The sequence below is a fragment of the Pelagerythrobacter sp. genome, assembly GCF_041912895.1.
Classification (GTDB): Bacteria; Pseudomonadota; Alphaproteobacteria; order Sphingomonadales; family Sphingomonadaceae; genus Pelagerythrobacter.
The window spans coordinates 1-55,873 of sequence record NZ_JAYSGI010000005.1 but is presented as its reverse complement, the minus strand read 5'-3'; the positions used below and the strand labels follow the sequence as shown (position 1 = coordinate 55,873).

The 55,873-nt window shown below is 67.1% G+C and carries 52 protein-coding genes, 2 tRNA genes, 1 other RNA gene and 1 pseudogene (1 of these 56 cut by a window edge); 32 read left to right on the top strand and 24 right to left on the bottom strand.

Features of this window, described 5'->3' with window-relative positions; genetic code table 11:
• Together ACE3QC_RS13325 and ACE3QC_RS13320 are read right to left on the bottom strand one after the other, a co-directional pair.
• Positions 1-252, bottom strand: the 5' portion of a protein-coding gene (locus ACE3QC_RS13325; RefSeq protein WP_374409029.1) for a hypothetical protein. The gene continues 879 nt to the left of window position 1, outside the view; only the first 252 of its 1,131 coding nucleotides appear in the window; it begins with the start codon at positions 250-252; its stop codon lies beyond the left edge, outside the window.
• A complete protein-coding gene (locus ACE3QC_RS13320) occupies positions 249-1,652 on the bottom strand; it encodes a glycosyl transferase family protein (RefSeq protein ID WP_374409027.1) in 1,404 nt (467 codons plus the stop codon). Before ACE3QC_RS13320 ends, ACE3QC_RS13325 begins: the two co-directional genes overlap by 4 nt.
• Positions 1,653-1,731: 79 nt before the next feature.
• On the opposite strand from ACE3QC_RS13320, the gene nhaA reads away from it, so the two are divergent.
• Positions 1,732-2,949 carry a Na+/H+ antiporter NhaA gene (nhaA, locus tag ACE3QC_RS13315; protein ID WP_374409025.1) on the top strand — a complete coding sequence of 406 codons (1,218 nt, stop codon included), beginning with the start codon at positions 1,732-1,734 and terminating at the stop codon, positions 2,947-2,949.
• A gap of 9 nt (positions 2,950-2,958) precedes the next feature.
• Here nhaA and ACE3QC_RS13310 read toward each other — a convergent pair whose 3' ends face one another.
• Positions 2,959-3,396, bottom strand: coding sequence for a VOC family protein (locus ACE3QC_RS13310; protein ID WP_374409024.1), 438 nt, complete (start codon positions 3,394-3,396; stop codon positions 2,959-2,961).
• Between the two features lie 95 nt (positions 3,397-3,491).
• On the opposite strand from ACE3QC_RS13310, the gene ACE3QC_RS13305 reads away from it, so the two are divergent.
• Positions 3,492-4,247, top strand: a complete 756-nt coding sequence (locus tag ACE3QC_RS13305; RefSeq protein WP_374409022.1) for an SIMPL domain-containing protein — start codon at positions 3,492-3,494, stop codon at positions 4,245-4,247.
• A 45-nt stretch (positions 4,248-4,292) separates the two neighbouring features.
• Here ACE3QC_RS13305 and ACE3QC_RS13300 read toward each other — a convergent pair whose 3' ends face one another.
• Positions 4,293-5,054, bottom strand: coding sequence for a TorF family putative porin (locus ACE3QC_RS13300; protein ID WP_374409020.1), 762 nt, complete (start codon positions 5,052-5,054; stop codon positions 4,293-4,295).
• 96 nt (positions 5,055-5,150) lie between these two features.
• Here ACE3QC_RS13300 and ACE3QC_RS13295 point away from each other — a divergent pair, with 96 nt between their 5' ends.
• The 3 genes from ACE3QC_RS13295 (at position 5,151) to ACE3QC_RS13285 (ending at position 10,976) form a co-directional block, all read left to right on the top strand.
• Entirely contained in the window at positions 5,151-6,122 is a 972-nt protein-coding gene (locus ACE3QC_RS13295; protein ID WP_374409018.1) for a metallophosphoesterase family protein, read from the top strand.
• The gene (locus tag ACE3QC_RS13290; RefSeq protein ID WP_374409017.1) at positions 6,119-7,429 is read left to right on the top strand and encodes a UDP-glucose/GDP-mannose dehydrogenase family protein; all 1,311 of its coding nucleotides are present in this window, start codon (positions 6,119-6,121) and stop codon (positions 7,427-7,429) included. The genes ACE3QC_RS13295 and ACE3QC_RS13290 overlap by 4 nt, the downstream gene beginning before the upstream one ends.
• Before the next feature lie 181 nt (positions 7,430-7,610).
• On the top strand, positions 7,611-10,976 hold the full coding sequence (locus tag ACE3QC_RS13285) for an autotransporter domain-containing protein (RefSeq protein ID WP_374409015.1): 3,366 nt from the start codon (positions 7,611-7,613) through the stop codon (positions 10,974-10,976).
• A 71-nt stretch (positions 10,977-11,047) separates the two neighbouring features.
• On the opposite strand, the gene rnpB is transcribed toward ACE3QC_RS13285, so the two are convergent.
• From rnpB to ACE3QC_RS13265, 4 genes are all read right to left on the bottom strand, one after another.
• Positions 11,048-11,488: RNase P RNA component class A (gene rnpB / locus ACE3QC_RS13280), an RNA gene on the bottom strand.
• 6 nt (positions 11,489-11,494) lie between these two features.
• A complete protein-coding gene (locus tag ACE3QC_RS13275; RefSeq protein ID WP_374409013.1) occupies positions 11,495-12,202 on the bottom strand; it encodes an N-acetylmuramoyl-L-alanine amidase in 708 nt (235 codons plus the stop codon).
• A 21-nt stretch (positions 12,203-12,223) separates the two neighbouring features.
• On the bottom strand, positions 12,224-12,868 hold the full coding sequence (locus ACE3QC_RS13270; protein ID WP_374409011.1) for a histidine phosphotransferase family protein: 645 nt from the start codon (positions 12,866-12,868) through the stop codon (positions 12,224-12,226).
• A 65-nt stretch (positions 12,869-12,933) separates the two neighbouring features.
• A complete protein-coding gene (locus ACE3QC_RS13265) occupies positions 12,934-13,329 on the bottom strand; it encodes a Mov34/MPN/PAD-1 family protein (RefSeq protein WP_374409009.1) in 396 nt (131 codons plus the stop codon).
• Positions 13,330-13,345: 16 nt separating this feature from the next.
• Between ACE3QC_RS13265 and ACE3QC_RS13260 the strand changes: the two genes are divergently transcribed.
• Complete coding sequence (locus tag ACE3QC_RS13260) at positions 13,346-14,290, top strand: RluA family pseudouridine synthase (RefSeq protein ID WP_374409007.1); 945 nt, start codon at positions 13,346-13,348, stop codon at positions 14,288-14,290.
• Between the two features lie 123 nt (positions 14,291-14,413).
• The gene (gene rpoH, locus ACE3QC_RS13255) at positions 14,414-15,319 is read left to right on the top strand and encodes an RNA polymerase sigma factor RpoH (RefSeq protein WP_374409005.1); all 906 of its coding nucleotides are present in this window, start codon (positions 14,414-14,416) and stop codon (positions 15,317-15,319) included.
• A gap of 82 nt (positions 15,320-15,401) precedes the next feature.
• On the opposite strand, the gene ACE3QC_RS13250 is transcribed toward rpoH, so the two are convergent.
• The gene (locus tag ACE3QC_RS13250; RefSeq protein WP_374409003.1) at positions 15,402-16,145 is read right to left on the bottom strand and encodes an SDR family oxidoreductase; all 744 of its coding nucleotides are present in this window, start codon (positions 16,143-16,145) and stop codon (positions 15,402-15,404) included.
• 100 nt (positions 16,146-16,245) lie between these two features.
• Here ACE3QC_RS13250 and ACE3QC_RS13245 point away from each other — a divergent pair, with 100 nt between their 5' ends.
• Genes ACE3QC_RS13245 through ACE3QC_RS13235 form a run of 3 tightly spaced genes read left to right on the top strand, consistent with a single transcriptional unit; the run spans position 16,246 to position 18,273 of the window.
• A complete protein-coding gene (locus ACE3QC_RS13245; protein ID WP_374409001.1) occupies positions 16,246-16,626 on the top strand; it encodes a winged helix-turn-helix transcriptional regulator in 381 nt (126 codons plus the stop codon).
• 40 nt (positions 16,627-16,666) lie between these two features.
• Positions 16,667-17,335: a monofunctional biosynthetic peptidoglycan transglycosylase gene (mtgA, locus tag ACE3QC_RS13240; protein WP_374408999.1), complete on the top strand. Its 669-nt coding sequence runs from the start codon at positions 16,667-16,669 to the stop codon at positions 17,333-17,335.
• Positions 17,336-17,340: 5 nt separating this feature from the next.
• Positions 17,341-18,273, top strand: a complete 933-nt coding sequence (locus ACE3QC_RS13235) for a cation diffusion facilitator family transporter (protein WP_374408997.1) — start codon at positions 17,341-17,343, stop codon at positions 18,271-18,273.
• 1 nt (position 18,274) lies between these two features.
• Here the strand turns inward: ACE3QC_RS13235 and ACE3QC_RS13230 are convergent, their stop codons facing one another.
• The 3 genes from ACE3QC_RS13230 to ACE3QC_RS13220 form a co-directional block, all read right to left on the bottom strand.
• Complete coding sequence (locus ACE3QC_RS13230; protein WP_374408995.1) at positions 18,275-18,472, bottom strand: hypothetical protein; 198 nt, start codon at positions 18,470-18,472, stop codon at positions 18,275-18,277.
• A 161-nt stretch (positions 18,473-18,633) separates the two neighbouring features.
• The gene (gene clpX, locus ACE3QC_RS13225; protein ID WP_374408993.1) at positions 18,634-19,896 is read right to left on the bottom strand and encodes an ATP-dependent Clp protease ATP-binding subunit ClpX; all 1,263 of its coding nucleotides are present in this window, start codon (positions 19,894-19,896) and stop codon (positions 18,634-18,636) included.
• Positions 19,897-20,075: 179 nt separating this feature from the next.
• Positions 20,076-20,774, bottom strand: a complete 699-nt coding sequence (locus tag ACE3QC_RS13220) for an ATP-dependent Clp protease proteolytic subunit (protein ID WP_374408991.1) — start codon at positions 20,772-20,774, stop codon at positions 20,076-20,078.
• A 144-nt stretch (positions 20,775-20,918) separates the two neighbouring features.
• Here ACE3QC_RS13220 and ACE3QC_RS13215 point away from each other — a divergent pair, with 144 nt between their 5' ends.
• Positions 20,919-22,475 carry an amidase gene (locus ACE3QC_RS13215; RefSeq protein ID WP_374408989.1) on the top strand — a complete coding sequence of 519 codons (1,557 nt, stop codon included), beginning with the start codon at positions 20,919-20,921 and terminating at the stop codon, positions 22,473-22,475.
• A gap of 76 nt (positions 22,476-22,551) precedes the next feature.
• Here the strand turns inward: ACE3QC_RS13215 and tig are convergent, their stop codons facing one another.
• Both tig and ACE3QC_RS13205 read right to left on the bottom strand, forming a co-directional pair.
• Positions 22,552-24,156, bottom strand: a complete 1,605-nt coding sequence (gene tig / locus ACE3QC_RS13210) for a trigger factor (protein ID WP_374408987.1) — start codon at positions 24,154-24,156, stop codon at positions 22,552-22,554.
• Positions 24,157-24,216: 60 nt separating this feature from the next.
• Positions 24,217-24,301, bottom strand: a tRNA-Leu gene (locus ACE3QC_RS13205).
• A gap of 172 nt (positions 24,302-24,473) precedes the next feature.
• Between ACE3QC_RS13205 and ACE3QC_RS13200 the strand changes: the two genes are divergently transcribed.
• Both ACE3QC_RS13200 and ACE3QC_RS13195 read left to right on the top strand, forming a co-directional pair.
• Positions 24,474-24,653, top strand: a complete 180-nt coding sequence (locus tag ACE3QC_RS13200) for a hypothetical protein (protein ID WP_374408985.1) — start codon at positions 24,474-24,476, stop codon at positions 24,651-24,653.
• 40 nt (positions 24,654-24,693) lie between these two features.
• Positions 24,694-24,975, top strand: a complete 282-nt coding sequence (locus ACE3QC_RS13195) for a DUF3297 family protein (protein ID WP_374408984.1) — start codon at positions 24,694-24,696, stop codon at positions 24,973-24,975.
• A 6-nt stretch (positions 24,976-24,981) separates the two neighbouring features.
• Here the strand turns inward: ACE3QC_RS13195 and ACE3QC_RS13190 are convergent, their stop codons facing one another.
• Positions 24,982-25,668, bottom strand: a complete 687-nt coding sequence (locus ACE3QC_RS13190; RefSeq protein ID WP_374408982.1) for a CHAP domain-containing protein — start codon at positions 25,666-25,668, stop codon at positions 24,982-24,984.
• A gap of 221 nt (positions 25,669-25,889) precedes the next feature.
• On the opposite strand from ACE3QC_RS13190, the gene der reads away from it, so the two are divergent.
• Together der and ACE3QC_RS13180 are read left to right on the top strand one after the other, a co-directional pair.
• Positions 25,890-27,275, top strand: coding sequence for a ribosome biogenesis GTPase Der (gene der / locus ACE3QC_RS13185; protein WP_374408980.1), 1,386 nt, complete (start codon positions 25,890-25,892; stop codon positions 27,273-27,275).
• On the top strand, positions 27,275-27,775 hold the full coding sequence (locus ACE3QC_RS13180; RefSeq protein WP_374408978.1) for a DUF2721 domain-containing protein: 501 nt from the start codon (positions 27,275-27,277) through the stop codon (positions 27,773-27,775). The genes der and ACE3QC_RS13180 overlap by 1 nt, the downstream gene beginning before the upstream one ends.
• Here ACE3QC_RS13180 and bfr read toward each other — a convergent pair.
• From bfr to ACE3QC_RS13160, 4 genes are all read right to left on the bottom strand, one after another.
• A complete protein-coding gene (bfr, locus tag ACE3QC_RS13175; RefSeq protein WP_374408976.1) occupies positions 27,772-28,260 on the bottom strand; it encodes a bacterioferritin in 489 nt (162 codons plus the stop codon). The genes ACE3QC_RS13180 and bfr overlap by 4 nt on opposite strands.
• 137 nt (positions 28,261-28,397) lie before the next feature.
• On the bottom strand, positions 28,398-28,589 hold the full coding sequence (locus ACE3QC_RS13170; protein WP_374408974.1) for a bacterioferritin-associated ferredoxin: 192 nt from the start codon (positions 28,587-28,589) through the stop codon (positions 28,398-28,400).
• 61 nt (positions 28,590-28,650) lie between these two features.
• Entirely contained in the window at positions 28,651-29,934 is a 1,284-nt protein-coding gene (locus ACE3QC_RS13165) for a DUF418 domain-containing protein (RefSeq protein ID WP_374408972.1), read from the bottom strand.
• A 70-nt stretch (positions 29,935-30,004) separates the two neighbouring features.
• On the bottom strand, positions 30,005-31,174 hold the full coding sequence (locus ACE3QC_RS13160; RefSeq protein WP_374408970.1) for an SPOR domain-containing protein: 1,170 nt from the start codon (positions 31,172-31,174) through the stop codon (positions 30,005-30,007).
• 189 nt (positions 31,175-31,363) lie between these two features.
• Here ACE3QC_RS13160 and ACE3QC_RS13155 point away from each other — a divergent pair, with 189 nt between their 5' ends.
• The 3 genes from ACE3QC_RS13155 to ACE3QC_RS13145 are packed head-to-tail and all read left to right on the top strand — an operon-like array spanning position 31,364 to position 34,050.
• A complete protein-coding gene (locus tag ACE3QC_RS13155) occupies positions 31,364-32,083 on the top strand; it encodes an AAA family ATPase (protein WP_374408968.1) in 720 nt (239 codons plus the stop codon).
• A 19-nt stretch (positions 32,084-32,102) separates the two neighbouring features.
• The gene (locus ACE3QC_RS13150) at positions 32,103-32,654 is read left to right on the top strand and encodes a hypothetical protein (protein ID WP_374408966.1); all 552 of its coding nucleotides are present in this window, start codon (positions 32,103-32,105) and stop codon (positions 32,652-32,654) included.
• A 19-nt stretch (positions 32,655-32,673) separates the two neighbouring features.
• Positions 32,674-34,050, top strand: coding sequence for an SPOR domain-containing protein (locus ACE3QC_RS13145; RefSeq protein ID WP_374408964.1), 1,377 nt, complete (start codon positions 32,674-32,676; stop codon positions 34,048-34,050).
• Between the two features lie 70 nt (positions 34,051-34,120).
• Here ACE3QC_RS13145 and ACE3QC_RS13140 read toward each other — a convergent pair whose 3' ends face one another.
• Complete coding sequence (locus tag ACE3QC_RS13140) at positions 34,121-35,347, bottom strand: dihydroorotase family protein (protein ID WP_374408962.1); 1,227 nt, start codon at positions 35,345-35,347, stop codon at positions 34,121-34,123.
• Positions 35,344-36,375, bottom strand: a complete 1,032-nt coding sequence (locus ACE3QC_RS13135) for an aspartate carbamoyltransferase catalytic subunit (protein ID WP_374408960.1) — start codon at positions 36,373-36,375, stop codon at positions 35,344-35,346. The genes ACE3QC_RS13140 and ACE3QC_RS13135 overlap by 4 nt, the downstream gene beginning before the upstream one ends.
• 133 nt (positions 36,376-36,508) lie before the next feature.
• Between ACE3QC_RS13135 and sppA the strand changes: the two genes are divergently transcribed.
• Both sppA and ACE3QC_RS13125 read left to right on the top strand, forming a co-directional pair.
• A complete protein-coding gene (sppA, locus tag ACE3QC_RS13130) occupies positions 36,509-38,389 on the top strand; it encodes a signal peptide peptidase SppA (RefSeq protein WP_374408958.1) in 1,881 nt (626 codons plus the stop codon).
• A 112-nt stretch (positions 38,390-38,501) separates the two neighbouring features.
• Positions 38,502-38,576: transfer RNA gene (locus ACE3QC_RS13125), tRNA-Val, on the top strand.
• A 5-nt stretch (positions 38,577-38,581) separates the two neighbouring features.
• Here the strand turns inward: ACE3QC_RS13125 and ACE3QC_RS13120 are convergent.
• Complete coding sequence (locus tag ACE3QC_RS13120) at positions 38,582-39,208, bottom strand: TetR/AcrR family transcriptional regulator (protein ID WP_374408956.1); 627 nt, start codon at positions 39,206-39,208, stop codon at positions 38,582-38,584.
• A 101-nt stretch (positions 39,209-39,309) separates the two neighbouring features.
• Here ACE3QC_RS13120 and ACE3QC_RS13115 point away from each other — a divergent pair, with 101 nt between their 5' ends.
• Entirely contained in the window at positions 39,310-41,703 is a 2,394-nt protein-coding gene (locus ACE3QC_RS13115) for a TonB-dependent receptor (protein WP_374408955.1), read from the top strand.
• On the opposite strand, the gene ACE3QC_RS13110 is transcribed toward ACE3QC_RS13115, so the two are convergent.
• Positions 41,681-43,012, bottom strand: a complete 1,332-nt coding sequence (locus ACE3QC_RS13110; RefSeq protein WP_374408953.1) for a sulfotransferase — start codon at positions 43,010-43,012, stop codon at positions 41,681-41,683. The two genes, ACE3QC_RS13115 and ACE3QC_RS13110, sit on opposite strands and share 23 nt — an antisense overlap.
• An 80-nt stretch (positions 43,013-43,092) precedes the next feature.
• Between ACE3QC_RS13110 and serS the strand changes: the two genes are divergently transcribed.
• The 4 genes from serS to ACE3QC_RS13090 are packed head-to-tail and all read left to right on the top strand — an operon-like array spanning position 43,093 to position 47,025.
• The gene (serS, locus tag ACE3QC_RS13105; protein ID WP_374408951.1) at positions 43,093-44,373 is read left to right on the top strand and encodes a serine--tRNA ligase; all 1,281 of its coding nucleotides are present in this window, start codon (positions 43,093-43,095) and stop codon (positions 44,371-44,373) included.
• Positions 44,373-45,134, top strand: coding sequence for a 5'/3'-nucleotidase SurE (gene surE, locus ACE3QC_RS13100; protein ID WP_374408949.1), 762 nt, complete (start codon positions 44,373-44,375; stop codon positions 45,132-45,134). The genes serS and surE overlap by 1 nt, the downstream gene beginning before the upstream one ends.
• Entirely contained in the window at positions 45,134-45,898 is a 765-nt protein-coding gene (locus tag ACE3QC_RS13095) for a peptidoglycan DD-metalloendopeptidase family protein (RefSeq protein ID WP_374408948.1), read from the top strand. The genes surE and ACE3QC_RS13095 overlap by 1 nt, the downstream gene beginning before the upstream one ends.
• A complete protein-coding gene (locus ACE3QC_RS13090; protein WP_374408947.1) occupies positions 45,895-47,025 on the top strand; it encodes a TrkA family potassium uptake protein in 1,131 nt (376 codons plus the stop codon). The genes ACE3QC_RS13095 and ACE3QC_RS13090 overlap by 4 nt, the downstream gene beginning before the upstream one ends.
• Here ACE3QC_RS13090 and ACE3QC_RS13085 read toward each other — a convergent pair.
• Positions 46,986-47,396 carry a DUF1761 domain-containing protein gene (locus ACE3QC_RS13085; protein ID WP_374408946.1) on the bottom strand — a complete coding sequence of 137 codons (411 nt, stop codon included), beginning with the start codon at positions 47,394-47,396 and terminating at the stop codon, positions 46,986-46,988. The two genes, ACE3QC_RS13090 and ACE3QC_RS13085, sit on opposite strands and share 40 nt — an antisense overlap.
• Positions 47,397-47,466: 70 nt before the next feature.
• On the opposite strand from ACE3QC_RS13085, the gene rimO reads away from it, so the two are divergent.
• The 7 genes and pseudogenes from rimO to ACE3QC_RS13050 all read left to right on the top strand — a co-directional run.
• Complete coding sequence (gene rimO / locus ACE3QC_RS13080) at positions 47,467-48,852, top strand: 30S ribosomal protein S12 methylthiotransferase RimO (protein WP_374408944.1); 1,386 nt, start codon at positions 47,467-47,469, stop codon at positions 48,850-48,852.
• 255 nt (positions 48,853-49,107) lie between these two features.
• Complete coding sequence (locus ACE3QC_RS13075) at positions 49,108-50,265, top strand: PepSY-associated TM helix domain-containing protein (RefSeq protein ID WP_374408942.1); 1,158 nt, start codon at positions 49,108-49,110, stop codon at positions 50,263-50,265.
• Positions 50,262-50,483, top strand: coding sequence for a hypothetical protein (locus ACE3QC_RS13070; RefSeq protein ID WP_374408940.1), 222 nt, complete (start codon positions 50,262-50,264; stop codon positions 50,481-50,483). The genes ACE3QC_RS13075 and ACE3QC_RS13070 overlap by 4 nt, the downstream gene beginning before the upstream one ends.
• Before the next feature lie 3 nt (positions 50,484-50,486).
• Complete coding sequence (locus tag ACE3QC_RS13065) at positions 50,487-52,640, top strand: TonB-dependent receptor (RefSeq protein WP_374408938.1); 2,154 nt, start codon at positions 50,487-50,489, stop codon at positions 52,638-52,640.
• Positions 52,641-52,718: 78 nt separating this feature from the next.
• The gene (locus ACE3QC_RS13060; RefSeq protein WP_374408936.1) at positions 52,719-53,516 is read left to right on the top strand and encodes a transglutaminase family protein; all 798 of its coding nucleotides are present in this window, start codon (positions 52,719-52,721) and stop codon (positions 53,514-53,516) included.
• 73 nt (positions 53,517-53,589) lie between these two features.
• The gene (glk, locus tag ACE3QC_RS13055) at positions 53,590-54,567 is read left to right on the top strand and encodes a glucokinase (RefSeq protein ID WP_374408934.1); all 978 of its coding nucleotides are present in this window, start codon (positions 53,590-53,592) and stop codon (positions 54,565-54,567) included.
• Positions 54,564-55,873: pseudogene (locus ACE3QC_RS13050) on the top strand (phosphoenolpyruvate carboxylase); the annotation flags it as partial. The gene glk and the pseudogene ACE3QC_RS13050, both read left to right, overlap by 4 nt.

Below are 55,873 nucleotides of genomic sequence, written 5' to 3'. Positions count from 1 at the left end.
GGATGCCGCGGCCTTCTGCGGCATCGCGCTTCCGGAGACAACCAAACCACGTTCGAGAACAACGGCGGGAGGCTGGGACGGCGCCGTGTCGGCCGCGCGCGCGTCGACCAGCGAGACGAGCGGCTCGAGCGCTTCTGCGACCGGCGGGAACGGCGACTGCCACATCATGACGCGCCCGGCGATCCAAACCACGAGCAGGCAGACCAGAACGGCCAGCGGCTGGCCGCGGCGCCGGGCCGTCGTATCGTTCATGCAATCGCTTCGCGCATGGCGAGCGCGGGATGCGCGGCATGTTCGGTCTTGTCCCAGCGCGGCGTGGTTCCACGCAGGCTGCGGACATAGCCGAACAGCGCGCGGCGTCCGGCCATGATCGCGATGACATTCGTCAGCGGTATCCGCGCGACCGCCCGCAGGCCCTCCGCCATGCCGTATTCGCGCGCCGTGAAGCCGAAGCGCATCACGCAGCGCCAGGCGAAGCTCGCGAAGTTCGCCAGCAGGATGGACGCGAGCAGGGGGCTCAGCGGCGCGGCATGCGTCACGCCGGCAAGCCCCGCGACCCAGCCGATCCCGGCGAGCAGAAGGACCGCGTAGGCGACCGCGAGGACCAGCGCGGTCAGCGGACCGCGACGATCGCGCAACCGCATCCAGATTTCGACCGGCGCGCGATGCCAGCCGAGCCGATCCCATCCCTGGAAGGCGATCTCGAACACCCACCGCGTCTTCTGCCGCACCGCGTGGTCGAGCCGGTCGGGAAAGTACGCCCGGGTCGCGATCAGGCGGGCGTCGGGCGCGCGACGGCGGACGAAACGCGTGTGCCCGCCCATCGTGGCGATGCCCAGGCCGAGCTCGTAATCCTCGGTCAGGCATTCGGCGGCGAAAGGCACATTCCCGTCGCGCAGCGCAGCGAGCCGGGCGAGTGCACCGCGCGCGATCCCGCAGCCGACGCCGGCGAGCGGAATGCCCGCGCCCAGCGCGTCGCGAACCACCAGACCCTTGCCATGGGCCTCGGCGAATTCCTCGCAGTAATGGCTGCCGACCCAGCGCGATTTTCGCTGCGGCAGCGGCAGGACGGGCAATTGCACGAGATCGGCCCCGCGCAGCGACGCGCGGATCAGCGATAGCGCGGCCGGGTCGACCATGTCTTCGGCGTCGTGCAGCACAACCGCGCCTGCACGCACGCCACCCCGCGCCTCGTCGGTCTCGAGCGCCAGATAGAGCCTGTTCAGGCAGTCCGCCTTGGTCGTCGGGCCTTCGGCCTCGTGAACCACCAGCCTGATCCGATCCTCGCTTCCGGCAACCGCCATCGCAGCCTCGAGCGTCTTCGGGTCGTTGGCGTAGCATCCGACATAGATCCGCAGCGCCGGATCCGGCCAGACGTGCAGCATGTGCCGCAACGTCGCACCGATCACGAGTTCCTCGCGCCATGCGGGCACGAACACCGCGAACGTCTCGCCCGATGAAGGGTCGTCGTTACGCGTCCTTGCGTCGAACACCGCGGTCCGCGCGCGCCCGGTCACACGGAGCCAGAGCCATGCAAGATCGACCGCAAACTCGTCCAGCGCGCCGATCAGGAAAAACACGCCAGCGAACAGTAGCAACTCGCGCTCGACGAGCACGAGCCACTCTATCGGCGAAAATCCCCCCGATATCATCCGCTTCCCCCCGCCGTCGTCCTATCGAACGTCCGCAGGCCTTGCAACGCGCAAAGAAATCCGAAATGGAGCAGCCGCAATGGCAAATGCTCCCAAACCGCTCCGCTCGCTCTTCGCTCCGGTTCGCGCGCTGTTCGTCGGCGACGCTTCGGCAGGCATTCTGCTTATCCTTGTCGCGCTCGGTGCGATGGTCATCGCCAACTCCGCGCTGGCGCACGAATATCACGCGCTGTTCCACGGAACGTTGCCGTTCACGCCGATCCTCAAGCTCGACACCCTGCACCTGTGGGTCAACGACGGGCTGATGGCGATCTTCTTCTTCGTCGTCGGCCTGGAAGTGAAGCGCGAATGGATCGAAGGCCAGCTCAGCTCGGCCGAACAACGCCGCCTGCCCATCCTCGCGGCGGTCGCGGGCATGCTCGTGCCGGCGGTGATCTACCTGTTCTTCGTGCAGGGCGAGGCCGAGCAACTGACGCGCGGCTGGGCCATCCCGGCGGCGACCGACATCGCCTTCGCGATGGGCGTGCTCGGCCTGCTGGGCAATCGCGTGCCGGGATCGCTGCGGCTGTTCCTGCTCACGGTCGCGATCGTCGACGACATCGGGGCTGTGCTGGTCATCGCGGTGACTTACACCGCCGGGATCAAGCTTGCCTGGCTGATCGGCGCGTTGATCGTGGTCGGGGTGATGCTCGCGCTCAACCGAATGCGGATAAAATCCGTCGTGCCGTTCCTGCTGCTCGCGCTGGTCCTGTGGTATTTCGTGCTCAACTCGGGCGTGCACGCGACCATCGCGGGCGTGGTCGCCGCGCTGACGATTCCGATGGTCGGCAAGAACGACGACACGATGCTGGAAAATCTGGAGCACAGGCTCGCTCCGTGGAGCGCTTACCTGATCGTTCCCATATTCGGCTTCGCCAATGCCGGCGTGGACTTGTCGGGGCTCGGCCTCGCCGGCGTCCTCGCGCCGCTGCCGATAGCGATCGCCGCGGGGCTGTTCATCGGCAAGCAGCTGGGTATCGTCACTGCGATTTTCGCCGCCGACCGGCTGGGCTTCGCCCCCCGGCCCCACGGCGCGAACTGGCCCGAGATCTGGGGCGTGTCGATCCTGTGCGGGATCGGCTTCACCATGTCGCTGTTCATCGGCGAACTGGCGTTCCCCGGCTATCGCCTGCTGATCGACGAGGCCAAGATCGGCACGCTACTGGGCTCGCTGATCTCAGCCATCGTCGGGTTCACCATCCTGCGCATGACGACGACGCATCCGGGCGACAACGACGGGCTTGCGAAACAGGCCTGAGCCGAGGGCTCACCAGCTCCCGGTATTTTCCATGCTCGCCCAGGGTTCCTGCGGCGGCAGGTGACCGTCTTGCAGCAGCTCGACCGAAATCCCGTCGGGCGAACGCACGAAGGCCATGTGCCCGTCACGCGGCGGGCGGTTGATCGCGACCCCGGCCTCCATCAGCCGCTGGCAGGTTTCGTAGATGTCCTCGACGCGGTAGGCGAGGTGGCCGAAGTTGCGCCCGCCATCGTAGGCTTCCGGCGCGCTGCCGTCCTCCGCCGGCCAATTGTAGGTCAGTTCGACCTCGGCCAAGCCTTCCTGCCCCGGCGCGGCGAGGAACACGAGCGTGAAGCGTCCCTTCTCGTTGTCGAAGCGGCGGACTTCTTCCAGCCCTATCATGCGGAAAAAATCCACCGTGGCATCGATATCGGCCACTCGGATCATGCTATGGAGATATTTCACCATGGTCGTCGAACTCCATTCGTCTATATTCAAGCACGGTTCATCGCGCGCCACTAAAGTCGCTTCGCGTATCCACCCCGCTTTCCGGAAGGATCGCAATGCCCGCATCTAGTCACGAATCGCCGCCTGCCAAACCCTCCATCTGGCGCGACCCCGTCACGCTGCGCTGGCTCGCCAGCGCCGGCGTCGTTTCGATCGGGCTGATCGTCGGCGGCTTCCTGCTGGGCGACGGGCTGGTTCGCGCCAAGCAGGCCGACCGCGCGGTGACGGTGCGCGGCCTCGCCGAACGCGAGGTGGTGGCCGATCTGGCGACCTGGACCATCTCCTACTCCTCCACGGCGACCGACCTCGCCTCGGCGCAGGAAGGGGTCGACCGCGATTCCGCATCGATCGAGGCGTTCTTCCGCGATCTCGGCTTCCCCGCCGACGCGCTCCAGCCGACGGGCGTGAACGTCAACTACTTTACCGACAACAACGGCGTGGGCCGCTATACCGTGCGCCAGCGCATGTCGCTGCGCACGACAGACATCGAGCGGGCGCAAAACGCGGTGAAGCGCCAGGTCGAGCTGGTCCGCCGCGGGGTGGTGCTGGAGGAAGGCTCAGCGATGGCCTACAACTTCACCGAACTCGACGCCATCAAGCCCGCGATGGTCGCCGCAGCGACGAAGGATGCGCGCGCGGCGGCCGAACAGTTCGCGAAGGACAGCGGCGCCGACGTCGGCGCGATCCGCCATGCGACGCAGGGCTATTTCTCGATCGAGGCGCGCGACGGAGAATCCGGCGGATGGGGCGTCTCCGACACGCCCTACAAGAAAGTCCGCGTGGTCACTACGGTCGATTTCTCGCTCGACTGACGATGCGGAGCCCGCCCGTGACGGCGCGGGCTCCGCACGCTGCGGTCAGAAGCTCATGCCGAGCGTGGCGACGACCGCGTCGTCGGTGAAGCTGTCGATCGAAGGGCCTTCGACCCCGACATAGCTGACGCCGACCTCGAGCCCACCCAGCACCGTGGCGCTGGCCCCGATCGACCAGTCGAGCCCGCTGTCGTCGCCCGTCCCGGCAAGCAGCGGCGGCGCGAGAACGCCGTCGGTGTAGCCGAGGTGCGCACTGAGCGAGATCGGCGTGTTCGGTATTCCGACGCCCAGATCGGTGTAGATGTACAGGTTGTCGTCGTCCCCCAGCGCGCTCTGGTCGAATGCATAGGCCGCGCCCACAGTCGCTTCTGCCGGGCCGAGCGTGAAGCCGATCGACGCGTAGGGCTCGAAATAGTCGGTATTCGCGCCCAGATCCTCGGTCGGGTAGATGTAGTAGAGCAGCCCGACGTCGACTGTGACCCCATCGGACACCTCGCCGCTCCAGCCGCCGTAGATATCGAACTCCATGTCGCCGAGCAGATCGGTGCCGCCGTCGTCGATCGAGCTGCCCCAGGTGCCGACGTAGAACCCGCTTTCGTGCGCGATGTCGATGCCGCCCTGGATGGCCGGGTCGCCGCCCGAAAGCGAAACCCCGCGGAAGCGATAGTCGCTCACGATGGCGACGTTGCCCGATACTTCGATCGCGCTCGGCGGATCGGTTTCGTCCTGCGCATGGGCCGGCGCCACGGCAACGAGGGCGGATGACAGAAAAGCTGCGGCGCAAAGGCCGCGGACGGACGTGAGCATGACAAACTTCCTTGCGTTTGCAGTTGTGCTTCGTCCCACCTGCCGGTCCGCCGGCGACTTCGTTCGCGAGCGCGCTCTTGCGGACACGAAACAATCGTGCAGCACTATGCTGCATTGCACAAGGAATATTTCACGAGTGTCATATCCGCTGCGGAAGTGTTGAGTTTGTGCATCAGCCGGCCGCCAGTTCACTCGACAGACATCGGTTGCCGTGCATCGGCCGCTCCCCTATCCGCCGCGTCCGACGCGTTGTTGAAAGATCAGATGTTCGAGCCTCTTCGCAAGATGTTCCGCGCCAGAGCCGAGGCGCAACGGCCGGCCGTTCCGCACGGACAGCGCGTCTACGTGGTGGGAGATATCCACGGCCGGCTGGATCTCTTCGCGGCCCTGATCGACGCGATCGAGCGCGACGACAGCGAAGCGGGCGCGGCCGAGACCGTGGTGGTCCTGCTCGGCGATCTCGTCGACCGGGGGCCGGACAGTGCGGGCGTCGTCGCGAAGGCGCGCGAATGGCAGGCCCGGCGCCGCGTGCGCATCCTCGCGGGCAACCACGAGGAGATGTTCCTTGAATCGTTCGAAGACACCAACCTGCTGCGCCATTTCCTCAAGCATGGCGGGCGCGAGACGCTGCTCAGCTACGGCATCTCGCTCGAACGCTACAACGACAGCACGCTCGAGGAGCTCCAGCGCCTGATGCAGCTGTCCGTCCCCGAAGGCGACCGCGCGTTCCTGCAGGGGCTCGAGGAATGCTTCGTCATCGGGGATTACCTGTTCGTTCACGCCGGCATCCTTCCCGAAGTCCCGGTGGAGGAGCAGTCGCGCCACGACATGCTGTGGATCCGGGATCGGTTCCTGCGCTATCCCGACCGCCATTCGCACATCGTGATCCACGGACACACGATTCACGACGACGTGGACGAGCGTGACAATCGCATCGGAATCGATACCGGGGCATACCGGTCGGGCCGGCTGACCGCGCTCGCGCTCGAGGGAACGGGCCGGCGATATATTCAGGCCGTCGACGCGGCGGGCAGCATCACAATTCACAAGCGAGAGACGGCGTCATGAAAATTGCAATGGTTGGGTCGGGCTACGTCGGCCTGGTGTCGGGCGCGTGCTTCGCCGATTTCGGCCACGAAGTGGTCTGCATCGACAAGGATACGTCGAAGATCGACCGCCTGCGCGACGGGGTGATGCCGATCTACGAACCGGGCCTGGAAGCGCTGGTCGCAAGCAACGTGAAGGCCGGGCGGCTGTCGTTCACCACCGATCTTGCCGAAGGCATCGCCGGGGCGCATGCGGTGTTCATCGCCGTCGGCACGCCGAGCCGCCGGGGCGACGGGCACGCCGATCTCTCGTTCGTCCATGCGGTCGCGCGCGAAGTGGGCGAGAGCCTCGCCAACGATGCAGTCGTCGTCACCAAGTCGACCGTTCCTGTCGGGACGGGAGACGACGTGGAGCGCTTCATCGCGGAGACGGGCTGCAAGCACCGCGTATCGGTGGTGTCGAACCCCGAATTCCTGCGCGAAGGCGCCGCGATCGGCGATTTCAAGCGGCCCGACCGCATCGTCATCGGCGCGGAGGACGATTTCGGACGCGAAGTGATGCGCGAGATCTATCGCCCGCTGTTCCTCAACGAATCGCCCATCCTGTTCGTCAGCCGCCGCAGCGCCGAGCTGATCAAGTACGCGGCCAACGCCTTCCTCGCGACCAAGATTACCTTCATCAACGAAATGGCCGACTTGTGCGAGAAGGTCGGCGCCAACGTGCAGGACGTCAGCCGCGGGATCGGGATGGACAACCGCATCGGCCCCAAGTTCCTCCACGCCGGCCCCGGCTATGGCGGAAGCTGTTTCCCGAAGGATACGCTCGCCCTGCTCAAGACCGCCGAGGACTACGACAGCCCGGTGCGGATCGTCGAGGCGGTGGTGAAGACCAACGACAGCCGCAAGCGCGCGATGGGCCGCAAGGTGATCGACGCGCTCGGCGGGCCCGAGGTTGCGCGCGGCAAGAAGGTCGCGCTGCTCGGCCTGACCTTCAAGCCCAACACCGACGACATGCGCGACAGCCCGGCGATCGCGATCGCGCAGGCGCTCGCCGATGCGGGCGTGGAGGTCGCCGGCTACGATCCCGAAGGGATGGAGCAGGCGGCCCCGCTGATGCCCGAGGTCGCCATGTGCGACAGCCCCTATGCCGCGATCGAAGGCGCCGATGCGGTCGCCATCGTGACCGAGTGGGACGCCTTCCGCGCGCTCGATCTCGCCCGCGTTCGCGAACTGGCGAACGCACCGGTCCTCGTCGACCTGCGCAATATCTACCAGGCCGGCGACCTGCGCGAAGCGGGCTTCACCTACCACAGCATCGGCCGCCCCTGACTCCAGCCGCAGTAGCGCCTACGTCCGCCGCCCCCCTGCTTTTTCTCGGCCGGGGTGTTGACGCGCGGCGCAACCCTGGCCGATACCCCCCGATATAACAATAACTTCCGGGTTGCGAGTCGCACTGTATTCGTCTGTCCTGCCTCGGCAGGGCGGACCTTCTGGGGCAGGGGGTTTAGCCATGAGAAAGCAATTCTTCGCAAGCGCGAGCGTCGTCGGATTCGTCGCAGCGCTTTCCGCCACACCGGCGTGGGCACAGGAAAGCGAACACGACCAGGAGATCGCAAGCGAGGCGCGAGGGACGTTCTCCGGCCTGGGAACCGTCACCGCACAGCGGGCGATCAATACGGCAAATCTGCGTATCGAATTTCCCGCCCTACCGACCCCGCGGCGCTACGAAGGCCGCGCGGTCCCCGCCCACCCCGAACTGATCGTGCGCGACGATATCGGCATCGATGGTGCTGTCGACGTGAACGACACCCTGCCGTCGGTCGTGCAGATCTTCCTGGCGGACAACGTCAGCGGCGGATTGTTCTTCAACTGCACCGGCACGCTGATAAACCCGCGCACTGTGCTGACCGCTGCGCACTGCGTGAACAGCACATCGTCCGAAGACTACGGCCTGCCGGGCGAAGCCGACCAGACGCTGGTCATCGGAACCGGGGTGGACACCTCCACTCGAGTATTTAACACACTCGATTTCGGCCTGGGTTACGGCGAGGGCGGCGCGGCGCTCAGCACCGACGTCATCACGCACGCCTCGTCCAATCCGGAAGACGGGGGGCTGCCGTTCCCCTGGGCCGATGTCGCGCTGATCGCGCTCGACGAGCCGGTGACCGACGTGCCGTGGATGCCGATCCTGCTGACGCCGCTCGACCAGCTCACGCACGTGGTGATGACCGGCTACGGCACCAACGGCACGGGCGATACCGGCGCGGGCGGCATCGACTTCCTGCGCCGGGTGGGCGAGAATATGCTGGGTGCGATCGGCTCGCCGGCCGACCTGCTCGATGCGGTCTATCCCGACCTGGCGCCCACGGCGGTCACCAACGGGGTCGAGACGCAGACGGTCTATTTCACCGACTTCGACGATCCGAACCGAACGCAGGCCGACCAGGACAACTGCACCTTCACCGGCAGCGGCATTTCGTGCGCCGACATCGACGCGGTCAAGGCGATCGACTGGTTTGACGGCGACGCGCTGCCGCAGGAGGCCGGAACCGCCGGGGGGGACAGCGGATCGCCGCTCATCGCCGACCAGCTCGCCGAATATCCGGTGGTCGTCGGGGTGTTGAGCGGTGGCTACGATTTCTTCGGCCTGGGCAACATCTACAGCGATATCAGCTTCTACAACCCTTTGTTCCCGTTCTTTGAATTCATTTCGGAAAACACGCCGTACAAATACGTCTCGGCCAGGGCCGGCGGCGGGGTGTGGTCCGATCCAAACTACTGGACACAGGATCTCGACCCCGGCTTCCTCGTGCAGGACGAGAACGGCAATCTCGTGAACGGCCTGCCGGGCGGTTCGGAACCCGGTGTCTACGAAACCGGCCCGAAAATCGGCACGATTCTGGGTGACGACGTGTCGGATAATTCTGCCGCTCCCTCGCCGTTCCTGCCGCCGCCCGGCACCCCGAATTTCGGCGCCAACACGCCGAATTCCTCCAATCTCCTCGGCCCCGGATCGACCGGGTTCGTGCCCAACAACACCGATGGCACGCCAGGCGATTCCTTCACCGATCCGGCGCAGTATTTCGATGTCCTGCTGACCGCCCCGGGCAGGACCGTGGCCAATATCGACGTGGAGATCGACCGGTTGACGATCGACGGCGACGCGACCAAGTTCCTGCTGCCCGCATCGCGCGAATTCGTCAGCAATATCGGCGTCGAGCAATATGGCGGCGAATCAATTATCTACGGCACGCTCGATGCCGGCTTTGTCCTGCTGTTCGGCGGCCGGATGGACGGCTACGGCACGGTCAGGACGGACGCCTTTTTCAATGTCTCGGGCAGCGTCAGCCCTCACGGCGGCGTTCAGGGTGAATTCGTGATCGACGGCGACTATATTCAGACGTCGGGCGGTGTGCTGCGGGTCAACGTCGGCTTCACCCGCGAGGGGACGAGCAGCGATCTCCTCACCGTCACCGGCGACGCAAGCCTGGCGGGCGGACTGATAATCACCCCGAGCACCCGCATCCCGCTGCGCTTCAATACCGACTACACCATCGTCTCGGCGAACAGCGTGATCGGCAATTTCGACGTCGTCGCGCTGTATAACAACTCGCCCGTCCTCAAGGGCACCACGCGGGTCGTCGGCGGGGACGTGATACTCGAGATCGGCGCCAACAGCATCGCGCAGCTCGTCGGGCGTGACAGCGGGCTGACTTCGGTCGGTGCCGCGCTGGACGAGATCCGGTTCGGCGGGCGCTACGGACAGTTCACGCACCTGTTCGATATCGTCGACAACGCCGGCTACCAGGCGTTCGGCGCGACGCTGGCCAGCCTGACGCCGACCAGCGCCTTCGGACAGTCGGCATCGGCCAATGCCTTCGCGCAACGCTTCACCGGGCAACTCGCGCAGCGGACGCTTTCGCTGCGTGGCGCGGGCAACGCGGCCGCCGGGTTCTCGGCGGCCGGTAGCGCCTCTTTCGCGCAAGCCGGTATCGCACCACGTGAAGCGGGCAAGCTCGGGTTTTTCGGATCGGTCAGCGGGTCATACCTGACGATGGCCGAGCGCGATCACAACACGGGCGCGACCGCCTTCCAGGAGGCGGCATTCAGCCAGGCGGGCGAACTGACTTTGGGTGCGGACTACCGCCTTTCCGACGCGCTGAGCGTAGGCGTCGCGGTGACCAATATCCGCAACAGCGCGGGAAGCGTCGCCGGCTTCCGGCCCGCTGAAGATGAAAGCGTCGCCACCGCGACCTATGCCGCGACCACCTTCGGCCGCGGGTTCGCCGACATGTATCTGGGCTATGCCAGCCAGCGGTATGGGTTGGAGCGCAATGCGCGAGGCGATTTCACCGCCGCGTTCCGCTCGGCCATCGGCAGTGCCGAGGGCGAGCAGACCTTCGGCGGTGCGCGAATCGGCTACGCCATGGAGCCGGCGCGTGGAGTGACCGTGGGGCCGGTCGCCAGCCTCGATTACGTCCGCTCGAACCTCGGTGCCTACAGCGAGTTCGCCGCCGGCCAGTTCGGCCTCGACGTGCGCGGACGCGATCTGACTTCGCTTGGCGCCAAGCTCGGCGCAATGGCATCGCTCGACACGGCCGTCGGACGCACCGGCAAGCTCAGCGCGTTCGGTTCGCTCGCCTACGCCCGCGAACTGGGCGACATGGAAGACGTGATCACGGCTTCGTTCTTCGGCGCACCGGATCAGACCTTCACGATCGCCAATCAGCTCGATCCCGAATGGGTCTCGGTCAACGCCGGCGCGGAACTGTCGCTGTCGAACCGGTTCAGCACGAAGCTGAGCGTGACGTCGGACATGGGCCGCGGCGTGCTGACGAACAACCGGGCCAATCTGGCGCTCAACTGGAAGTTCTGAGCGCGCAGCCCCGCAATAAAGGCGCTCTCGGTGCGGTCCGGGGGCGCCTTTGCGCATCTTGTGTGCCTTTGTGTGCCAGGGGGCCTGTAAGCCGGGTTCTGTCCCGCGGGCGGTATGCTTGCACACCAGCCCCGCGGGGGCAGCCATTCGTCTAGGCGACGGATTGCTCCGTGCGCTCCAGCAGCCAACCCGGGCGGTCGCGGCTCGCGCCAGGGGCGAAACACCCCTGCCCGCTTTCGCAGGCGCGCCGCCCCTATTCGGCTTTGCTCCGGGTGGGGTTTGCCGTGCCGCTTCCGTTGCCGGTCGCGCGGTGCGCCCTTGCCGCACCCTTTCACCCTTGCCTGTGCTCCCGCTTTCCTGGGAAAACGGATTAGCCATCGGCGGTCTACTCTCTGTGGCACTGTCCCTGAGCCCGCTTGCGCGAGCCCGGCGGGCGTTACCCGCCACCCTTGTTTCGTGGAGCCCGGACTTTCCTCGGATGCTTGCGCACCCGCGGCTGCCCGGCCCCCTGGCGCACGCTATCTAGCGTGTCCGCGATCGCGATCCAAGAGCAACTGAAACAGGATCGCACGCACTTGCCCGTCGATCTCGCCATCGATCCGTTCAGGCCGCCAGCGCCGCTGAAAAGCTTCCACCGCCTTGCGCCCGTCGGTGATGTCGTAACCGAAGCGTTCGAGCGCGAGGTAGAACGCGGCGTCGTTGTCGAACGGATCGCCGCGCTCCAGCTTGTCGGGGCGTGGCAAGCAGAGGCCGTATCCGGCGAGCCGGTCCCACGGAAACAGTTCGCCGGGATCGATCTTGCGCGCCGGGGCGACGTCGGAGTGGCCGACCACGTTGGCACGCGGAATGTCGTGCTCTTCCACGATTCGCGCGACCAGCGGCACCAGCGCGGCGAATTGCGCTTCGGAGAAGTCGCGATAGCCGAGCGCGTGCCCCGGATGATCGAGTTCGATCCCGATGCTGGCCGAGTTCACATCCTTGTGCCCGCGCCAGTAGGCCTGTCCGGCATGCCAGGCGCGCTGGTCCTCCGCCACCAGCCGGACAACCTCGCCCGCGTCGGAGATCAGGTAATGTGCGCTCACCTCGGCCGCCGGGTCGCACAGGCGAGCGAGCGCGGCCTCGGCATTCTCCATTTCGGTGTAGTGGATCACCACCATGCTGACGGGCAGCGTGCGCTCGTTGAAATTGGGCGACGGGTACTCGCGGTGGACCAGTTCATCCTTCATCGCGGCAGCCCCCGATCATCGTTATGCGCCCGGCAGGACCGCGCCGAGCACCAGCGCCTCGTCCGATTTCTGGTACTGCAAGCCGCCGCCGGCGTGATCGGCGAGCAGGCACAACATATGCGCCGCGGCGGTGCGACTGGACAGTTGCTGCTTCGACAGGTTGCCTTCCAGCGCGGCGCCGATCGTCTCGTCGAACGCGACCTTCGGCCCGGCGGCGCGGACGACGATCTCGGCCCCACCGTCGCGCATCTCCGCCCCGATATCGAGCGTGCCGCCCCGCACCAGCGCGTCGATCCCCATGTGCGCGAAGTTGAGCAGCACTTTGACCGCCGGCTTGGGCAGGCGCTCTTCGGCGAGCGCCCAATTGACCGCGATCCGCTTGGCATCGCTCGCCAGCGCGCCGACCACGGCCTTCGCCTCGCTCACGTCCACCGCATCGCCGAATCCGCCCGCCGCGCCATAGGCGAGGCGGAAGAACTTGAGCTTGTCGGCGCTGATCTGTGCGCTCTGTTCCAGCAGCTCGAAGCAGCGCTGCCGCATTTCGGGGTCTTTCTCCTCGGCGAGAAGCTCGAGCCCGTTCGACAGCGCGCCCACCGGGCTCAGCATGTCGTGGCACAGGCGCGAGCAGAGCATGCTGGCAAGGTCGATGGCGTCGGAATTTGTCATGGAAATGAGATGGGTGCCCCATAGTGATCGGCTGATTGCCGGTGGAATGCCGTTGACGCCGGTCCTTACCTGTCGATGGCGCGCAGGGAAAGCGGCACGAAGCCCGCTTCGTCGTCCCGCCAGAACGTGACCTCGCCTTGTGCGGCGATCGCCCAGACCCGCCCGTCGTGCGCAGCCCACGCCTGATCGGTGGAAGACGGCGCGGCGCGGCCGTTGGGGTGCGAGTGATAATAGCCCAGCACTTGGGCTTTGCCGGCCCGGGCCGCCCGGTGGGCATCGATCAGCGCCTGCGGATCGATTTCGAAATGCGTCTCAACCGAAGGATGGACGTTGGGCGCGGGCCTGGCAGCGGTAACGCGCGCGCCTTCGCCCAGCAGAATCCCGCAGCATTCGCGCGGATGCGCTCGCTCGGCTTCGGCCATGATTTGATCCACCGCCGCCCTTGTGACTTCGATATCCATCGCGCATGGACCTAGCATGTCGGGCGGCGAAGTCATCGAAGGTGTGCTTGGAGGCGCTGGCCGTCTCGACAAGGCGCTGGCCGAGGCTTCGGGCCTGTCGCGTGAACGGGTGAAGGCGCTGATGGGCGAAGGGCGGGTGTCGGTGGGCGGCGCGGTGGTGCGCGGCGCATCGGCCAAGGCCACCGAGGGTGCGGCTTTCGCGATCGACGTGCCGCCGTCCACGCCGCTCGCCGCCGAGGCGCAGGACATCCCGCTCGATATCGTGTTCGAGGACGATCACCTGATCGTGGTGAACAAGCCTGCCGGGCTGGTCGTCCATCCCGCCGTCGGCAACCGCGACGGCACGCTGGTCAACGCGCTGCTGCATCATTGCGCCGGGCGGCTGTCGGGCATCAACGGCGTCGCGCGGCCGGGGATCGTCCACCGGATCGACAAGGATACCTCGGGTCTGCTGGTCGTCGCCAAGACCGACGCCGCGCACGAAGGGCTGGCGCGGCAGTTCGCCGACCACACGATCTCGCGCGCCTATCTTGCCGTCTGCGCCGGGCATCCACGCCCTGCGGCGGGAACGGTTGCAGGGCGAATCGGCCGCTCGGACGCGAACCGCAAGAAGATGGCTGTGCTCGCGCCCGAATCGACGCGCGGCAAGCACGCGGTCACGCATTACAGGACCTTGAAATTCCTGCGCGATTGCGCGCTGATCGAATGCCGGTTGGAAACCGGGCGCACGCATCAGGTGCGCGTTCACTGTGCGTCAATCGGCCATCCGCTATTGGGTGATTCTGTCTATGGACGCACTCCCGCAGCGCTTCGCCCGCTTCTTCGCCAGATCGGTTTCGCCAGGCAGGCCCTCCACGCCGCCGCGCTCGGCTTCGATCATCCGATCACCGGCGAAAGGGTGGATTTCCGGGCCGAATTGCCTGCCGATATGCGGGAACTCATCGACGAAACCGCTCGTTGAAATCGATGAAAGTCGGTTCAATCCGCAACACTCGCGTCCTATATGTAGCTATGTGGCCGGCACGCACGGATGCCCATCAGGGGTCCAGACCCGCACGGTCGACACGAGAAAGGTCAGGGTAAAGTGAGCAACAGCAAGGCATTGAGCGTTCCGGCGCTCGGCGGTGAGCAGAGCCTCAACCGCTATCTCTCCGAGATCAAGAAGTTCCCCGTGCTGACGGCAGAGCAGGAATACATGCTCGCCAAGCGGTTCGAGGAGCATGAAGATTCAGACGCCGCCGCGCAACTGGTGACGAGCCACCTGCGCTTGGTGGCGAAGATCGCCATGGGCTATCGCGGCTACGGCCTGCCGGTCAGCGACCTCATTTCCGAGGGTAACGTGGGCCTGATGCAGGGCGTCAAGAAGTTCGAGGCCGATCGCGGCTTCCGCCTCGCGACTTATGCGATGTGGTGGATCAAGGCGAGCATCCAGGAGTTCATTCTCCGTTCGTGGAGCCTCGTGAAGATGGGCACCACCGCGGCGCAGAAGAAGCTGTTCTTCAACCTGCGGCGGATGAAGAAGAACCTCGACGCCTACGAGGATTCGGATCTCCACCCCGACGACGTGACCAAGATCGCCACCGATCTCGGCGTGCCGGAGCAGGAAGTCGTCAACATGAACCGGCGGATGATGATGGGCGGCGACGGTTCGCTCAATTCGCCGATGCGCGGAAGCGAGGAAGGCTCCGGCGAATGGCAGGATTGGCTGACCGACGACCGCCCGTTGCAGGACGAAACCGTCGCCGACGCCGAGGAGGCGGAGGTCCGCCACGACATGCTGGTGGAGGCGATGGACGGGCTCAACGATCGCGAGAAGCACATCCTTACCGAACGGCGCCTGACGGAAAACCCGCAGACGCTGGAGGAACTGAGCCAGGTCTACGACGTGAGCCGCGAGCGTATCCGGCAGATCGAGGTGCGCGCGTTCGAGAAGCTGCAGAAAGCGATGAAGGCCATCGCCGGCCAGCGGCTGACGCCCGGCATCGCGTAAACCACGCCGAGAACACAAAAGGGCGCGAGAGGTTATCTGCCTCTCGCGCCCTTTTCGTATCCGGTGCTGGCGGTCGCGAGGCCTACAGGCTGCCGAGCATCGCCAGCGTTTCACCAAATCGGCCCTCGGCCTCCGCGTTGCGCAGATACAGCGAGTTCGGAACGTTGACCTCGTCGCCCGGTTCGCCGCTTTCGAACTGCGCCATGACTTGATCGATATAGGTATCGAGCGGCAGGTAGCCTTCGCGCGTCGATTGGCCAGGCGTCAGTTCGGTTTGCACGGCGGGCGGGACGATCTCGATCACCTCGACCTTCCCTTCAAGCTGCGCGCGCAGCGAAATCGAATAGCTGTGGATCGCCGCCTTGGTCGCCGAATAAGTCGCCGTTCTGGGCAACGGCACGAAGGCGAGGCCCGAACTGACGTTGACGATCGCCGCACCCTCCTGCGCCGTCAGGTGGTCGATCAGCGCGTCGGTGAGCCGGATCGGACCGAGCAGATTGGTGACGATCGTGGCTTCGGCATCGGCCAGATCGCGCTTCGCCGTCACGTCCTCGAACCGCATGATCCCGGCGTTGTTCACCAGCACATTGAGCGCGGGGAAGCGCGCCGTGAGTTCCTTGGCGAAGCGCGCGATATCCTGCGGGTCGGACACGTCGAAGGTCATGGCGTGGATGTTCTCGTGACCATCGGCGGTTTCATCCAGCGTGTCGGCGCTGCGTCCGGCGACGATCACGGTGTTGCCCAGCGCGTGCCAGCGCCGGGCGAGTTCACGCCCGATGCCGCTGCCGCCGCCGGTGACGAGGATGGTGTTGCCGCTTGCTTTCATGATGTGTCTCCAATTGCGTCTGGCTTCTCCTCAATCTAGGCCGTCACGTACCAATGGAAAGAAGGCACCCGAAAGTGCCGTAGTTACCGCTGAGAAAGTAATGGCCGCCAATCCGCACACCAGCTATCACTCCGACCCGCGCATCGATGCCCTCGTGGACGAGACAATCGGCCGCGTGGCCGACAAGTGGACGCTGCTGGTGATCGAGGCGCTGGAGGAAGATGGCGAGCAACGCTTCAGCGCGCTCGGCCGCAACGTGCCGGGGATTAGCCAGAAGATGCTGACCCAGACCCTGCGCCAGATGGAGCGCGAGGGGCTGGTGACGCGCACCGTCCACCCCGAGGTTCCACCGCGCGTCGAATATCGTCTGACCACGCTCGGTCACGAACTGGCCGAAGCGTTCTGCGGCGTATGGCAATGGGCCGAGCGCAATATCGCGGCGATCGAGGCTGCGCGCGCCCGATACGACGCGCGCGGCTGAGCGATTGCGCGCGCGGGCCGAGCGCCCTATCGCTGCCACCATGCGCTGGTTCCTGACGCTGCTCGCCAAGATATTCCTGTGGTTCGTGGGCCTCAGCCTCGCGGTCGTCGTGCTGTTCAAGTTCGTGCCGCCCCCCGTCACCGCGACGATGCTGATGGACGGCAACGGCATCACGAAGAACTGGGAGCCGCTCAGCAATATCGACCGCAATCTGGTAAGCGCGGTGATCGCGGCGGAGGACGGCAAGTTCTGTTCGCACGACGGCTTCGACCGCGAGGCGATCGAGCAGGCGATGGAGCGCAACGCGCAAGGCGGACGTATCCGCGGCGGCTCCACGATCAGCCAGCAGACCGCCAAGAACGTGTTCCTGTGGCAAGGCGGCGGCTATGCGCGCAAGGGCGTGGAGGCGTGGTTCACCTTCCTGATCGAGCAGATCTGGGGCAAGCGGCGGATCATGGAGATCTACCTCAACGTCGCCGAGACCGGGATCGGCACCTACGGGGCCGAAGCGGGTGCACAACGGTACTTCAACCACTCCGCCGCGCGCATGACACGCAGCGAGGCGGCGCGCATGGCGGCCGCCCTGCCGCTGCCCAAGGAACGTTCGGTGATAAACCCGTCGGGCTTCACCCGCCGCTACGGCAACACCATCGCGGCCCGGATCGGCGTGGTGCGCCGCGACGGGCTCGACGCCTGCATCTACGGGTGACGGCGATGGGCGCAGGCCATTCCCACGATCACGCTGCGCATGGCCATGGGCATGGGCATTCGCATGCCCCGGCCGACTTCGGGCGCGCGTTCGCGATCGGCGTGGTGCTCAACACCGTGTTCGTGGTGGTGGAGGCGACTTACGGCTTCATCTCGGGTTCGATGGCGCTGGTTGCCGATGCCGGGCACAACCTGTCCGACGTGATGAGCCTGCTGCTCGCCTGGGGCGCAGCGGCGGCGGCGAAGCGCCCGGCGAGCGGGCGGTTCACCTACGGCTTCAAGAGCTCGACCATCCTCGCCGCGATCGCCAACGCCGGGTTGCTGCTGGTCGCGATCGGGGCGATCCTGTTCGAGACGATCAACCGCCTGTCTGAACCCGCCGAAGTGCAGGGGTGGACGATGGTGATCGTGGCCGGGATCGGAATCGTCATCAACGGCGCGACTGCAATGCTGTTCATGCGCGGCCGCCATGCCGACCTGAATATCCGCGGCGCCTATCTGCACATGCTCGCCGACGCGCTGGTATCGTTCGGCGTGGTCATAGCCGGCGTGGCGATCCTGCTGACCGGCGCGCACTGGATCGATCCGGTCACCAGCTTGGCGATCGTGGCGGTGATCGCCTGGGGCACCTGGAGCCTGCTGAAGGACAGCGTGAAGATGGGCCTGCACGCCGTGCCAGAAGGCATATCGGAGCCCGATGTGCGGTCCTATCTGCAAGGGCTGGCGGGCGTGGAGGCGGTTCACGATCTCCACATCTGGCCGATGAGCACGACCGAGACCGCGCTGACCGCGCACCTAGTGATGCCCGGCGGCCATCCGGGCGACGATTTCCTGCGCACCGTGGCGCACGCCCTGTCGCACGATCACGCGATCGGGCACGCCACGATCCAGATCGAGCTGGACCGCGACTGCGCCCTTTCGTCGTCGGAAAGCTGCTAGATCAGCTTTCCGGCTGTTGCTGCTGCTGTTCGGGCAGCTCGCCGGTGGGGTCGCTTTCGACCATCGCGGCGACCTGTTCGTAGACCTGCGCGTTGTCGTTCATCTGGTCCTGCAGCGGCGGGTTCTGTTCGCCGACGTTGCGGAAGAACCCGCTTGCGTCGCGCAGGAGCTTGGCTGCGAGCTGTGCGTTCGTGGCCATGGTGAAATTCCTCGTATTCGCATGATAATGGCGGGCCGGGCGCAGTCGGCCCGGTCCGTCGCGCGGCCGCGTGCCGCGTCTTCAACGCCTTGTTAAAGGCTATGTCGGCCGCCGTGCGGGCCGATCTGTCGGGCGACCCACAGGCCGCCGGGCAGCCTAAGTCAGGCCGCCTCTTCCTTCTCGTCGCCGCCGAGCACACGGATGGGCTCCTTGCGGCCCTCGACGACGTCCTTGTCGATCACGATCTCGGTCACACCGTCCATGTCGGGCAGGTCGAACATCGTGTCGAGCAGGATGCCTTCGACGATCGAGCGCAGGCCGCGCGCACCGGTCTTGCGCTTGATCGCCCGCTGCGCGATCGTTTCCAGCGCATCGTCGGTGAACGTCAGCTCGACGTCCTCAAGCTCGAACAGCCTGCGGTATTGCTTGACCAGCGCGTTCTTCGGCTCGCTCAGAATCTGTACCAGCGCTTCGATATCGAGGTCGCGCAGCGTGGCGATCACCGGCAGGCGGCCGACGAATTCGGGGATCAGACCGAACTTGAGCAGATCTTCCGGCTCGCACTTTTCCAGCAGCTCGCCCACGCGGCGCTTGTCCGGGTCGGCGACGTGCGCGCCGAAGCCGATCGAGCGCTTCTGCAGGCGGTCGGCGATCACCTTTTCCAGCCCGGCGAACGCGCCGCCGCAGATGAACAGGATGTTGGTCGTGTCGACCTGGAGGAATTCCTGCTGCGGATGCTTGCGCCCGCCCTGCGGCGGAACCGAGGCGGTGGTGCCTTCCATCAGCTTGAGCAGCGCCTGCTGCACGCCTTCGCCCGATACGTCGCGCGTGATCGAGGGGTTTTCCGCCTTGCGCGTAATCTTGTCGATCTCGTCGATGTAGACGATGCCGTGCTGTGCCTTGTCGACGTTGTAGTCGCTCGCCTGAAGCAGTTTTAGGATGATGTTCTCGACATCCTCGCCGACATAGCCGGCTTCGGTCAACGTGGTCGCGTCGGCCATGGTGAAGGGCACGTCGAACGTGCGGGCCAGGGTCTGGGCGAGCAGGGTCTTGCCCGAGCCGGTGGGGCCGACGAGCAGGATGTTCGACTTGGCGAGCTCGACCTCGCCCGCCTTGCCGCTGTGCTTCAAGCGCTTGTAATGATTGTGGACCGCGACCGAGAGCACGCGCTTGGCGCGGTCCTGCCCGATCACGTAGTCGTTGAGCGTGCCGAAGATGTCCGCCGGGGTCGGCACTTCGCCTTCCTTGCGGCCCGTCAGTCCCGCCTTGGTCTCCTCGCGGATGATGTCGTTGCACAGCTCGACGCACTCATCGCAGATGAACACCGTCGGCCCCGCGATGAGTTTCCTCACCTCGTGCTGGCTCTTGCCGCAGAAACTGCAGTAGAGGGTGGACTTGCTATCGGTTCCGCTCAACTTGGTCATTTCCCGTGGTTCCCGAACCCCCGCCAGATTCCACGGCGGGATTCGACCGACTCTAGAGCCGGATGGTCATTAATCAACACGTCGGGCCTAGCATGGGTGAATTGCCACAAGCTGAAGTGGCAAGGTTGCCCAAATGCTACAGTTAATGTCCCGCTCCCGGGCGAACCCCGGAACCGACGTTACTCCGGCGCGCCGCCGGAGCCCGAATCCGCGCCCGGTTCCTCGTTCTCGGGCCGGGTTTCGAACACCTTGTCGACGATGCCGAACTTCATCGCTTCGTCGGCTTCGAGGAAGGTGTCGCGGTCCATCGCCTTCTCGATGTCGGAGAGGCTCTGGCCGGTGTACTTGACGTAGAGATCGTTCATCCGCTGGCGGATGCGCAGGATCTCGCGCGCCTGAATCTCGATGTCGCTCGCCATGCCGCGCGCGCCGCCCGAAGGCTGGTGGACCATGATCCGCGCGTTCGGCAGCGCGATGCGCATGCCCGGCTCGCCCGCGGCGAGGAGGAAGCTGCCCATGCTGGCGGCCTGCCCGATGCACACGGTCGAGACGCGCGGCTTGATGTATTGCATGGTGTCGTGGATCGCCATGCCCGCCGTCACCACACCGCCAGGCGAATTGATGTACATCGAGATCGGCTTGGACGGGTTTTCGCTTTCCAGAAACAGCAACTGCGCGGTGATGAGCGAGGCCATGTTGTCCTCGACCTGCCCGGTCACGAACACGATGCGTTCGCGCAGCAGGCGGCTGAAGATATCGAAGCTGCGTTCGCCCCGGCTGGTCTGCTCGACCACCACCGGCACCAGCGCGCCCGTCACCGGATCGCGGGTAAACTGCCCTTGCGAGGAATGGGCATCGGTGCCGAACAGGTCGATCATGGGAAAAATGTCCTCCGTCAGAAACTCGACCGGCTATGTCGCGATGCCCGGCGCGATGTTCAAGGGCGTTAACCCTTGGCCATCGATTTGTCCGCATGTGTGCAACCGACTTGCTTTGCTCGAAAGCGGTGGCACGGTGCGGGGATGAGAGATATCCCTGCCGCCTTGGCATTGTTCGCCCTGTCCACCACGAGTTTAGCGGCTCAGACGCCGTCCAAAGATAACATCGAATCGCGGCAGACAGCCCTGCCCGAGGGCTTCCAGCCGAGTACTCAGGCGGAGGTCGACGCACTCGGCTTCCTGCTCGCGATGGAAAAGAACGAGGATGGCGGAGGCGGCGTGAACGCCGTGATAGCGCTCGCGCCCGACATCCAGCAGCAGATCATCGCCGCGCTGGAGGCCGAGGGTTGGCTTCGCGGTCGGACCGTTCTGGTGAAGGACAATATCGAAACCCGCGAATTGCCGACCACTGCGGGCAGCCTGGCGCTGGCAGGCAACAACACGGGCCGCGACGCGCCGCTGATTGCGCGGCTGCGCGCGGCGGGCGGCGTGGTAATGGGCAAGACCAACCTCTCGGAATGGGCCAACATCCGCAGCGGCAACTCCACCAGCGGGTGGAGCGCGGTCGGCGGGCTAACGCGCAACCCGCATGCGACCGACCGCAACGCCTGCGGCAGTTCGTCGGGGAGCGGCGCGGCGGTCGCGGCCGGGTTCGCCTGGGCGGCGATCGGGACGGAAACCGACGGATCGATCACCTGCCCGGCCAGCGTAAACGGTGTGGTCGGGTTCAAGCCAACGGTCGGCCTCGTCAGTCGCACCCATATCGTGCCGATCAGCGCCAGTCAGGACACTGCCGGGCCGATGACCAGAACCGTGGCCGATGCCGCCGCGTTGCTGACCGCCATCGCCGGAAACGACCCGGCCGATCCAGCAACAGCCGACGCGGACCGACACGCGGTCGACTTTCGCGAGGGCCTCGCCACCGCCTCTCTCGATGGCGTCCGCATCGGCGTGATGCGCAAACAAGCGGGAAGCAGACCGGAAGTGACCGCCCTGTTCGAGGCCGCGCTTGCCGACCTCGATCGCGCCGGGGCTGAACTCGTCGAGATCGATTTCGAACCCCATGCCGCCATGTACCGCGACGAGTTCGCGGTGCTTCTCTACGAATTGCGCGAGGGGATGGATGCCTATCTGTCGGATTCGCCCGCGAACATCCCCGTGCGCTCGCTGGCCGATGTCGTGGCATTCAACAAGGGGAATGCGGACGAGGAGCTTCGCTGGTTCGGGCAGGAAACCTTCGAACAGGCGCTGACCGAAGTGGATGAAGCGAAATTCCGTGCCGCGCGTGCGAACTCGCTTCGGCTGGCGGGAGAAGAAGGCATCGACCGATTGCTCGCCGACCACGATGTCGCTTTTCTCGTCGCCCCTACGGCAGGGCCTGCGTGGACCAGCGACCTCGTCAACGGCGACAATTTTCCCGGCGGAATCGGCGCTGGTAGTCTGGCAGCTATCGCGGGCTATCCACATCTGACCGTGCCTATGGGCGCGGTCGAGCGGTTGCCGGTCGGGCTCAGCTTCATCGGCGCGAAGTGGCAGGATCATGCGCTGTTGAAGGCGGGAGCCGCCTACGAACGCGCGCGGAGCGCCGACCTCGTCGAGCCGAAATTTGACCTCTGGAGCCCGGAAACGGCCGACAGGTAACCGCTGAGTTGCAACGAAAAGGGCGGCGAGGCCATCGCCCCGCCGCCCGTTCGTTACCCGGCTCGATGGCCGTGGATTACTTCTTCGCCGCCGCTTTCTTGGCAGGAGCCTTCTTCGCGGCGGGCTTCTCGTCGTCGGCCTTCTTGGCGGGAGCCTTTTTCGCCGAGGCCTTCTTGGCCGGAGCGGCCTTGCTCTCGCCCTTGGCATCGTCCGCCTTCTTCGCGGGCGTCTTCTTCGCGGCGGGCTTCTTGGCCGGCGCCTTGTCGTCGGAATCCGCCTTCTTCGCCGGGGCCTTCTTGGCGGCGGCTTTCTTGGCCGGGGCCTTCTTCGCAGGCTTCTTGGCCGGTTCGGTTTCCTCGGCCTCGATGGCGGCTTCCAGTTCCTCGCGCGTCACTTCGCGGTCGGTCACTTCGGCCTTGTCGAACAGGAAGTCGACGACCTTGTCCTCGTAGAGGGGCGCGCGAAGCTGGGCCGCGGCCATCGGTTCGGACTGGACATACTGCATGAACCGCTCGCGGTCCTCGGCGCGATACTGCTGGGCCGCCTGCTGGACGAGCATGCTCATTTCCTGCTGGCTGACCTCGACGCCGTTCTTTTGCCCGATCTCGCTGAGCAGCAGGCCGAGGCGCACGCGGCGTTCCGCGATCTTGCGGTAATCGTCGCGCTCGGCTTCGATTTCCTTCATCGCCTTGGCCGGATCTTCGTCACGCGAGGCTTCCTGCTCGAGCTGCGCCCAGATCTGCTCGAATTCGGCGTCGACCATGCCCTGCGGCACGGCGAAGTCGTGGCCCGCGGCGAGCTGGTCGAGCAACTGGCGCTTCATCTGCGTGCGGGTGAGCCCGGCGGTTTCCTGCTCGAGCTGGCCGCGCAGCAGTTCCTTCAGCTTGTCGAGGCTGTCGAGGCCCAGGCTCTTGGCGAAATCGTCGTCGATCTTGGTCTCGCCCTCGACCTTCACCTGCTTCACGGTGACGGCGAACTGCGCTTCCTTGCCCGCGAGGTGCGTGGCCTGATAATCTTGGGGGAACGTGACCGTGATGGTCTTCTCGTCGCCGGTCTTCGCGCCGGTGAGCTGGTCCTCGAAGCCGGGAATGAACTGGCCCGAACCGATCACCAGCGGCGCGCCTTCGGCCTTGCCGCCGTCGAATTCCACGCCGTCGATCGAGCCGACGAAATCGATGATGAGCTGGTCGCCCTCGCCCGCCTTCTTCGTCTTGGGCGCGTCCTTGTAGCTCTTCTGCTGGCCGGCGATGCGCTCGATCGCCTCGTCCACCGCCTTGTCGCTCACCGGCACCGTCAGCCGCTCGAGCGCGAGACCATCGATGTCGGGCGTGGCGACATCGGGCAGGACTTCCAGCTCGACCGCGAGCACGGCATCCTTGCCCTGCTCGTAGCCTTCGCCGAGCTCCACCTTCGGCTGCATCGCCGGGCGCAGCTTCTCGTCACGGATCAGCCCGTCGACCGAGCTGCGAATCGTGTCGTTGACCACCTGCGCGTGCACGTTCTCGCCGTGCATCTTCTTGACCAGATTCGCGGGCACCTTGCCGGGCCGGAAGCCGGGCATGCGCACCTGCGGGGCGATCTTCTTCACCTCGGCATCGACCTGCGCCTCGATGTCCTTGGCCGGGATGGTCACCTGGTAACCGCGCTTGAGGCCCTCGTTGGTGGTCTCTTTGATCTGCATGGTGCGAACTTAAGCCTTTTCGAAATCACGTGTTTGTCGAAGGGTGGCCGAGCCGGCGGCTGGTGCGGGCGAAGGGACTCGAACCCCCACATCTTTCGATACTGGTACCTAAAACCAGCGCGTCTACCAATTCCGCCACGCCCGCAACCCGAACGAAGCCGCACGCGGGAAACCCACGCGAACAGGGGAGCGCCCTTAGTCGGGCGGGCCGAAAAGGGCAAGCGCCGCGATTGGCCGAACGCGACGTGCGGAACGCGCGGGCGCGGCGCGGCGTTGAATCGGGCAAGACCGCCAATACAGCCCGAGGAGACTTCGCAATGGCCACCCAGCCCGACCCTTCGCCCGACACGATCGAACCCGTCTCGCCCCCCGAAACCCCGCCAGACAGTCCGCCGCTGGAAGATCCGGTGCACGAACCCGACGAGATCGAGCCGCCCGTGCCCGATTACGACAATCCCGATCGCGGCCCCAGCGAAACGCCGCCGCCGCCCGATTGACGTATTGCCGAGGGGCGCAAGGCCGATTACGGCGCGCGTCATGACCGACCAGACCACGCCCGACACGCCGCCCGACCGCCTCTCGGTAAATCCGCGCAGCGACCATTTCGACGCCGACAAGCTGCAGCGCGGTGTCGGCATCAAGTTCAAGGGCCGTCAGCGCACCGATATCGAGGAATATTCGATCTCCGAAGGCTGGGTTCGGGTTCAGGCGGGTAAGACGATGGACCGCAAGGGTCAGCCGCTCACCCTCAAGCTCACCGGCCCGGTGGAAGCGTGGTACGAAGATCTGGGCGACGATCCGCCGGTCGCCAAGGCCTGACGCCCGTCAGTTTCCGTATCGCGCGATCGCGGCCGTTATCGGATCGCGTTGCGCGGGTGCGGCGGCCTTGCGCTGCGGCATCGCCTTGCGCTGAGGGAGCAGAGGCGCGGCGACACGCGGGCCGCTCGCGGGTGCCGTAGCGACCTTCGCGGCTGGCAGCCCGGAGAACGCGTTCATGAACGCGCGAGACGGCGTCGCCGAAACCGGTGTCGGCGCAGTAACCGCCCGGGGAGGCTGCGAAACCGCCGCCAGACGCGCCTCCGGCTGTTGGCGGAGCGAGTTTGGCCGCGAACCATAGATGAAGCCGTGCACCGGCCACGCGGTCGTGCCCAACCCCTGGATTGGATCGTACCACACGCGCACCTGGCTCCAGTCGTTGGCTGGAGAGACGTCGATCGCCTTGACGTCGCGCTCGATCTGGCCGCGCCGACCATTGATCGGCGACCAGTTGGCATGGTCGAGCAACACCGTGCGGCTGTCGATCACGCGGCTTACCGTAGCGACGTGGCCCAACGTCATGCCGCCGCTCGGGATGAACGCCATGACCGCGCCGACGCGCGGTTCGTCGCCGCGTTCGTAACGGCCGGCCGCCTGGTCCCACCACGTAAGGGCATCCCCGTAGATCTGGACGCCAGAAAGCTGGCGCGCATAGGGAACGCACTGGAGATATGGCGGCAATTCGCTGCCGCTCACGGCTGGCCGCGCCGGTGCGAACGAAGGGCTCGCATCGGCGGATGCAGGCGCATGAAACGCGCAAATTCCGGCGATTGCGGCGATGAGGGGGATGGCCTTCATGCGGCAAGGAATTGCCGGGGCATACTTAAGGCGAACCTACCGGTTATGGTTAATCGATCTTAACCATTTCTCCGAGCGTGCTTGCCAAGCGCCGCGATAGGCTCCACCTGCGCACCCGCATGAAGCCCCAAGTCATCATCATCGGCCGACCCAACGTCGGCAAGTCCACACTGTTCAACCGGCTGGTGGGCAAGAAGCTCGCGCTGGTCGACGATCAACCGGGCGTGACGCGCGATCGTCGCATGGGTGATGCCGCGATCGCCGGGCTGGAATTCACCATTGTCGATACCGCAGGCTGGGAGGACGACGATCCCGAGAGCCTGCCCGGGCGTATGCGCCGCCAGACCGAGGTCAGCCTCGAAGGCGCGGACGCAGCGCTGTTCGTGGTCGACGCGCGAGCCGGCCTGACTCCGCTGGACGAGGAGATCGCCCGCTGGCTGCGCAGCCAGACGGTGCCGGTCGTGCCCGTCGCCAACAAAGCCGAGGGCAAGGCGGGCGAAGCCGGCGTGATCGAAGCGTGGTCACTCGGCTTGGGCGAGCCGGTCCCGCTCTCGGCGGAGCATGGCGAAGGCGTGGCCGACCTTTTTGGCGCGCTGTGGCCGATCATCGGCGAGAAGGCTGAAGGCTCGGCCACCCCCGCTCAAGTCAGCGAGGAGGATGAGGAGGACGCGCCGCCCGGCCCGCTCAAGCTCGCGATCGTCGGGCGGCCCAACGCGGGCAAGTCCACCCTCATCAACCGCCTGCTGGGCGAAGATCGCCTGCTCACCGGCCCGGAAGCCGGGATCACCCGCGATTCGATCGCGGTCGACTGGCAGTGGACCGATCCGGCCAGCGGCGAGGTGCGCGACATCCGGCTGATCGATACCGCCGGAATGCGCAAGCGCGCCAAGGTGGTCGAGAAACTGGAGAAGCTCTCGGTCGCCGATGCGCGGCGCGCGGTCGATTTCGCGGAGGTCGTGGTGCTACTCCTCGATGCAACCAAGGGCCTCGAGCACCAAGACCTCAAAATCGCCGATATGGCCTTGCAGGAAGGCCGCGCGCTGATGGTCGCGATCAATAAGTGGGACGTGGCGGAGAACGCCAGTTCGCTGTTCAACGGCATCCGCGAGGCGCTGGGCGAAGGGCTGAGCCAGGTTCGCGGGCTGCCGCTGTTCGCGGTCAGCGCGAAGACCGGCAAGGGGCTCGACACGATGCTCGGCGCGGCTTTCGTGCTACGCGATGCCTGGTCGAAGCGCGTGCCCACCGCCGCGCTCAATCGCTGGTTTGACGACGCGCTGGAGGCGAACCCGCCGCCCGCGCCCAAGGGCAAGCGGATCAAGCTGCGCTACATCACCCAGTCGAGCACGCGCCCGCCGCGCTTCGTGGTCTTCGGCACCCGGCTCGACATGCTGCCCAAAAGCTACGAGCGCTATCTCGTCAACGGCATCCGCCGCGAACTCGGGTTCGAGGGCGTGCCGGTGCGGGTGGTGCTCAAGAGCCCGAAAAATCCCTACAAGAGCGATTGATGGTCGACCTGTTATCCGCCAGCACGAGCCTTGCGGTCGAGATGCTCCAGCGCACGGCGAGTACCCCGCACGTTCAGCAAATCGTGCAGCTCTCGCTCGCGCCTGCGTTCTTGCTCAGCGGCATCGGCGCAATCATGAACGTGATGATGAGCCGGATGATCTGGGTCGCCGAGCGAATCGAGCGAATCGAACGCCGAATCGAGGACGGCAAGGCCGGCGATCACGAGTTGCGCGAACTGCCCTGGCTGGTCCAGCGAAGGCGCCATGCGCAGAAGGCGATGGCGTTCAGCACCGCCTCGGCCGCGGTCATCAGCGTGGTAATCGCGCTGCTGTTCATCAGCGCCTATATCGAACCACAAATCGGGACGATCACCGCGATCGCCTGGGTTCTGACGATGGCACTGTTGATCACCGGGCTCGGCTTCTTCCTGCTCGAAACCCGGATGGCCGCCCGCGGCGTGAACTACCGCGGGTGGCGCAACCGCAAGACGCGGCGTTAATCGCCGCCGTCCTGCGCTGGCTTGCTCTGAAGCTGGACGTAGTTCTGCAGGCCCATCCGCTCGATCATGTCGAACTGGGTTTCGAGGAAGTCGACGTGCTCCTCCTCGCTCTCGAGGATACGCTCGAAGATCTCGCGGCTGACGTAGTCGCGCACCGTCTCGCAATGCGCGATCGCGTCGCGCAGCAGCGGTATCGCCTCGTTCTCCATCGCCAAGTCGGCCTTGAGGATTTCCTCGACCGTCTCGCCCACCTTGAGCTTGTGGATCGCCTGGAAGTTCGGCAGCCCCTTCAGGAACAGAATCCGTTCGGCCAGCACGTCGGCGTGCTTCATCTCGTCGATCGATTCGTGCCGCTCGTATTCGGCGAGTTTCGTCACGCCCCAATCCTGCAGCACGCGGTAGTGCAACCAGTACTGGTTGATCGCGGTAAGTTCGTTGGTGAGCGCCTTGTTGAGGAACTCGATGACTTTCGTGTCGCCCTTCATCTGGCGCCTCCATCGGTGAGAAATGCTGGCGCCGCATATGCGCTGCATTGCCGCTCGTGACAAGGCTGGAGGGCTAAAAAATGGCGGAATTCCGCCGTTTGCGAGCGATTTGCGTTAGCCTGGATCGGAGGCGAAAATCAGGCCGCGCGAGCTGGAATGAGAGACATTTGCCGTTCTTCGAACAGCACGTCCTCGGCTTCGTCCAGGCACTGGCGGCAATCGGGCCGTTTGCCCAGCGCGGCATAGACCGCCTCCGCATCGCCCGAGCAGCGCCGCGCCGCGCGGCGCAGTTCGCAATCCCGAATGGCGTTGCAGATGCAGATGTACATCACGGCTCCTGCGAGTGATTCGCAGGCATCAATTTATGCGAGGCCTTCGCAATAGCAACCCCTAACGTCTCCTCAGGGGAAATAGCCGCCAATACGTCAGGCAGCGCCACAGCCATTCGAGCGGGCCATAGCGGAATCGCGCCAGCCACGGCTGCGACCAAGCGAGCATCGCGATCCACATCAGCACCGTGACCAGATAGAGCGCGGGCCGATCGAGTGCCCCGAACAGGCCCAGCGCCCAGCCGGAGAACACGAACAGCATCACGAACGAGGTGCCGATGTAGTTGGTGAACGCCATGCGTCCGGCGGCTGCGACGCGCCGACCCAGCCATCCGGTCGCCTTCGGCCCCCACAGAGCGAGCAGCGCGGCCAGCCCGAGGATCATCGGCAGCCGGGTGAGCATCGAGGGGCCGATGAACACGAACATCGTGCTGAAATAGCCGAAATCGCGCCCTTGCGCCCACAAGGCGAGCGGGATCGTCGTGGCAATGCCCGCGATCACACCGATCCAGCCCCACAGCCGCTGCTTCGTCGGGTCGCACCGCCCGTCGAACAAGCCCCAACTGTAGAGCGCCATGCCCATCAGCATCAGCGGCACTGTCTCCCAAGCGACTTGCCACAGGATGGTGAGCCAGTCGAACGGGTGCTCCGTCAGCCTGTGCCCGACGTTGGCGAACCACGAGCCGCCCTGCATCAGCGCGGTTTCGACCTGCCCGTCCGCCACCGGCAGCGCCTTGGATTTCATGATGCCGGGCAGCGCCTCGGCCATCTGCGGGCTCTGGCCGAACGGCGTTTCGGCCGCGAGGTAGAAGGTGAAGAACAGCGCGGTCCAGATCAGCGCGCCGGATACGTAGAACACCGCCGCGGCGACGAATTTCGTCTGCGCCTGCCACGTCAGGCAGCCCAGCGCCAAGACGCCGCACAGCGCGTAGAGTGTCAGGATATCGCCCTGCCACAGCAGGAAGAAATGCAGCAGACCGAACACGAACAGCCAGCCGAGCCGCCGCGCCTGGAGCGTGCGGGTCGCGCCCCGCGCCCACGCCTTTTCCATGAACAGCATCATCCCCGCGCCGAAGAGCAGGGTGAACAGCCCGCGCATCTTGCCGTCGATCAGCACGAACTGCGCGATCCACAGCGAGCCGCCCGGATCGCCGTCGCCGCCGATGAAGCCGCCCGGCCACATCGCGGCGGTGGCCGGCTGGCCGAACAGCGCGATATTGGCAAGCAGGATGCCCATCACCGCGATACCGCGGATGAAATCGAGGCTGGCGATGCGCTCTGGCGTGAGGACCGGCTGCGGCTGGTCCGGCGCGGCATCTGTCGGCATGGAAACGGCTTCGGTCATCGCTGCCCCTCGTCGCGAAACACGCCTGCTATAGCAGCGACGGAGTCTCGCGGAAGAGTGCGCGCCGGGATCAGCGCGTCACGAGGCAATCCACCCCATCGGCCTTGAGCGCGCTGCACGCCAATTGCGCCGCAGCCCGCGTGGCAAAGCCCCCGGCTAGCAACTTGGTCAACCGACCCGCCGGCACGAGCAGCTTCTGCGAACCCGCGAGCGCCTCGCCACCGCCTACGCGCGCCCACAGGCGATCGGCGTTGGCCGCGACCGAGAACGCACCGAGCTGGACCTTCCATGGGCCGCTTGCGGCGGCCGGAGCCGGAGCCGCCGGTGTGGCCGCCGGTGGGGAGGTCGGTGCTTCGGGCCGAGGGGCTGGCGCGGGAGTCTCGGCCGGCTGTTCCGGCACCGCAGGCGCCTCCTGCGGTCGCGCGTAGTCGGCGCCGGCGGAGGCCGGGCTGTCCGTACCGGTCACGCGGCTCGCTTCCATGATCGCCGCCTGTGCCGCTGCGATCGAGGGCGAGGTTTCCGTGCGAGCGATGGGGCTGGGCACTCGGGCGGAAGCCGAGGGCACGGCGGGCGCGGGTTGCCCGGTCGCTGGCGGCTGGGCGGCAGGTGCCGCCGTCGGCAGGTCCGCGGCGGCGAGATCGGCGGCGGCGAACTGCTGCGCGCGCTCGGCGTCGCCCTGCTGCTTGAGCTGCTGCGCCAGTGCCTGCGCTTCCTGCCGTTCCTCGAGCGGGATATGTTCGTCCATCTGGCGGATCGCCGGCGCGGCCTGCGGCAGGCCCGACGCGTTGGCGACGGTCAGCAGGGCATAGGCGCGCACCCAGTCCTTCTCGACGATATCGCCGTTGAAGTGCGCGATGCCGAGCAGATACTGCGCGCGCGGATCGCCGCGATCGGCGGCGGCGGTGATGTAGGGCATCGCCTGCTCGCGCCGCCCGGCCTGAAACAGCATCAACCCGTAGTTGTCGGCCGCCTTGAGGTGGCCCTGCGCCGCCGCCTTGGCATAGAGTATCTCGGCCTGCGCCGCGTCGCGCTCGACCCCGCGGCCAAGGCGATAGGCCTGCGCCATGTTGAACTGCGCGTCGGGATCGCCGCTTTCGGCCGGACCCCGCCATTCGGCGACCGCCGCGCGATAATCGCCCCGGCTCCAGGCATCGACGCCGTCCTTGACGTCGGCCGATGCGGGTGCAGCGGCGAGCGCGCTCCCGGCGATCAGCAACTGCAATACGTGCGCGAACCTCATATGCGGCCCCTTCGATCCTCCGCGGTTCAGACTGACATAGTGAACAGTGCGTTAGCAAAGGGTTTCTAACCCGGCGACTTTCGCGCCCTCGCATGGCGGCAGCGCCGTTAATCCAAAATTAGGGGTATCCTGCGATCTCGGTTGCCGAACCGCTTCGGCGGGTGGCGACACGATTAGGGGGATCGGCCTGTGCGCGTATTGGCATTGGCATCGCAAAAGGGCGGATCGGGCAAGACGACGCTGTCGGGCCACCTGGCCGTGCAGGCGCAGCGCGCCGGCGCAGGCCCGGTGGTGCTGATCGACATCGATCCACAGGGTTCGCTCGCGGACTGGTGGAACGAGCGTGAGGCGGAATATCCTGCCTTCGCGCAGACGACAGTCGCACGGCTCGCCAGCGATCTGCAAATCCTGCGCCAGCAGGGCTTCAAACTCGCCGTCATCGACACGCCGCCGGCGATCACGATGGCGATCCAGTCGGTCATCGGCGTCGCCGAACTGATCGTCGTGCCGACCCGGCCCAGCCCGCACGACCTGCGCGCCGTCGGCGCCACGGTGGACTTGTGCGAGCGCGCGGGCAAGCCGCTGGTGTTCGTCGTCAACGCGGCGACGCCCAAGGCCAAGATCACTTCGGAAGCCGCGGTCGCGCTGAGCCAGCACGGCACCGTCGCCCCGATCACCCTCCACCACCGGACCGACTATGCGGCTTCGATGATCGACGGCCGCACGGTGATGGAAGTCGATCCCGGCAGCCGCAGCGCCGCCGAGGTCACCGCGCTGTGGACCTATGTCGCGGACCGACTCGAAAAGAACTTCCGCCGCACGGTTTTCGCCGTACCGCATGCGATCTCTTCGGTCGCCGGAGGCGCGCATCGCCCCGCCGGCGGCTTCGGCCGCCGGGTCGCGCAGTAAGGCTGACGGACCACCGATCATGAGCGACGCCAACTTCGCCTCCCTCAGTTCCACGCTTCTCGCCCGCAAGGGCGGCGCGAAACCGGCCATGCGGCCGCAGTCCGCCCTCATTACCGGCCAGAGCGCGCTCTCCGCCGGCATCGAGGATCTCGGCTGGAACGACATGGGCTCCGACGACGAGCCTGCGCGCGACGCCGACGTGCTTCAGCTCACCCCCTCGCCGGCCAATCCGGAAACCGCCGCCGAGGCGCGCGAGATCGATCACGAGGCCAAGGACCAGCTGGAGGCCGCCGCACCCGCGACGCCGGCCGAGCCGCAGGTCCGCAAGCAGCAGGCCGTGCTCGCCGAGCGGATCTCGCCCGCCACCGGCGCCGTGAGCCGGCCCGCCGCCAAGCGCGCCCGGCGCGCCGCCTTCACCTTGCGGCTCGATCCCAACCGCCACCTCAAGCTGCGCCTTGCCTGCACTATCCGCAATCGCAGCGCGCAGCAGATCGTGACCGAGGCGCTCGATGCGTTGCTCGACGCGATGCCCGACATCGACAAGCTCGCCGCCCAGGTCGAGCGGCACTGAGCACACGGGGGAAACGACCATGACCCGCACCGCCACCTTACATCGGCTCGCCGCGCTGGCGCTGACGACCGCGCTCGCGACCACCGCGTTGACCGGATGCACGACCGACGTGGCGCCGCCCGCTGCGGTTTCCGCGAGCAAGGCGCAGACCGCGCTCGAACGCGGCCAAAGCAGCCAAGCGCTGACCCACGCCGAAGCCGCCGTGCTGGCTCAGCCGCGCAGCCCGCAATTCCGCGCGGTACTGGGCGCGGCCTATATGGAAGCCGGACGCTTCCAGTCCGCCGCAACCAGTTTTCAGGACGCCATGTCGCTCGGCGACAATTCGCCGCGCACCGCGCTCAGCCTCGCGCTCGCCGAAACCGCCGCCGGGAATTACCCGCGCGCCTCGGCGCTGCTCGACGATTGGAGCGACGAACTCGATCCCGCCGATCTCGGCCTGGCGCTGGCGCTGGCCGGCCAGCCGGAGCGCGGCGCGCAGATCCTCGCGAACGCCTTGCGCTCGGGCCAGAACACGCCGAAGGTTCGCCAGAACCTCGCCTATGCCTACGCGCTGGGCGGCGACTGGCGCGCGGCGCGGCTGATGGCCGCCGAGGACGTTCCCCCCGACCAGATCGATCAGCGGATCAGCCAGTGGGCGCGCTCCGTCCAGCCCGAGATGTATCAGGCGCGCGTCGCCAGCCTGCTCGGCGCGCCGGTCGTACGCGATCCCGGCCAGCCGGTGGCGCTCGCGCTGGTAAACAACCCGGGCTCGCAGCAATTGGCCGCCGAAGCTGCGGCGCTCGCCCAGCCCGCGCCCGAAACGCAGTTCGCGCAAGCCGCGCCGGTAGGAGAGCTCCCACCCGTAGCCCTCGCTCCGCAACTCGCCATCGTACAGCCGCCGGCGAGCGAGCCGGAAACCGTCAGGGCCGCTTTCGCTGCGCCCGCGCCGACCGGCGCGAGCCCGGCGCAGATCACCGAAAGCCTCGTGCAATTTATTTCCCAACCGGTCGTGCAGAAGATGCCCGCGCGTTATGGCGCGGAGGCCGCGCCGCGCGCGCCTTCGCCGGGCGTATCGCGGGTCGCCGCGAGCCGCGAGGAACCGGCGGCCGCACCGGCACGCACCGATGGCAGCCATCTGATCCAGCTCGGATCGTTCGCCAGCCGCGAAGGCGCACGCCGCGCCTGGGGCATCTACGCGAAGGCCTATCCCGACCTCGACCGCTATCGCATGGTCATCACCGAAGCGCGGGTGCGCGGGAAGACTTATTTCCGCGTCTCCGCCGGCGGTTTCGCAGTCGCCGACGCGCGCTCGATGTGCTCGACGGTGAAGGCGCGCGGCGAAGGCTGCATCGCTTGGGCCGAGGGTCGCCCCCTGCCCGGCGCGATCGATACCGGGGTGCGCATGGCGCGCCGCTGACGAACCTCTCTCCCCAACGGAGATGGACTGGCCCCTCCCCTTCGCGGGAGGGGCTTTCTTTTTGGCGGCGCTAGACCGCGACGCCGCCCTTGAGCAGCGCGAGCACGCGGCCTTGCGCGGGCTGACCATCGAACGGCGTGTTGCCGGCGGTCGCCTCCATCTTGCGGCTGTCGACTACCCACGGCTGTTCGGGGTCGACCAGCGCGATGTCGGCTTCCCACCCTTCGCGCAGTTCGCCCGCCTCGACGCCGAGCAGGCGGGCGGGCGCTCCGGCGAGCAGGTCGAACGCGCGCGGCAGATCGATCACCTCGTCGCGCACCAGCGTCAGCGTCATCGCCAGCAGCGTCTCGGCCCCCGCCATGCCGGGTTCGGCATCGGCGAAGGGCAGGCGCTTGTCTTCCGGCCCGCGCGGATCGTGGCCCGATGCGACCACGTCGATCGTCCCGTCGGCGATCGCTGCGATCACGGCCTGGCGGTCGGCCTCGCAGCGGAGCGGCGGCGAAAGCCGGGCGAAAGTGCGGAAGTCTGCGGTCGCGAGGTCGGACAGCATGAAGTGCGCCGGGGTCACGCCTGCGGTCACTTTGACGCCGCGCGCCTTGGCGGCGCGCACGATATCGAGCGCGGCGCGCGTCGTCACCTGCCGGAAGTGAAGCCGCGCGCCGCTCATCTCGGCCAGCGCCACGTCGCGCGCGACCGCCAGCGCCTCGGCTTCGGCGGGCGCGCTCGGCAGGCCGAGCCGGGTCGCGATCTCGCCCGCTGTTGCGGCCGCATCGCCCGCCAGCGCCGCATCCTCGGCATGAGCGACGACGACCAGATCGAGCATCGCGGCATATTGCAGCAGCCGCAGCATTGCGCCCGAATCGGCGATCCAGCGCCGACCGGTGGCGACGCCGCGCGCGCCGGCCTCCTTCATCAGCGCGATCTCGGCCAGTTCGCGCCCCTCCAGCCCGCGCGTCGCGGCGGCGAGCGGGTGCACCCAGAAATCCGGCTTGCCGCTCTTTGCGATATACGAAACCCGGCTCGGCAGATCGAGCGGCGGGTTCTGATCGGGCATCAGCGCCGCGCGTGCGATGCCACCGTAGTGAAACGCGGGCTTGTCGACCGCGAAGACCCCGAAATCGACCAGCGCCGGGGCGACCAGTGCGCCGTTGACGTCGATCGTGTCGTCGCCCTCTTGCGGGCTGGCATCTCCCAGCGCGGCGATCCGCCCTTCGACGAGCCGCAACGCCCCGGCGCGAACACCGTCGGGCGTGACCAGCCTGCCGCCGGTGATCGTCAGAGGGCGCACCTGCTTCATGCCCACTGCCCGTCGTTCCAGCCCGGCGCGCTGCGCGTCTTGCGCGTCAGCACGTCGAGGCAGGCCATGCGCACCGCGACGCCCATCTCGACCTGCCGGGTGATGATCGAACGGTCGAGCATGTCGGCCACGTCGCTGTCGATCTCCACCCCGCGGTTCATCGGGCCGGGGTGCATCACCAGCGCATCGGGCGCGCGGGCCTCCAGCCGTTCGCGGGTGAGGCCGTACAGGTGGTGGTATTCGCGCGCCGAGGGGATGAACTGGCCGCTCATCCGCTCGGTCTGAAGGCGCAGCATCATCGCCACGTCCGCCCCGTAGAGCGCGGCGTCGAAATCGTGGAACGGCTGCGCGCCCATCGCCTCGACCCCGGCGGGCATCAACGCAGGCGGTGCACAAAGGCGCACAGAGGCACCGAGCGCCTGCAGACAGAGCATGTTCGAGCGCGCGACGCGGCTGTGCAGGATGTCACCGCAGATCGTCACCGTCAGCCCGGTGAAATCCTCCGCCCCCTCGCCCCGGTCCTCCAGCGCATGGCGCAGCGCCAGCGCATCGAGCAGCGCCTGCGTCGGGTGCTCGTGCTGGCCGTCGCCCGCGTTGAGCACCGGGCAATCGACCTTGCTCGCGATCAGATCCACCGCGCCGCTCGATCCGTGGCGGATCACGATCGCATCGGCGCGCATGGCGTTGAGCGTGATCGCGGTGTCGATCAGCGTCTCGCCCTTCTTCACGCTCGACGTCGCGGCGTGCATGTTGACGACGTCCGCCCCCAGCCGCTTGCCCGCGATCTCGAAGCTCAGCAGCGTGCGGGTGGAGTTCTCGAAGAAGGCGTTGATGATGGTGAGGCCGGCCAGTTCGTCGCAGTGCTTGTCCGCCCCGCGATTGAACTCGACCCAGCGCTCCGCCTCGGCGAGCAAAAACAGGATCTCGTGCCGCTCCATCTGCGCGATGCCGGTCAGGTCGCGATGCGGAAAGGCGCGCGCGCCCGCCGGAAAGCGGCCCGGAGTGTCGTGAGTGCCCGTCGATGCCATCGAAGCGATGCCATTAGGGGGGCAAGTCCCTTTCGTCGAGCCTTATCGGCTGCTCGCGTGCTTTCGGGTGGAACCTTGAGCCCGCGCACTCTAGGTGAGCGTTCGACACGAATTTGCGGGGACTGATCGAGCGATGGCGTTTGCAGGCAAGGTCTGGCGGCTGCTGGTGGGCATCAAGGACGGGCTGAGCCTCGTCTTCCTGCTGCTGTTCTTCATGGCGCTCTACGCGGTCCTCACCGCGCGGCCCAGCCCCGCGCAAGTGCGCGAGGGCGCGCTGCTGCTCGAGCTCGACGGCGTGGTGGTGGAAGAAAAATCGCCGCTCGATCCGCTGTCCGTGCTGCTCAGCGGGCAGGAGCCGATCACCGAATTCCAGTCGCGCGACCTCGTTCGCGCGATCGACGAGGCCGCAGACGACGACCGGATCAAGGCGATCGTGCTCGACATGACCTCGTTCCTCGGCGGCGGGCAGGTTCACTTGCAGGATATCGGCGAAGCGCTCGATCGCGCCCGGGCCGCGAAGAAGCCGGTGCTGACCTATGCCGTGGCCTACGGCGACGACGCGATGATGCTCGCCGCGCACGCGAGCGAGGTGTGGGTCGATCCATTGGGCGGCGCGGTGATCGCAGGCCCCGGCGGATCGAACCTCTATTTCGGCCAACTGCTCGAAAACCTCAGGGTCAATGCGCGGATCTACAAGGTCGGCGAATACAAGTCGGCGGTGGAACCCTATTCGCGCGCCGGGATGTCGCCCGCGGCGCGCGAAAACTACGAAGCGCTCTACGGCTCGCTGTGGGAAGAATGGCAGGCGAACGTGAAGAAGGCGCGCCCGCAGCTCGATCTCGCCAGGGTCACCGGCCAGCCGGCCGAATGGATCGCCGCGAGCGACGGCGACATGGCGACCGCCGCGCTGGAAGCGGGGCTGGTCGACAAGCTGGGCGGCAAGATCGAATTCGGCGAGCGGGTGGCCGAGATCGCCGGCGCCGACACTTGGGACGACACCCCGGGCAGCTTTGCCCATACCGATCTCGACCCGTGGCTGGCCGACAGCGAGCCCGAAGCTCCGGGCAAGACGATCGGCGTGGTCACCATCGCCGGCACGATCGTCGATGGCGACGCGGGCCCCGGCACCGCGGGCGGCGACCGCATCCGCGACCTGCTGATCGACGCGCTCGACGACGATCTCGCCGCGCTGGTGGTGCGGGTCGATTCGCCGGGCGGATCGGTGCTCGCGTCCGAGGAGATCCGCCGCGGCATCCTGCGCCACAAGGCGAAGGAGATCCCGATCGTCGTGTCGATGGCCAACATGGCGGCGAGCGGCGGCTACTGGGTCTCGACCCCGGCGGACCGCATCTTCGCCGAACCCGAGACGATCACCGGCTCGATCGGCATCTTCGCGGTGATTCCCACGTTCGAGGAGACAGCGGCGGAATGGGGCGTGACCGCGGACGGCGTGCGCACCACGCCGCTTTCGGGCCAGCCGGACATCATCGGCGGGTTCACGCCCGAGATCGACGCGATCCTGCAGAGTTCGATCGAAAACGGCTATCGCAGTTTCCTCACCCGCGTCGCCGAATCGCGCAACCTGACACCCGAGCGGGTGGACGCGATCGGCCAGGGCCGGGTGTGGGACGGCGGGACGGCGCGCCAGATCGGGCTGGTGGACCAGTACGGCGGGCTCGACGACGCCGTCGCCTGGGCCGCGCAGCAGGCCAAGCTCGAAGAGGGCGACTGGCACGTCGAATTCCTCGGCCAAGAGGTCCAGCCCTACGATTCGCTGATCCGCCAGCTGATCGCCGGCCAGGCATCGGCGAACGCGCGCGGCGGCGATGTGTTCGCGCTGGTCGCCCGGCGCGAGCAGGCGCTGCTGGGGCAGGTCGCGGGCGATATCGAGCGCCTGCTCTTGGTGCGCGGCATGCAGGCCTACTGCCTCGAATGCCCGCGCCCCGCCGCGGCACGCGCGGCCGATCCGGGGCCGCAAGGCTGGCTGGCGAAGCTGATCGCGTTCATCGGCTAAGCCGGCGCGCGGCGCGCCAACACATCGCTTGCCAAGCCCCGCGGCGCGTGGCAAAGGCGCGCCCCTGCCGTGGAGGCGGCCCCGATCCAGACGACCGGGCAAGCACTCCGGCGGGCGCGTAGCTCAGTGGTAGAGCACACCCTTCACACGGGTGGGGTCGCAAGTTCAATCCTTGCCGCGCCCACCATCTTTTCAACGATCGGCAGCGATGCCCCTTGCGAGCAGGTCGTGCGCGATCGCGGCGACCTCGTCCGCCGAGCGCTCTCCGCCGTTCCAGACGGCGTAGCGCAGGCCGAGGAAGACGTTCATGCCCATGATCGCCCAAGCGTGGGCTTCCTCCAGATCGCCGCGTAGCTCGCCCGCGCGGCCACCTTCGCGCAGACGATCGAGGATACGGGCTCCGGTCGTTTCGTAGTGGCGGCGATAGCTCTCGGGATCGACGAATTCGGCCTCGTCGATGATCCGGTAGACTTCCTTGTGTTCGGCGGCGAAGCGGAGGAACGCGGTAAGCGCCATGCGCTCGCGCTCGAGCGCGGATGCCGGCTCGTCCAGCGCGTCGCGCGCGGCGACTTTCACCGCTTCGCTCATGTCGCGCACCAGTGCCTGGAAGATCGCGTCCTTCGAATCGAAGTAGGTGTAGAAGCTGCCGAGCGCGGTTCCGGCGCGCGCGGTGATCGCGCTGATCGAAGCTTCGTGGAAGCCCTTTTCGCCGAATTCGATCGCCGCCGCATCGAGCAGTTTGCGCAGCGTCCGCCGCCCGCGATCGGTGCGCGGCTGCTTGGCGGTCTCCGCCTCGTGTGCCGGTTTCCCCATTCCCATGACGCCATGGCTAGGCCGCATGACCATATCCGGCAAGAGAAAACTTGAAAGTCGGTTCATGTTTCAATATCGAGGGGTCAAAGGATTTTGGGAGAGGATCGATGAAAGTGTCTCGTTTACGCGTGGCGGCTGCTCTTTTGACCGGCGCCGCGACCGCCGCCCTTGTCGGCAGCCCCGCCGCCGCGCAGGAGGCCAAGGTCGGCACACAGCCGCCGGAGCAGGCGTCCGTCGCCGACACTTCCGACGTGATCGTCGTCACCGCGCGCCGCCGCGAGGAAAGCCTCAACGACGTGCCGATCGCGGTCACGGCGTTTTCCGGCGAGGCGCTGGAAGCGCGCGGCGCGCTCGACATCACCGATATCGCCAACGTCACCCCCAACACCACGCTGGAGACCTCGCGCGGGACCAATTCCACGCTCAGCGCCTTCATTCGCGGCGTGGGCCAGCAGGATCCGGTGCCGGGGTTCGAGGCGGGCGTGGGCATCTATCTCGACGACGTCTATCTCAACCGCCCGCAGGCCGCCGTGCTCGATATCTACGACGTCGAGCGGATCGAAGTGCTGCGCGGCCCGCAAGGCACGCTCTACGGCCGCAACACGATCGGCGGCGCGGTGAAATACGTGACGCGCGAACTGCCGCAGGACTTCAGCCTCAAGGTGCGCGGCACTTACGGCACGTACGACCAGGCCGAGGGCGTCGTCACCGCGAGCGCGCCGATCGGCGATCTGGTGCGCGTCGGCGGCTCGGTGGCGCGGCTGTCTCGCGGCGGCTTCGGCGACAACCTCAATCTCGACGGGGTCGAGAACTACAACAAGGACGTGTGGGCCGCGCGCGGCACGTTCGAACTGGGCGGGCACGGCGAGCCGGTGCTGATCCGCATTTCGGGCGACTACACCCGCGACAAGTCCGATCCGCGCAACGGCCACCGCCTGATCCCCGGCCTCGTGTCCGGAGCGCCGGTGCTGGACGACGAGTTCGACACCCGCGCCGGCCTCAACGCACCCGATCAGGACGTGGAAGCCTACGGCCTTGCAATGAACGTTACCGCCGAACTGAGCGACAATTTCACGTTTCGATCGATCAGCGCATGGCGCGAGGATACCAGCTTCACCCCGATCGACTTCGACGCGCTGCCTGCCGTCGATGTCGACGTGCCCGCGGTCTATCGCAACGAACAGATCAGCCAGGAACTGCAACTGCTCTATGAAAGTGACCGACTGAGCGGCCTCGTCGGGTTCTACTATCTCGACGCGCGCGCCTACACCAAGTTCGACGTGCTGCTGTTCCCCACGGGCGAAACGCTGGGCCTTACCGGTTTCGGCCAGCAGACGATCGGCGACGTGCGCACCGATACCTGGTCGGTGTTCGGCGATTTCACCTTCGACGTGACCGACCGGCTGCACCTGTCGGCGGGCGGGCGCTATACCGTCGACGATCGCGACAGCGTGGTGTTCAAGCAGAACCGCATCCTGGGTGCAGATCCCGAATTCGGCGGCACCGGCATCGGGCTCGGCGTGCCGATTACCGATTTCCGGGGCGAAGCGCGGTTCAAGAAGTTCACGCCGCGCGCCTCTATCTCCTACGACGTCAGCGACGAGGTGATGGTCTACGCGTCCTATTCGAAAGGCTTCAAGGGCGGCGGGTTCGATCCGCGCGGTAGCGCCAATGCCCCGGCGATCGACGTGAACGGCGATGGCGCGTTCAGCTACGACGAAATCTACGATTTCCTGCTGTTCGAACCGGAAGAGGTCGACAGCTACGAAGCGGGTGTGAAGGGCTCGGCGCTCGGCGGCGATCTCAACTTCGCGCTTACCGGGTTCTATGCCGACTACACCAACGTGCAGGTTCCCGGATCGATCGGCATCGATGCCGATGGCGACGGTGTGTTCGAGGGGTTCTCCGGCGTCACCACCAATGCCGCGTCGGCGACGTTCAAGGGGCTGGAGTTCGAAACCTCCGCCAGCTTCGCGCGCGGCTTCGCGGGCGCGGGCTCGCGCATGACGTTCGCCGGCACGCTCGGCTATATCGACGCGGAGTACGACGAGTTCGTCGGCAATCTCGGCACCGACGTGTCCGACATCACCGATATCCAGAACACGCCGACCTGGACCGCGTCGGGCACGCTGGGCGGCGTAATCCCGATGGGCGCGGATGCCGATCTCAACGCCTCGACCACGGTGTCCTATCGCAGCAAGACCCAGCAGTTCGAATATCCCAGCCCCTACCTCGATCAGGACGCTTATGCGTTGTGGGATGCGAGCCTCGTTTACTCGTTCGGCGGCGATCGCTATTCGATCGGCGTCCACGCGAAGAACATCCTCGACAAGCGGTACAAGACCTCCGGATATCAGTTCCTCGTGGTCGACCCGGCCACGGGCCTGCCCGTGACCGGCGCGAACGGCCAACCGGTGCCTTCGCTCGGGCTGGAGGGCACGGCGACGGCGTTCTACGGCAATCCGCGGCAGGTCTTCGTCACCGCGACGCTGAAATACTGAAGCGGGCGCGCGGCCGAGGCTCGGCCGCGCCGCCCTCGCCTTCGATGGGGATGCCGAAGTCGCGCGTGTAGTCGCTCAGGCGGTCGCGCACATCGGCGTCGGTCAGCCCGAATTCGGCGAGGCTGTAGGCGTGCGGCCTGCGCTTGAGCGCGCAGGCGCGGTGCATGTAGCCTTCCATCGCCGGGACCGCCGGGTCCATGTCGAGTTCGAGGAAGCGATAGACGCGCGCCATCGTGCCGCGCCAGTCGCGCTCCATGTCCTCGTACTGCACGTCGATCTTGCGTTCGTCGGGGATCGCGGAGCGCGCATCGCGCATGCGTTCGACCTGCAGCGCGGTCTTGTGCAGCCACTCGCGCCCGATCCGGTGCGGATCGGCGTGGTCGGAATAGATCACCGTCTGGTTCCACGCGAGCGAGGCCGCGCTGCCGACGACTTTCATCGGATCGCGGTGGGTGAAGATCACCCGCGCGTCGGGGAACACCTCCAGCAGCGCGGGCAGATCCAGCATGTGCTGCGGGGTCTTGAGGATCCAGGGCCGGAGCGAAGAAACCTGCTGCGACCAGCCGACCAGGCGCAACAGATCGGCCATGTGGCGATAGGCGGGCACCGCGCTCTCGCCCTCGCACCAGCGGCCGTAGCTGGGCACGTGCCACTGCGCTTCGTGCTTCATGCCCCACATGCTGGCGACGAGCAGGCCCAGTTCCTCCTCCGGCTCGAACGGCCCGGTCGGGTGGATCGAGAGCGTGCGCGGATTGGCGAGCCGCGCGACCTTCATGATCCGCGCGGCGAGCACCGGGCGGGAGTCCGCGCGGCGACCATCGAGAACTTCCTCGAAATCGGGGTGCGGCACCGGGCTGATCGTCTCGAAGCTGCGCATGTGGCTGAACCGACGGTCGCCCGCGAGCAGGCGGTGCATCCGCGTGGTGCCCGAACGCATCGGGCCGACGATCACCACCGGGCGCGGCATCGGCCGGGCGAGGATCTCGGGGCGCCGCCTGAACCACATCTGCGCCAGCAGCCGGTCGCGCAGGATGTGCTGGAATTGCTGCATCGCCGCCCAGTCGCCCGCCGCGTTCAGCCGTGACTCGCGCCGCACGGCCTCGAGCAGCACTTCCATCGGGCCTTCGAACCAGCGGTCGCCGAAATCGTCGAGCCCCGTATCCTCGCAGGCCCGTTCGAGCAGGAAATCCTTCTCCAGCCGTGCCGGGCCGACCGCGCCGAGCTTGCGCCCGCCGCGGATCGCGCTGTCGAGAACGTCGATGAACGGGGTCCGCCCCGGCGGCCGCTTGGCATTGGCACGTGTGCTCATGGCGCTGATTACCGCCGCGGCGCTGTCGCGTTCCTGAAGCCGCTGGAAATGCCAGCTTCAGTGAGGCATAGGCCGCGCCCATGCACGATATCCGCCTGATCCGCGACGACCCGCAAGCGTTCGATGCCGCCCTCGCCAAACGCGGCGCGGCGCCGGTCGCCGACAGCCTGATCGCGCTCGATGCCAAGCGGCGCGAGGTGACCACGCGGATGCAGGAGGCGCAGGGCCGCCGCAACGAGGCCTCGAAGGCAATCGGTCAGGCGATGGCGCAAGGCGACACGGCCCGCGCCGCAGCGCTCAAGGCCGAAGTCGCCGAATTGAAGCAGACGCTGCCCGCGCTGGAGGACGAGGATCGCGCCCTGAGCGCCAAACTCGACGACGCGCTCGCCCGCCTGCCCAACCTCCCCGCCGCCGACGTGCCGCCGGGCGAGGACGAGAGCGGCAACGTCGAGATCGCGCAATGGGGCGAGCGGCGCGAATTCGCCTTTACGCCCAAGGAACATGCCGACCTCGGCCCCGCGCTGGGGATGGATTTCGAAACCGGCGCGGCGATCGCGGGCGCACGCTTCACTTTCCTGCGCGGGGCCATGGCCCGGCTGCACCGCGCGCTCGGCCAGTTCATGCTCGACCGGCAGACGGGCGAGAACGGCTATGTTGAATGCGCCCCGCCGCTGATGGTGCGCGACGAGGCTGCGTTCGGCACCGGCCAGCTTCCCAAGTTCGCCGAAGACCTGTTCCGCACTACCGACGATCGCTGGCTGATCCCGACCGCCGAGGTGAGCCTGACCAACGCGGTGCGCGAGCAGATTGTCGACGAAGGCGAATTTCCGATCCGCATGACCGCGCTGACCCCGTGCTTCCGCTCCGAAGCGGGCGCGGCGGGCAAGGACACGCGCGGCTTCATCCGCCAGCATCAGTTCGAGAAGGTCGAACTGGTCGGCGTCGTCCGGCCCGAGGACAGCGAGGCCGAGCACGAGCGGATGACCGAATGCGCCGAGGGCGTGCTCCAGGCGCTCGGCCTGCCTTATCGCAAGATGCTGCTCTGCGCCGGTGACATGGGCGCGACGGCGCGCAAGACCTACGATCTCGAGGTCTGGCTGCCGGGGCAAGGCGCGTGGCGCGAGATCAGCTCGTGCTCGAACTGCGGCGACTATCAGGCGCGGCGGATGAACGCGCGCTACAAGCCGGAAGGATCGAAGAAGACCGAGTTCGTGCACACCCTCAACGGCTCGGGCCTCGCGGTCGGGCGCGCGCTGGTGGCGGTGCTGGAGAACTATCAGCAGGAGGACGGCTCGATCGACGTGCCCGAGGCGCTGCTGCCGTATATGGGCGGGATCGAGCGGCTGGAGGCGACGGCCTGATGCGTATTCTCCTGACCAACGACGACGGCATCCATGCTCCGGGCCTCGCGGTGCTCGAGGAAATCGCGCGCGAGTTCAGCGACGATATCTGGATCTGCGCACCGAGCGAGGAGCAGTCGGGCACTGGCCACTCGCTCACGCTGACCCGCCCCGTGCGTATGCGCCGCCACGACGAGCGGCGCTTTTCCGTCACCGGCACGCCGACCGACGCGGTGACGATGGGGCTGCGCAAGGCGATGGACGGCGCGCCCGACGTGATCCTTTCGGGCGTCAACCGCGGCGCGAACCTGGCAGACGACATCACCTATTCGGGCACCGTCTCCGCCGCCATCGAAGGCGCGCTGGCGGGCGTGCGCGCGATCGCGCTGAGCCAGGTCTATGCGCGCGAAGGCATGGGCGACGAAGTGCCGTTCGGCGCGGCGCGTGAATGGGGCGCCAAAGTGCTCGCCCCGCTGCTCGACGCGCCGCTGCCCAAGCGCACGCTGGTCAACGTCAACTTCCCCGCACTGCCGCCCGACGAGGTGAAGGGCATCCGCGTGGTGCGTCAGGGTTTCCACGATTATTCGCGCGGCACCGTCGTCGAGGGTCGTGACCCACGCGGATACAAGTATTACTGGTTCGGGCTGGAAGCGATCGAGCACACGCTCGATCATGGCACCGACCTGGAGGCGATCGACGAGGGCTATGTCGCAGTGACGCCGTTGCAGCTCGATCTCACGCATCACGCCTCGCTCGGCGAACTGGGCGAGCGTTACGGCTGATGCTACGGCTCGGCCTGCTCGCCGCGCTTCCGCTGCTGATCGCGGCGACCGATCCCGCGACCGAAACGCGGCACGTGGTGCAGGACGGCGAGACATTGAACGGCATCGCCAACCGCGCGCAAGTGCCCGCCGGGGTAATCGCCGCCGCCAACGGCCTCGTCGAACCTTACGACGTGCAGGCCGGGCAGACATTGACGATCCCGCGCCAGCGCCACCACACGGTCAAGGCGGGCGAAACCGGCCATGCAATCGCCCGGCGTTACGCGGTGCCTTTCCCCCAGCTCGCGATCGCCAACGGGCTGGAGCCGCCCTACACCGTCAAGACCGGGCAGCGGCTGATCGTTCCTGCCGTGGCGACCACGCCGCCGCCCACACCCAAGGCGCGCACCGAGCCCTATTTCCGCTGGCCGCATGACGGCGCTGTATTGCTCGGCTTTTCCGACACGCACGATGGGATCGATATCGCCGCCAATCCACTCGAAATGGTTCGCGCGGCGGCCAGCGGCTCGGTGGTGTTCGCGGGTGAGGAGCCGACGCGCTTCGGGCGGCAGGTGCTGATCGACCACGGCAACGGTTGGCAGACATCCTATGGCCACCTGTCGAAACTGACCGTGAAGAAGGGCGATATCGTCAAGACCGGCGAGCGAATCGGGCTGGCGGGCGATGCCGGCGCGGCGAAGCGTACCGAGCTGCATTTCGAAATCCGCAAGGACGGGCGCGACGTCGATCCGGCGAGCAAGCTGCCCGGGCGACGCGGCGAATGAACGACTTTGGTTTCCGGTCGGCGGCGGACGGCAGGCGGCGGCGCATGCGCGGGCCGCGCTTCCAGCCTCTGCGGCGCGCGCTCAAGGTGCCCGTCTGGGCCGATCTGGGCATTCGCCTCGGCGCGGCGCTGGGACTCGTGTTCCTCGTCGTGATGATCCACTGGTGGGATCGCGACGGGCTGGTCGACAATCTGGACGGCGAAGTGTCGTTCCTCGATGTCGTTTATTTCACCATGATCTCGATCACTACGACCGGATTCGGCGACATCGCCCCGATCAGCGATCGCGCACGGCTGGTCGAGGCGGTGATCGTCACCCCGATCCGCTTCGCCGTGATCTTCATCTTCGTGGGCGCGGCTTACGATTTCATCATTAGACGCAGCTGGGAGAAATGGCGCATGGCCCGCATCCAGGAAAAACTTTCGGACCATGTCGTGGTGCTGGGCTTCGGCGTCTCCGGCTCGGAAGCCGTCGCCGAACTGATCGAGCGCGGCACCGACCCGCACTGCATCGTGGTGATGGACACGCGGCAGGAGCGTCTGGCCGAGGCCGAGGCGCTCGGCTGCAACGTGATGGCAGCCGATGCCACGCGCGACGACAGCCTGATGGCGGTGCGCATCACCGAAGCGAGCACCGTGCTGGTTTCCGCCGGGCGCGACGACGCCTCGATCCTCATCGTGCTGACCGTGCGCCATCTGGCCCCGAACGTGCCGATCAGCGTGGTCGTGCGGGCGGAGGACAACGAGTTGCTCGCGCGGCAGGCGGGCGCGGACAACGTCATCAACCCGGTGCGTTTCACCGGCCTGCTGCTGGCGGGCAGCGCGCGCGGCACGCACATCGCCGACTACATGGCCGACCTCGCATCGTTCAGCGGGCGCGTGCATCTGGTCGAGCGGCCGGTGCTGCCCGAAGAGATCGGCGGATCGCTCGACGCCCTGGCCAGCGGCGGGCGCGGGGTGCGCGTCTATCGCGATGGCGAGGCGCTGGGGTTCTGGGAAGCCGGGTGCCAGAAATTGCAGGCGGGAGACATCGTGGTCGAGATCCTGCCCACGGTGGAGAAGGAGTCCGACATGGACGAGCGCGGCGATCAGGCCAGCAGCAGGAACACCGCGCCCATGCCGAGATAGGCCGCAAGCCAGTACCCCGCGTCGATCAGCGCGACGCGCGTGGGCACGCGGATATGGCTGAAGCTGATCCACAGCGCGGGGATGACGAACGCGAGCGCCAGCCCGCCCGACATCATGAAATAGAGCCACGGCTTCGCCGCCAGCGTCGCTTCCCCCACGCGGGCGAACATGTGCCCCATCATGGCGGAGGTGAGCAGCAGCAGCGCGCCGGTGATCGCCGCCACCAGCTCGGGCCGGCGGCGCAGCGCGATCCTGCCGGGTGCTACCTTGCGCGCTTTCGCCCGGCCGAACACCGGGCCGAACCACACGAATGCCAGCGCGCCCGCGGCCAGCGCGGCGACCACCACTGCAATCCAATTTACCGGACCCACCGAAGCGTTCTCCTTCGTTGCGCATCCCTGCTAGCGCAAAGCGCGGCATAGGTGTAGGGCGCGCGGCGCAATGTCCGCCACCGCCACCACCGCGATCCCCGACCAGAAGAAGGTCGGGATGGTCAGCCTCGGCTGTCCCAAGGCGCTCGTCGACAGCGAGCGCATCCTCACCCGCCTGCGCGCCGACGGCTACGCGATGAGCCCCGACTATGCCGGGGCGGACGTCGTGCTGGTCAACACCTGCGGCTTCCTCGACAGCGCCAAGGAGGAGAGCCTGGCCGCGATCGGCGAGGCGATCGCCGAGAACGGCCGCGTGATCGTGACCGGCTGCATGGGCGAGGAAGCCGACGCGATCCGCGCCGCGCACCCGTCGGTGCTCGCGGTGACCGGCGCGCACCAGTACGAGGCGGTGGTCGAAGAAGTGCACCGCGCCGCACCGCCGAGCCAGGGGCCGTTCATCGACCTGATCCCGCAGCCCGACGTGAAGCTGACGCCGCGCCACTACAGCTATCTCAAGATTTCCGAGGGCTGCAATCACAGCTGCGCCTTCTGCATCATCCCGCAACTGCGCGGGAAGCTGGCCAGCCGGCGGATCGACGCGGTGCTGCGCGAGGCGGAGAAGCTGGTCGCGGCGGGGACGAAGGAACTGCTGGTCATCAGCCAGGATACCAGCGCCTACGGCGTCGATACCCGGCACGAGGAGCGCGATTGGAAAGGCCATCCGGTCCGCGCTCACATGACCGACCTCGCGCGTGAGCTCGGTCAGTTGCGTACCCCCGAAGGCGCGCCGCCGTGGGTACGGCTGCACTACGTCTACCCCTACCCCCACGTCGACGCGGTGATCCCGCTGATGGCCGAGGGGCTGCTGACGCCCTACCTCGACATCCCGTTCCAGCACGCCGCGCCCAAGGTGCTGAAGGCGATGAAGCGCCCGGCGAACGAGGCCAAGGTGCTCGAGCGTATCCGCAAATGGCGGGCGATCGCGCCCGAGCTCACGATCCGCTCCAGCTTCGTGGTCGGCTTCCCCGGCGAGACCGAGGACGACTTTCGCTACCTGCTCGACTGGCTCGAGGAAGCCCAACTCGACCGCGTGGGAGGTTTCCGCTTCGAACAGGTCGAGGGCGCGGCGGCGAATGCCCTGCCCGATCCGGTGCCAGAAGCGGTGAAGGAGGAGCGCTACGCCCGGCTGATGGAAGTCACCGAGCGGATCAGCGCGGCCAAGCTTGCCGCCAAGGTCGGCCGCACGCTGCCGGTGATCGTCGACGAGGTCGGCGAGCCCGACGAGGACGGCGACGTGGGCGCGACCGCGCGCAGTCAGGCCGACGCGCCCGAGATCGACGGGCAGGTGTTCCTGCGCAACGTGCCCGAAACGCTCCAGCCGGGCGATATCGTGGACGTGCTGGTCGAGGATGCCGACGCGCACGACCTGTTCGCGGTGCCCGTCGGGCGATCCTGACGCCCGCTCGGCCGGGAGACATGGACCGGTTGTTACACTGTCCTGAGCCAAAAAAGTTACCCCCGTCCCGAGGCTGCAATGCCGCGCCGGACGATGGCGCGCGGACGATCGACGATGGGAAAGAGCGGGCCGCACGGTAAGCCCACGGCACCGTGTAGGAAAACGCTTTTGCACGCGCCGCCCGACACGCGGCGTCGCGTTATTGCGATTGATTATCATTGACGCGCAACGCGCCACGGCATAGTCGCCCGCGCCATGCGACGCAGCACGATCCGCGCCTGGTATCTGGTCCACAAGTGGAGCAGCATCGTGCCCACGGTGTTCCTGCTGATGCTGTGCCTGACCGGGCTGCCGCTGATCTTCCACGACGAGATCGAATCGCTCGAAGGCGCCACCACCGCCGCCACCCTGCCCGGCCCGGCATCGGCCGACGACGGACTGCCGCTCGATACAATGCTCGCCACCGCGCTGGCCGAGCGGCCGCCGGGCGAAGTGCCGCTGTTCATGGCGTTCGATCAGGAGAGCCCGCTGCTGACCGTCACCACCGGCCCCGCCCCCGATGCGCCGGGCGACCAGATGACGCTGATGCTGTTCAACCGCGCGACGGGCGAATCGCTGGGCGCGATCACCGAGGACGGGGTGATGGATTTCCTCCTCCAGCTCCACACCGACATGTTCCTCGGCCAGCCGGGGATGTGGTTCCTCGGCGTGATGGGCGCGCTGATGGTGATCGCGCTGATCTCCGGCACGGTGCTCTACGCGCCGTTTATGCGGCGTCTGCGCTTCGGCGCGCTCCGCATGGACAAGAGCCGCCGCGTCGGCCGGCTGGACCAGCACAACCTCGCCGGGATCGTGATCCTCGCCTGGGCACTGGTGGTCGGCGGTACCGGGGTCATCAATGCCTTCGCCGATCCGCTGACCGACAGCTGGCGCGAAGGCGAGCTGGCCGAGATGACCGCCGAATACGGCGGCACGCAGGCGCTGCCGCCCGAGGACTACGGCTCGCTCGACGTCGCGATGGCGCAGGCCAAGGCGCGCCTGCCCGGCCAGTCCCCGCAGTTCATCGGCTTTCCCGGCGGCGCGTGGAGCACCGCGCGCCACTATGCCGTGTTCTTCCAGGGCGACCGCCCGCTGACGGAAAACCTGCTCACCCCCGCGCTGATCGACGCCGAAACTGGCGCGCTGGTCGATGCCCGCTCGATGCCCGCGCTCAACCAGGCGCTGATGATGTCGAAGCCGCTGCATTTCGGCGATTACGGCGGGCTGCCGCTCAAGATCATCTGGGCGCTGCTGACCGCGGCGACGATCTGGGTGCTGTGGACCGGCGTGCTGCTGTGGTGGCGGCGCAGCCCCGACCAGATCGAGCGGCGCGTGTCCGAAATCCACCGCGGCGCGGCGGAGCAGCCGGCATGAGCCGCGCGCCCTCCCCCAAGCGCCCACCGCAGACGCTCGGCCGCGTGTTTGCGCTGCCGATCGCGCTGTTCGCAGCGAGCTGCGCGGGCCTCGTGCTCGGCCTCACCGGCGAAGGCGCGCCCGACCTTGCCGCTTGGGCGCTGCTCGCGCTGCCGATCATCGCCATCCTCGCCGCGTGGCAGCGGCGCAACCGACCTTCCCAGCAGAGAAAGACCTGACAAATGCGCGTTCGTCACACCCTCACCGCGTCCGCCCTCGCCCTCGCCGCAACCTCCGCGCCCGCCGTGGCGCAAGACAGCGCCAGCGAGATCGTCGTCACCGCCCAGCGCGAGAACGCGACCGAGGTGGTGAACGGCGGTGACTTGGGGGCACTGGGCAACAAGGATTCGATCGACGTGCCGTTCGTGGTGCGCACGTTCGACGAAACCCTGATCGTGAACCAGCAGCCGCTGACGCTGGGCGAAGTGCTGGAAAACGATCCGTCGGTCCGCACGTTCTACGGCTTCGGCAACGCGTCCGAACAGTTCGTGATCCGCGGGTTCCCGCTGTTCGGTGACGATATCGGCATGAACGGGCTCTACGGCGTGACGCCGCGCCAGCTCGTTTCGCCCGAGCTCTATTCGGGCGTGCAGGTTCTGAACGGCGCCAGCGCCTTCCTGAACGGCGCGGCGCCGGGCGGCAGCGGGATCGGCGGCAACGTGAACCTCCAGCTCAAGCGCGCGACGCCCGATCCGGTGACCCGCGTGACGGCAAACTACGTCTCCAGCGCGCATTTCGGCGGCAGCGTGGACGTCTCGCGCCGGTTCGGCAACGGCGAGGACATGGGCCTGCGCGTCAACGCCGCCTATCGCAGCGGCGACGTATCGATCGACGACGAGTTCCGCGAAACGCTGGTGGCGAGCGGATCGTTCGACTGGCAGGGCGAGAACGCGCGGTTCTTCCTCGATGCGGGATATCAGCGGATCGAAGTCGACCGGCTCCGGCCGCAAGTGGCGATCGGCACCGATACGATCCCCGATGCGCCCGACAGCGACATCAATTACGGCCAGCCGTTCAGCAACACAGAACTGCGCGACGTGTTCGGCCTCGCACGGTTTGAATACGATGTTGCCGACAACGCGATGATCTACGTCACCGGCGGCGTGCTGGATGGCAACGAGGAAGGCACTTACAGCTCGATCACCGTGCTCGACGCCGAAACCGGCGCGGCGAGCGGCGGTGCTTCGATCATTCCCGCCCGCATCAACAACGAGTCCATCGAGGCCGGAATGCGGATCGAGCTGGGCGAGACGATCACGCACGAGATCAACTTCGGCACGAACGTCAACTGGCAGGAATTCCGCACCGCGTTCGATTTTCGCGCGGGGTTCGACACCAACCTCTACGATCCGGTGATCGTCGATCTGCCGAGCGAAGTCACCTTCGCGTCCGGTGATCTGAACGACCCGCCGGTTTCCAACCGTTCGCGGCAGTTCAGCGTGTTCGCTTCGGACACGATCGGCCTGTGGGACGACCGCATCCTCGTGACCGGCGGCGTACGCCTGCAGCAGATCAAGGCCGGCCTCGCCGATCCGTACGAGGAAGACGCGGTGACGCCGGTGGCGGGCATGGTGTTCAAGCCGTTGCCCTATGTTTCCGTGTTCGCCAATCGCATCGAATCGCTGGCGCAGGGGCCCGCGGCGCCCACGTCTGGCACCGATCCCGACATTCCGGGCGGGCCACAGCTTCCGGTGACCAACACGGGCCAGATACTGCCCCCGGCGAAATCGGTGCAGTACGAAGTCGGCGCCAAGCTCGACGTGGGGATCGTGAACCTCAGCCTAGCGGCGTTCGAGATCGAACAGCCCAGTTTCTTCCTCGGGCCGGACCCGGATAACGACGGGGCGCTGCTGTTCAGCGATTTCGGGCGGCAGCGGAACCGCGGGATCGAATTCTTCGTCGCCGGCGAATTCGTCGAGGGGCTGCGTCTGATCGGCGGCGCCTCGGTGATCGACGCCGAACTGGTGGATACGCCCGGCGGCGAGAACGAAGGGAACACCGCGCTCGGCGTGCCCGACTACACGATCAACGCCAACGTGGAGTGGGACCTGCCCTTCGTGCCCGGCTTCACGCTGACCGGCCGCGCGGTGCATACCGGGGAGCAGTTCGCGAACAACACCAACACGCTGGAGATCGAGGACTGGACCCGGTTCGACGTGGGCGCACGCTATGTCTTCGCGGCGGCGAACACGCCGGTGACCCTGCGCCTCACTGTCGATAACGTGACGGACGAAGATTACTGGACCTCGGCCTACACCGCCTTCGCCAGCTCGGGCGAGCGGCTGCTGCAGGGCCGCCCGCGTACCTTCAAGGCCTCGATCTCCGCCGACTTCTGACGCTCGCGGCAATCTTCCCCACGCGGGGAGGATTGCCGCACATGCGAAACAACTGCGCGGCTCCCGCGTATCGTCAGCATGGCCATTTCCATCGACCTCGACTTCGCCTTCCGCATGGAGAAGGTGACCGACGTGCTGTTGCAGTTCGAAGCGGCGGTGATCCCCGAGCAGAGGCTGCTCGAAACCGACACTTGGGTGACGAAAGGCGAGCATTTCGCGCGCATCCACGCGCAGGACGATATCGGCGAGCGGGTGTGGATTCGCGCCGAGGGCCGCTACGACGTCAGCTACAAGGCGAAAGTCGAGGTCGCGCGCCTGCCCGCCGAGATCGCGCAGCTCGAACACATGCCCCCGCACGACCTGCCGGGCGAGGCGGTGCAGTACCTGTTCGATTCGCGCTATTGCCCCGCCGACCGCTTCCAGTCGTTCGTCGAGGCCGAGTTCGGCAACAACGATGGCGGCGCGCGGATCGCCGCGATCCACGACTGGATCGCGGGCAACTTCACGTACGAACCCGGCAGCAGCACGGCCACGACCACCGGGCTCGACAGCTTCATCGAGCGGCGCGGGATCTGCCGCGACTACGCGCACGTCATGGTCATGCTCGCGCGTGCGTCGGGCATCCCGGCGCGCTTCGTCAGCTGCTTCGCGCCTGACGTGACGCCGCAGGATTTCCACGCCGTAGCCGAAGTGTTCCTGACCGATCCGACCACGCCGGGCGGCGGCGCGTGGTTCCTCGTCGATGCCACCGAAATGGCGCGGCCGGACGAGATCGTGAAGATCGGCGTGGGGCGCGACGCGGCCGACGTGAGCTTCATGACCAGCTTCGGCGCGACCGAGTTCATCGAGAAGCACGTGAGGGTCTCGCGCGCGTGAATATGTATGCGGCGCGTGGGCATCGCCCGGCGGCGCTGCTAGCACGGCGGCGAGATACCGGAGGGAGACATCGATGGACCTGGTGGCGGTGGATATCGGCGGCACGCACGCGCGCTTCGCGATCGCGACGATCGGCGCGGATGGCGCGATTACGCTGAGCGAGCCGGAAACGCTCCACACCGAGGATCACGCCAGCTTCCAGACCGCGTGGCAGGATTTCCGCGAGCGGCAGGGCGGCACGCTGCCCGATGCCGTCAGCATGGCGATCGCCGGGCCGGTCGGCGGTGAGGTGATCCGCTTCACCAACAACCCGTGGATCATCCGCCCCGCGCTGGTGGAGGAGAAGCTCGGGGTCGATCGCTTCACGATCGTCAACGATTTCGAAGCGGTCGCCCACGCCGTCGCGCGCGCGCCCGAGGAACAGTTCGTCCACCTCACTGGCCCCGACGGCCCGCTGCCCGCGACCGGGCGGCTGAGCGTGCTCGGCCCCGGCACCGGGCTGGGCGTGGCGCACCTCTACCGCGAGCCGGACGGCACCTATCGCGTGTCGGCGACCGAGGGCGGGCACGTCGATTTCGCTCCGCTCGACCTGATCGAGGATGCGATCCTCGCCCGTCTGCGCAAGCGGCACAACCGGGTCTCGGCCGAGCGTGTCGTCTCGGGCCCCGCGATCGTCGATATCTACCAGACGCTCGCGGCGATGGAAAAGCGCCCCGTGCCCGAGGCCGACGACGTCGAGATTTGGACCAAGGGCCTGAGCGGGGAAGACAGCCTCGCGGCCGCGGCGGTCGACCGCTTCTGCCTCTCGCTCGGCAGCGTGGCGGGCGACATGGCGCTGGCGCACGGAGCGAAGGGCGTGGTGATCGCCGGTGGGCTCGGCTACCGCATCCGCAAGACGCTGGTCGCCTCCGGTTTCGCCGAGCGGTTCGCCGCCAAGGGGCGGTTTCAGTCGATGATGGCGGCGATCCCGGTCAAGCTTATCGTCCATCCCCAGCCGGGCCTCTACGGCGCCGCCGCCGCCTTTGCGGCACAGCACGGAGCCAGCGCATGACCGCCGTTTCCGACCTCGCCGCGCGGCTCGCCGAACTGCACCGCCAGACGCAGGAATCGCCGCAGTTCAACCCGGTGTTCCAGCTCTCGCTCGAGCTGTCGCGCGCCCTGGAGAGCGGCGAACTCGATTTGGACGAGATGGATGGCCTGATCGCCGAACTCGAATGCGATGCGCTGATGACCCGCGCCGGGCGGCTGCGCGGGCTGGTATCGCCGGTCGCCCCGCAGGCCAACACCGATGCGCTCGCGGCGAGCATCCGGGCGGAAAGCTTCGAGGATTTCCGCGCCGCGTGGGAGCATCCGCAGCTCCACGCGGTGTTCACTGCGCACCCGACCTTCCTGCTCGCCCCAGCGCAGTCCGAAGCCGTCGCCTCCGCCGCGGCGAGCGAGGGCGACATCGGCACCGACGCCTGCGCCGCGCCCGCCGAGCGGCCGGACATCACGCTCGCCTACGAACACCGGCAGGCGATGGCCGCGATGGCACGAGCGCAGGATGCGCGCGACCGGATCGTGGCCGACCTGCTCCACGCCGCGCGCACCCGCTGGCCCGGTGAATGGCAGGCGCTCGCCCCGTTGCCGTTCCGCTTCGCAACCTGGGTCGGTTACGACATGGACGGGCGCACCGATATCGGCTGGCACACCTCGATCGGGTTCCGGCTGGCGGAGAAGGCCGAGCGACTCGCGCGCTATGCCGATGCGCTGGCCGCGATCGACGGCGGTCACGCGCTGGTCGATACGCTGCGCGCAGCGCAGGCGCACACCGCCGATTGCGCGGCGATGTTCGCCGAACCGCTCGACGAGGGCGAAGCGCTCTCCGCCGCCGCCAACAAGCTGACCGCCGACGATCCGGCCAAGCTGCTCTCGCTGACACCGCTGATCGACCAGTTGCAGGGCGAGGCGCGCGAAGCGAACGGCGAACGCGCGGTCGCGCTGAAGACGCTGGCCGCCGCGATGCGCGCCGACGGGCTCGGCATGGGCGGCATTCATTTCCGGGTTAACGCCAAGCAGCTCCACAACGCGATCCGCCGCCGGCTGGACGAAGATGGGCAGACGCTCGACCTCGCGAGCCAAGGCGCGCTCGTCACCCTGCGCGAGCTGATCGCGGGCGCCACCCCGCTGCGCAGCAACTTCGCCGCGCTGGCGATCGAAAGCTCGACCGCGATCCGCCAGTTCCTCGCGATGGCGCAGATCCTGCGCCACGTGGACGCGGACGCGCCGATCCGCATGCTTGTGGCCGAATGCGAGCAGCCCGCCACCGTGCTCGCCGCGCTCTATTTCGCGCGCCTGTTCGGGATCGAGGACAAGGT

Coding starts and splice junctions, on each gene's coding strand:
- ACE3QC_RS13230 (WP_374408995.1), bottom strand. CDS start 18,472: ATGGCCACGAACGCACAGCTCGCAGCCAAGCTCCTGCGCGACGCAAGC.
- ACE3QC_RS13290 (WP_374409017.1), top strand. CDS start 6,119: ATGAAAATTGCAATGGTTGGGTCGGGCTACGTCGGCCTGGTGTCGGGC.
- ACE3QC_RS13305 (WP_374409022.1), top strand. CDS start 3,492: ATGCCCGCATCTAGTCACGAATCGCCGCCTGCCAAACCCTCCATCTGG.
- nhaA (WP_374409025.1), top strand. CDS start 1,732: ATGGCAAATGCTCCCAAACCGCTCCGCTCGCTCTTCGCTCCGGTTCGC.
- ACE3QC_RS13065 (WP_374408938.1), top strand. CDS start 50,487: ATGCGCGTTCGTCACACCCTCACCGCGTCCGCCCTCGCCCTCGCCGCA.
- ACE3QC_RS13310 (WP_374409024.1), bottom strand. CDS start 3,396: ATGGTGAAATATCTCCATAGCATGATCCGAGTGGCCGATATCGATGCC.
- sppA (WP_374408958.1), top strand. CDS start 36,509: ATGGCGTTTGCAGGCAAGGTCTGGCGGCTGCTGGTGGGCATCAAGGAC.
- ACE3QC_RS13220 (WP_374408991.1), bottom strand. CDS start 20,774: ATGATCGACCTGTTCGGCACCGATGCCCATTCCTCGCAAGGGCAGTTT.
- rimO (WP_374408944.1), top strand. CDS start 47,467: ATGTCCGCCACCGCCACCACCGCGATCCCCGACCAGAAGAAGGTCGGG.
- ACE3QC_RS13270 (WP_374409011.1), bottom strand. CDS start 12,868: ATGACAAATTCCGACGCCATCGACCTTGCCAGCATGCTCTGCTCGCGC.
- ACE3QC_RS13095 (WP_374408948.1), top strand. CDS start 45,134: ATGCTACGGCTCGGCCTGCTCGCCGCGCTTCCGCTGCTGATCGCGGCG.
- ACE3QC_RS13060 (WP_374408936.1), top strand. CDS start 52,719: ATGGCCATTTCCATCGACCTCGACTTCGCCTTCCGCATGGAGAAGGTG.
- ACE3QC_RS13300 (WP_374409020.1), bottom strand. CDS start 5,054: ATGCTCACGTCCGTCCGCGGCCTTTGCGCCGCAGCTTTTCTGTCATCC.
- ACE3QC_RS13090 (WP_374408947.1), top strand. CDS start 45,895: ATGAACGACTTTGGTTTCCGGTCGGCGGCGGACGGCAGGCGGCGGCGC.
- ACE3QC_RS13150 (WP_374408966.1), top strand. CDS start 32,103: ATGAGCGACGCCAACTTCGCCTCCCTCAGTTCCACGCTTCTCGCCCGC.
- ACE3QC_RS13200 (WP_374408985.1), top strand. CDS start 24,474: ATGGCCACCCAGCCCGACCCTTCGCCCGACACGATCGAACCCGTCTCG.
- ACE3QC_RS13165 (WP_374408972.1), bottom strand. CDS start 29,934: ATGACCGAAGCCGTTTCCATGCCGACAGATGCCGCGCCGGACCAGCCG.
- ACE3QC_RS13120 (WP_374408956.1), bottom strand. CDS start 39,208: ATGGGAATGGGGAAACCGGCACACGAGGCGGAGACCGCCAAGCAGCCG.
- der (WP_374408980.1), top strand. CDS start 25,890: ATGAAGCCCCAAGTCATCATCATCGGCCGACCCAACGTCGGCAAGTCC.
- surE (WP_374408949.1), top strand. CDS start 44,373: ATGCGTATTCTCCTGACCAACGACGACGGCATCCATGCTCCGGGCCTC.
- ACE3QC_RS13140 (WP_374408962.1), bottom strand. CDS start 35,347: ATGAAGCAGGTGCGCCCTCTGACGATCACCGGCGGCAGGCTGGTCACG.
- ACE3QC_RS13115 (WP_374408955.1), top strand. CDS start 39,310: ATGAAAGTGTCTCGTTTACGCGTGGCGGCTGCTCTTTTGACCGGCGCC.
- ACE3QC_RS13260 (WP_374409007.1), top strand. CDS start 13,346: ATGTCGGGCGGCGAAGTCATCGAAGGTGTGCTTGGAGGCGCTGGCCGT.
- ACE3QC_RS13265 (WP_374409009.1), bottom strand. CDS start 13,329: ATGGATATCGAAGTCACAAGGGCGGCGGTGGATCAAATCATGGCCGAA.
- ACE3QC_RS13235 (WP_374408997.1), top strand. CDS start 17,341: ATGGGCGCAGGCCATTCCCACGATCACGCTGCGCATGGCCATGGGCAT.
- clpX (WP_374408993.1), bottom strand. CDS start 19,896: ATGACCAAGTTGAGCGGAACCGATAGCAAGTCCACCCTCTACTGCAGT.
- bfr (WP_374408976.1), bottom strand. CDS start 28,260: ATGAAGGGCGACACGAAAGTCATCGAGTTCCTCAACAAGGCGCTCACC.
- glk (WP_374408934.1), top strand. CDS start 53,590: ATGGACCTGGTGGCGGTGGATATCGGCGGCACGCACGCGCGCTTCGCG.
- ACE3QC_RS13195 (WP_374408984.1), top strand. CDS start 24,694: ATGACCGACCAGACCACGCCCGACACGCCGCCCGACCGCCTCTCGGTA.
- ACE3QC_RS13170 (WP_374408974.1), bottom strand. CDS start 28,589: ATGTACATCTGCATCTGCAACGCCATTCGGGATTGCGAACTGCGCCGC.
- ACE3QC_RS13145 (WP_374408964.1), top strand. CDS start 32,674: ATGACCCGCACCGCCACCTTACATCGGCTCGCCGCGCTGGCGCTGACG.
- ACE3QC_RS13180 (WP_374408978.1), top strand. CDS start 27,275: ATGGTCGACCTGTTATCCGCCAGCACGAGCCTTGCGGTCGAGATGCTC.
- ACE3QC_RS13070 (WP_374408940.1), top strand. CDS start 50,262: ATGAGCCGCGCGCCCTCCCCCAAGCGCCCACCGCAGACGCTCGGCCGC.
- ACE3QC_RS13215 (WP_374408989.1), top strand. CDS start 20,919: ATGAGAGATATCCCTGCCGCCTTGGCATTGTTCGCCCTGTCCACCACG.
- ACE3QC_RS13250 (WP_374409003.1), bottom strand. CDS start 16,145: ATGAAAGCAAGCGGCAACACCATCCTCGTCACCGGCGGCGGCAGCGGC.
- mtgA (WP_374408999.1), top strand. CDS start 16,667: ATGCGCTGGTTCCTGACGCTGCTCGCCAAGATATTCCTGTGGTTCGTG.
- ACE3QC_RS13110 (WP_374408953.1), bottom strand. CDS start 43,012: ATGAGCACACGTGCCAATGCCAAGCGGCCGCCGGGGCGGACCCCGTTC.
- ACE3QC_RS13135 (WP_374408960.1), bottom strand. CDS start 36,375: ATGGCATCGACGGGCACTCACGACACTCCGGGCCGCTTTCCGGCGGGC.
- ACE3QC_RS13275 (WP_374409013.1), bottom strand. CDS start 12,202: ATGAAGGATGAACTGGTCCACCGCGAGTACCCGTCGCCCAATTTCAAC.
- ACE3QC_RS13075 (WP_374408942.1), top strand. CDS start 49,108: ATGCGACGCAGCACGATCCGCGCCTGGTATCTGGTCCACAAGTGGAGC.
- ACE3QC_RS13320 (WP_374409027.1), bottom strand. CDS start 1,652: ATGATATCGGGGGGATTTTCGCCGATAGAGTGGCTCGTGCTCGTCGAG.
- ACE3QC_RS13285 (WP_374409015.1), top strand. CDS start 7,611: ATGAGAAAGCAATTCTTCGCAAGCGCGAGCGTCGTCGGATTCGTCGCA.
- serS (WP_374408951.1), top strand. CDS start 43,093: ATGCACGATATCCGCCTGATCCGCGACGACCCGCAAGCGTTCGATGCC.
- tig (WP_374408987.1), bottom strand. CDS start 24,156: ATGCAGATCAAAGAGACCACCAACGAGGGCCTCAAGCGCGGTTACCAG.
- ACE3QC_RS13245 (WP_374409001.1), top strand. CDS start 16,246: ATGGCCGCCAATCCGCACACCAGCTATCACTCCGACCCGCGCATCGAT.
- ACE3QC_RS13160 (WP_374408970.1), bottom strand. CDS start 31,174: ATGAGGTTCGCGCACGTATTGCAGTTGCTGATCGCCGGGAGCGCGCTC.